Source organism: Duganella rhizosphaerae, assembly GCF_040364205.1.
GTDB classification, from domain to species: Bacteria; Pseudomonadota; Gammaproteobacteria; order Burkholderiales; family Burkholderiaceae_D; genus Rugamonas; species Rugamonas rhizosphaerae.
This window is the reverse complement of record NZ_BPWK01000010.1, coordinates 114,773-171,458: the sequence shown is the minus strand read 5'-3', so window position 1 is coordinate 171,458 and position 56,686 is coordinate 114,773. Positions and strand designations below refer to the sequence as shown.

The window sequence follows — 56,686 nt, the reverse complement described above, 5'->3', positions numbered from 1 at the left end:
ACGCCGAACAAGGGCGCGCCGCTGGCCTCGGTCAGCTGGAACTGCTGCACCGCCAGCCGCAGCGTGAAGGGATTGAAACTGACTTCGCCGATGCTAGCCTTGCGTTCCAGCTCGGTCTCGACAAACTTTGGAAGCTGGCTCTTGATCACTTGCGGCAACAGCCAGCCGCCCGCCAACGCATACACACCCACCGCGCCAGCCACGCCCACGCCCCACCGCTTCCAACGTTTGTTCAATGCCTGCAAACTATTCCCCTGAAAATTTCTCTCACAGGCAACAGTATAGCAAGCATGGCAATACAGGACTTACTTGAAGACCGAGCAGTATTGCGTATTGCTTTCGATATTTTGTCCCGGTTGGCCGTCGGCCGAGATCACCTTCAGCCAGCCGTCCGGCTTGGCGGGCGTCGGCTTCTTGCCGCAGTTGGTGTGCACCCAGTGAATGCCGACGCCGCCGTCGGTGTACAACTGGCCGCAGGCTTCCACCCGGTCGTTCACCTTGATGGCGTTCAGCGAAGTCGGCACGGTACGCTGGTTGGGCTCGAAGCCGCTGGCGAACACATTGTCGATCGCCACGTCGTAGACCTTGCCGTCCTGGTCGGACTTCATCTTCAGATGGGTGTGCGACAGCTCCACGCCCTTGCGGAACTGGCCGTGCGAAAACTTCGGCCCCTTCACCACGACACCGCTGCGGTAGCTGCCGGCGGACGCCGAGCACGTTGAGGCCTCATCCGCGTAGGCGGAAAACGCCACCAGCAATGCACAGCCAAGCAATAGTTGTTTCATGCGAGCTCCTTGTGAGATGTTCAGTCCGAGCATTATCCATCAAGGCTAAGGTTTTCCGTTAGCTTGCCGATAATTTATATATGAACACCTCAACCGTCTCCCCCGTCCAACCAGCCACCGCCGCCACCGAGACGACGACCGTGCGCTCGGCCATCATCAAGCAGATCCGCGTGCTGCAAAAGCAGGAGGCCAAGCTGGGCGAGGAACTGGCCAAGCTGGCGGGCGACACCAGCACGGACTCGATACAGCAAAGGATAGCGCTGATGCAGCAGATCCAGTCGCTCGAAGACCAGATCAAGGCGCTGGAAACCGCCCTGCTGCAAAAGGACGCGGACCGTCAGATCACCGTCGCCAAGACCGACGAGTCCCCGCCCCCCGCGCCTGCCGGCGACAAGGTCGGCACCATCATCGACACGGTGGCCTGAACTTACTTGCCGCGCCAGACCGTGCCGATCGCCAGCGACGACAGTTTCTTGCGCCGCCCGTACCACAAGTTGACCACGCCGCGCGACACGAACACCGCCGAGAACATCGACGTCAATATCCCCAGGCAGTGCACCACCGCGAAACCGCGTATCGCCCCGGAACCGAACACCCACAGCGCCACGCCGACGATCAGGGTGGTAACGTTGGAGTCGAGGATGGTGGCCCAGGCGCGGTCGAAGCCGGTGGCGATCGCCTGCTGCGGCGTTGCGCCGCCGCGCAACTCTTCGCGGATGCGCTCGTTGATCAGCACGTTGGCGTCGATCGCCATGCCCAGCGCCAGCGCGATCGCGGCAATGCCGGGCAGGGTCAGCGTCGCCTGCATCCGCGACAGCAAAGCCAGCAACAGCAACAGGTTGCAGGCCAGCGCCAGCACGCTGAACAAACCGAACAGCATGTAGTAGCCGATCATGAACACGGCAATCGCGGCAAAGCCGTACATGGTCGAATGCAAACCCTTGGCGACGTTCTCCGCGCCCAGTTGCGGACCGATGGTGCGCTCCTCGACGATCTCCATCGGCGCCGACAACGCGCCCGAACGCAGCATCAGCGCCAGGTCGGCCGCATCCTGCGCGGTGCCGACGCCGGTGGTGCGGAAGTGGGCGCTCAACTCGCTGGTCAGCGTGGCCACCGAAATCACTTCCGGCTTGCCGGCCTTCTCGATCAGCACGATGCCCATGTGCTTGCCGACGCGGTCGCTGGTGGCGGCCAACATCTTGCGCCCGCCCGCCGTGTTGAGGTCGATGAACACGGCCGGCTGCTGGTTCTCGTCCAGGCCGGCGGTGGCGCTGGTGATGTAGTCGCCGGTCAGCACCACGTCCTTGTACAGCACGGTAGGCGCGCCCCGCCCCACCGTGTACAGCTGCGAGTTCAGCGGGATCGCCGCGCCCATTTCGGTGCCGCGCGTGATGCTCTCGTCGACCATGCGTACTTCCAGCGTGGCCGTGCGGCCGATGACGGCGCGCGCCCGCGCCACATCCTGCTCGCCGGGCAGCTGCACCACGATGCGGTCCGGCCCCTGCTGCTGGATGATGGGCTCGGCCACGCCCAGCTCGTTCACGCGCTTGGACAAGGTGGCGATATTCTGCGTCACGCCATCGTTGATGGTCTGCTTCAATGCGTCAGGCTTCAGCGTGACGACGATCTTCAGCTGCGCGCCATCGCTCGCCTCGGCCAGCAGCAGCTCGGCGCCCTGGCCGGCGATCAGGTCTTTCGCCTTCTGCCGCGTGGCCTCGTCGCGGAAGCTGATTTCCAGGGTATTGCCGACGCGCGCCATGCCGCCATGGAACACGGCCTTGTCGCGCAGCACGCTGCGCACCGACGCCTGCACGCCTTGCAGCTTCTTGTCCAGCACGGCCTTGGTGTCGACCTGCATCAGGAAATGGACGCCGCCGCGCAGGTCCAGCCCCAGGTACATCGGCAGCGCATGCAGGCTCTGCAGCCACTTCGGCGTATCGGCTTGCAGGTTCAGCGCGACCAGGTATTGCGGATCGGCGGTGTCGGCGTTCAGGCTTTTCTCCAGCACCGACTTGGCGCGGAACTGGGTATCGGGATCGGCGAAGCGCGCGCGCACGGCGGCGTGGTCGCTGTCGTAGGCGATGCCGGTGCTCGGCACCTGCGCCAGCTTGAGCGCGCTCTCGACCTTGCCCACCAGCTCGGCGCCCACGCGCACGCTGGTCTTGCCGCTGCTGATATGCAGCGCCGGCGACTGGCCGAAATAATTGGGCGCGGTGTACAGCGCGCCCAACAACACCGTGATCACAATCACGATGTACTTCCACAACGGGTAGCGTTTCATCTTAAGCACTTTTTAAGAAATGACCGACCTAAGCTGCGGCTGCTTGAACCTATTACAAGCCCAACAATTAATTATTTCTCATCTCCGCCGGCCGGCTGTATTTGCGGAACTGTTCGCGCATATGGCGCAGCTTGGCGGCCACGCTGGCGTCCTGCATCGCATACAGGTCCAGCCGCGCGGCGTAATCTGGCGTCATCATCCAGCCAAAGGTTTCGGCCTTGTCCTCTTCCTGGCCGTAGCTCGAATACAGGCTGACCACGCCGGGCTTGGCGTGGCCGACGTCCTGCAGGTTCTTGCCGTAAAACGTGGCGCCGCCCTTGCCGTAGGTGAGCCCGGCCGGATTGAGCGCCAGCCACGCCGGATCGGCATGGTAGTAGTCGTCGTGCTCGCGGTAGTCGATGAAGTGGTAGAACTCGTGATGCACGCGCATCTCCATGCCGGCCGGGCACAGCTTGGCGCTGTTGTCGGCATAGGCCACGCTGTCGACCTCGGCCATCGGCATCGCCAGCCGGCGCTGGCCGGCCACCGCCAGCTCCTTCACCAGCACGATGTTGTGCAGGCGGACGTTGGCGAAGAACGAAGCCGGATAACGCTCCATCCCCGGCAACACCACGCTCAGCAGGCGATGCAGGCGCTGGCGGTCCGGCTCGCTGTCGGTGAAGGCTTCGGCGCTGGCGCCTTCGCTGTTCAATTCCCACTGGGCGTTCAGGTTCAGCGCGGCCAGGCGGCGCGTGGCCGTTTCGCGCAGCTGCGCCAGCGTGGCGTCGGCCGGCGCCACGCTTGGGTATTGCAGGTCCCAATGGCATTCGATGCGCAGCGCATCGTTGTTGTGATCGATGGGCGCGAGGGTGCTGCAGGCGGACAGCAGCAGCGCGCTCAGCGCAATAAGAATTCGGTGACAGGACATGAGGAGACTCTGGAAACGGCGCCGGCACAGGGCCGGCGCCTGGGTTGATTACTTGAACTTGTAGCTGGCGGTCAGCTGCACGAAGCGGCCCAGCTGGCTATGGTAGGACGGGCTGTAGCCTTGCAGGTAGGCGATCTGGCTGGCGTCCATCGGCGCTTCCTTGTTGGCCAGGTTCTGCACCGACATCGACAGCTCCAGGTTGCGGAAACCCTTGTAGCTGACATAGGCGCTGGCCGTCAGCCACGAGTGCACGTTGCACAACTGCGGCGTGGCCGCTTCAAACGAGCAGACCGTATCCGGCGAACTCTTCAGCAGATAGCCGCCCACGTAGTTCCAGTTGATGCTGGCGTCCCACGGGCCGCGGTCCCAGGCCACGCCGGCACGGCCGCGGTTTTTCGGCAGTCCGTAGTAGCCGACGTAGTCGACCGCATCGTTGCCCGGCACGTCGGTGCTCAGGTAGCTGTTCATGCGGTTGTAGCTGGCCGTCAGCGAGACGCGGCCCCACTGGCCGACGCTGAAGCTGCCGCGCGCATCGACGTCGACGCCGCGCGTCTGCGTGGACGACAGGTTGGCCGTGATCAGGCTCAGGTGATCGAGCTTGCCGCTGACCGCGTTGCGCACGATGCGGTCGGCAAACTGCGCCTCATGCTCCAGCAGGTAGGTGGAGCTGATGGTGGACAGCTCGTCGCGGCGCTTGATGTGGTACGCATCCACCGACAACGACCAGCCCGGCACAGGCTCGGCCACGAAGCCTATCGTCACGCTCTTGGATTTCTCCGCCTGGATGTCGGGATTGGCGCCGGTGGTGAAGGCCACGTAGCGTTCGCAGTCATCGTTGGTGGTGCTGAACACCGGGCAGCGCTTGGGATCGAGCACCTTGGTGTAGCCGTTGGTGTTCCCCGCATGCAGCTCCGGCAGCGACGGCGCGCGGAAGCCCTCGGCGTAGGTGGTGCGGAAGGCCAGCTGCGGCAAGGCGCTCCATTTGGCGCCGACCTTGGGCGTGAAGGCCGAGCCGAAGTCGCTGTAGCGGTCGGAACGCGCGGCCAGGCTCAGCTCCACCGTCTTGAGCACCGGCGCCGACAGCTCGCCGTAGGCGGCGGCCACGCTGCGCGAGCCGCTGGCGCCGGTCATGCCGATCAGCTGGATGGAACCGTCGGTGAACAGCGGGTCCGGCGCGGCGTCGAATTTTTCGCGGCGGTACTCGGCGCCGACGGCGATAGCCAGCTGGCCGCCCGGCAGCGCGAACAGCTCGCGGTTGCCGTGCACGTCGACGCTGCTGGTGCTGGTGTCGGCGTGGTTGTCCAGTTGCGGATACAGGCGCGCCATCAGCGCCGGATCGTTGCCGCCCGGGTTGCGCAGCAGGAAGCTGTTGCGCACCAGGCCGTCCGCGTCGAGCACGTCGTTGATCAGCACCTTGTCCTGGATATAGCCGCGGTAGCGGGTGTCGGTCAGCGAGCGCGAGAACATCGCCGCCGCTTCCAGGTCCCACTTGCCCAGCGTGCCGCGTGCGCCCAGGGTGGCGCGCATATTGCGGCTCTCGCTGCTGATGGTGGTCGGCACGTCGTTGAAGACGTAGCGCACGCCCACCGTCTGGCCCCACTTGTTCTGCGGATGGCCGGCCGGCAGCAGCAGGTAGCTGATGGTGGTGCCCGGCGCGTTGCCGTACAGGCCGTGCTTGTCGAGCAGGTCGTTGGTGTAGGCGCCGTAGGAATTGGTGGCGTAGCTGTACATGCTGGACGCCTGGCGGCTGCGGCTGAGCGCGGCGTCGCCGAACATTTCCCAGCCCTGGCCCAGGTCGTAGGTCAGCGCGCTGTAGACGTTGTCGCGCTGGCTCTTCGATTGCAGCGTGACGGCGGTGGTGTTGTCGTTGATGCAGCGCCCGTTCAGCGGCGAGCTGGCGTCCACCAGCGCCGGGCAGTCGCCCAGGATGCCGAGGAAGGCGCCGCCGTTGGTGCCGGACGCGGTGTAGACGTTGCTGGAGAACGAGGAGCGGCGGTCGGCCAGGCCGAAGCGGCGGAAGTCGGCGTCCTTGGTGCGCGGACGGGCGTTGACCAGCACCGGGCTGGTGTCGCGATGGGACAGGCTGAGCAGCCAGTTGTAGCCGTCCTGCGCCAGGTTGCCCTTGCCGTAGGTCAGGCCGATGTCGCCGGTGTTGCCATCGTGGTAGGCCGAGGTGCCGCCGGAAACCTTGAGCGCCAGGCCCTCGTAGTTCTTGCGCAGGATGATGTTGATGACGCCGCCGATGGCGTCGGCGCCATAGATCGCCGAGGCGCCGTCCAGCAGCACCTCGATGCGCTCGACGGCCTCGACCGGGATCGAATTGGTGTCGACAAACGAGGCCGAGCCGAAGCCGAACGGCGCCACGCGGCGGCCGTTGATCAGGGTCAGCGTGGCGCCCGCGCCCAGGCCGCGCAGCGAGATGCCGGCCGAGCCGAAGGCCTGGCCCGGCGTGCCCTCGGCGGTGTAGCCGCCGGTATTGCCGGCCGGCAGATCGCGCAGCACGTCGGTGACGGTGGCCGCGCCGGAGCGGGCGATCTGCTCGGCCGTGATAACCTGCACCGCGGACGCGGTTTCGGCGTCGACACGCTTGATGCGCGAACCGGTGATTTCCACGCGCGGCGGCGCGGCGGTGCTGGCGGTGCTCGCTTCGGCGCTGGTCTGCGCGGCGGCGGTCAGGGGAACCGCGCCGGCGCACAACAGCGCGACGGCACGAACGATAGGGCGAATAGGCGACATGTGACACTCCGTGGTATGACAGTTTGATGAAATACTGCAACTGTCACGGAGTGTGTTTTGTCGCCGCGCTCAGGTCACGGACAGGACTGCTGTTTTGGTACTTTTCTGCTGGCATTCCCATGCCGCAGCGCAAACTGTGGGGCGCTGACCACGGCAGCGCCCGCGCTGCTAACGCACCGCGCTGCTCAGCGCCGGCCACTTCGGCGCGCGCGCCGAACGCGCCGCCGCCGGGCCGCCGCGCGCCCCGTCCTTGAGCCGGAACACGCTCACCAGCTGCGACAGCGTGGCGGCCTGGTCCTGCAAGCCCTGCGAGGCCGACGCCGCCTGCTGCACCAGCTCGGCATTCTGCTGGGTCACCGTGTCCATCTGCGAAATGGCCTGGTTGACCTGTTCGATGCCGGCAGTCTGTTCGCGGCTGGCGTGGGTGATTTCCGCCATCACGCCGGCCATGCTCTGCACGCTTTCCAGCACCTCGTTCATGGTCGCGCCGGCCTGGGCCACCAGCTTGCTGCCGATGTCCACCTGGCCGACCGATTCGCCGATCAAGTCCTTGATCTCCTTGGCCGACGCGGCCGAGCGCTGGGCCAGGTTGCGCACTTCGGTCGCCACCACCGCGAAACCACGGCCCTGCTCGCCCGCGCGGGCCGCCTCGACCGCCGCGTTCAAGGCCAGGATATTGGTCTGGAACGCGATGCCGTCAATGACGGCGATGATGTCGGCGATCTTGCGCGACGACGTATTGATCGCGCCCATCGTATCGACCACCTGCGCCACCACCGCGCTGCCCTTCTGCGCCACGCTGGCGGCCACGGTGGCCAGCTGGTTGGCCTGGGCCGAGTTGTCGGCGTTGTGGCGCACGGTCGAGGTCAGCTCTTCCATCGAGGCGGCGGTTTCCTCCAGCGAACTGGCTTGCTGCTCGGTGCGCGAGGACAGGTCCAGGTTGCCGGCGGCGATCTGGCCGGAGGCGCTGGCGATCACGCCGGTGGCGCCGCGCACCTCGCCGACGATCTTCTCCAGGTTGTCGCGCATGGTGCGCATGCCGAACAGCAGGCTGCTGGTGTCGCCGGCGCGGGTCTCGACCGTCACGCCCAGGTCGCCGGCGGCGATCTGGCGCACGATGTCGGTCGCATAGTCGGGCTCGCCGCCCAGGCTGCGCGTCAGCCAGCGCGTGATCAGCAGCGCGCCGGTGGCGCCGAACACCACGCTGACGGCCATCAGCGCCAGGATCCACAGCCGCGACGAGGCGTAGCGCTGGTCGCCCTCGATCGCCTCCTGCTTGCCGCCCTCGGTGTAGAACTCGACCAGCTGGTCGACCTGGCCGCGCAGAGCCACGATCAGCTTGTTCGATTCGCCGCGGATCAGCGCCTTGGCCTGGTCGTCGTCCTTGGCGCGGGCGGCGGCGCGGATCTTGCCATCCTCCTGCATGTAGCGCGCCCACATGTCGACGAACTTGCCGTACATGGCCTGTTCCTCGGCGCTGCTGGCCAGCGCCACATAGTCGTCCTGCATTTTCTTCAGGTCGACCAGGTCCTTGGCGATCACCTGGTCGTACTTGTCCATGTCCGCCGGGCTGGTGGAAATGATGTATTGCAGCTCACGGGTGCGGATGCGGGCGATCTGCGACTTGATGTCTTCGATCACCCGGATGCTGGGCATCCAGCGTGCCGAAAACCGCTTGGACGTATTATTAACCTGGGATAGCTCCCAAATGGAAAATACCCCCACCAGCACGGTCAAAGCCAATACCAGGGAGAATGCCAGCCCCAGTTTTTGCGCCAAACGTAGCGAATTAAACCATTTCATTATGCTAGTCCTTAAACGTTTAATTTGATAGTAACTTCGGCAAATCGGCGTGGGTCAGATTCAAATCATAGCGCATCCGGCGCCCAGCAGGCGGCAGGGTTTATCGCATTGTTGATGATTCGCAACACCTTGTTTTCTAAGCATTTTCATAATGACAAAGGCGGAAATTATAGTTTCCAGCGCCCATTAAAACAACAGATGAAGCCGCCGCAGGGCATTAAAATACGCCACGCACTCCGCCGCCCACCAGGTATTATATAAAAGGAAGTATTATGCCCACGTCATTAAATAAAAGTGAGAATGTCACCATTTCTCCCGCTGATATATCGTGGGGAAGTGATTTAAATACCATATATGAAATACTACGCCAGCGGTTTAATGATTTTAATGAAAACGGATTTTATGCCCATCCGGAAGAAGTGGCCCTGCGCGCCGAGCTCGGCGAGGTCGGCGCGCTGCGCCGGCTGACGCGCCAGCTGCGCGGCCTGGGCACCAACGGCGTGGCGCTGACCGGTCTCGGCCTGCACGGCCTGAGCGAGGAGCGCCGCAACGCCGCGCTGTACGCGATCACGCTGATGCTGGGCTACCCCACCTCCACCGACCAGCGCACCGGCCGCGTGGCCTGGGACGTCAAATCGCGGCCCCAGACGCACAGCGACGCCCGCTTCACCACCTTTTCCGAGCGCGTCGGCAGCGCCGACATGCACACCGATTCCTCGTTCTATCCGATGCCGGAAGAGCAGTTCATCCTGTACGTGGTGCAGGCGGCCGACTGCGAGGGCGGCCACTCGCTGCTGATCGACGGCGAGGACATTTACCAGACCTTGCAGCAGACTGCGGCCGGCCGTACCGCCTACGAGCTGCTGTGCAACACGCCGGTGCCGTTCCGCGTGCCGGCCGTGTACGCCGCCGGCGAGACTTCCATCGAGCACCACGTGGCGCCGGTGTTCGGTCCGCCGGGCCGCGACGGCGACCGCTTCACGCTGCGTTGGCGCTATGACGCGATCCAGAAAGGCCTGGCCGTGCGGCCCGACCTGAGCACGCCGGCGCTGGTGGAGGCGCTGGCGCTGATGAACGAGGTGGCCGAGCACAGCGCGCCGCGCTTCAAGCAGCAGCTGTCCACCGACACCCTGCTGTGGGCCGACAACCACCGTATGCTGCACGGCCGCACCACCTACGTGGACGAACGCCGCCACCTGATCCGCATCCGCATGTCCGACGTGCCGAATGCCGAGCGCATCGGCCCGTCCGGCGTGGTGCGCGATTGAGCGCGGTGGGCGGCTACGCCGTGGCCGACGCCGGCCTGCCGCCGGCCGAACGGCTGTGGGCCATGCTGTCGCTGATGACCGGCGTGGCGCTGGCCTCGCTGGACACGGCGATCGCCAACACCGCCCTGCCGGCCATGGCGCAGCAGCTGCAGGCGACGCCGGCGGCGTCGGTGTGGATCGTCAACGCCTACCAGCTGGCGATGGTGGCGACCTTGCTGCCGTTCGCCGCGCTGGGCGAGATCGCCGGCTACCGCCGCGTCGCGCTTGGCGGGCTGGTGGTGTTCACGGCGGCCTCGCTGGCGTGCGCGCTGGCGTGGTCGCTGCCGTCGCTGGTGGCGGCGCGGCTGCTGCAAGGGCTGGGCGCCAGCGCCATGATGGCGGTCAGCACCGCGCTGATCCGCGCCATCTACCCGCCCCAGCGCCAGGGCCAGGGCTTCGGCACCAACGCGCTGGTGGTGGCGGTGGCGTTCGCGGTGGGGCCGACCGTGGCCTCGCTGATCCTGTCGCTGTCGTCGTGGCCATGGCTGTTCGCGATCAACGTGCCGCTGGGGCTGCTGGCGCTAAGCGCCGCTTACCAGGCACTGCCGCAAACGCCGCGCGCTACGCACCAGGTCGACCTGCCGGCGGCGCTGTACAACGTCGGCGCCTTCGGCCTGTTGATCCTGGCGCTGGGCGACGCCGCCCATGGCACGGCGCCGCAGCGGCTGCCGGCCGAGATCGCCGGTGCGGCGGTCTGCTGGGTGCTGCTGCTGCGCCGCCAGCGCGGCCATGCGGCGCCGCTGCTGCCGGTGGATTTGTTCCGTAATCCGATGTTCGCGCTGTCGGCGCTGACGGCCTTCTGTACTTTCGCGGTGCAGGGATTGGCCTTCGTGTCGCTGCCGTTTTTCTTCGAGCACACGCTGGGCCGCTCGCCGATCGACACCGGTTTCCTGATGACGCCGTGGCCGGCGCTGGTGGCCGTGATGGGGCCGGTGGCCGGCCGGCTGAGCGACCGCTACAACGCCGGCACGCTGGGCGGCATCGGCCTGCTGCTGCTGTGCGCCGGCGTGCTGCTGTTGAGCGGGATGGCGGCCGACGCCTCGGTGTTCGACATCGGCTGGCGCATGGCGCTGTGCGGCGTCGGCTTTGGTTTTTTCCAGGCGCCGAACATGAAGGCCATCATGGGCAGCGCGCCGCACGCGCGCTCCGGCAGCGCCAGCGGCATCGTCGCCACCGCCCGCCTCAGCGGCCAGGCCACCGGCGCGGCGCTGGTGGCGTATTGCTTCACGCTGTCGGACACGCGCGGCACCGTGTACGCGCTGGTGGTGGCGGGCGGCTTCGCCGCGCTGGGGGCGGCGGTGAGTTTCTCGCGCCGGCTGCTGAGAAATTAACTTCCGCGCTGTTGGCGGAAGCGAGCCGGCGGCGTGCCGAAATGGCGGCTGAAGGTCCGCGACAGATGGCTGGCGTCGTGGAAACCGCAGGCTTCGGCGATGTCGGCCATCGCCCGGCCGCCGGCCAGCAGCATGGTGCGCGCCTGCTCCAGCCGCATCTTCATCAGGTAGCGGTGCGGCGGCAGGCCCAGCGCCAGGTGGAACTCGCGCGAAAAATGCGCCTCGCTCATGCCGCACAACGCCGCCAGGTCGCGGTTGCTGACACCGGTGGCCAGGTTGCCGCCCATGTGGGTCAGCACGCGGCGCAGGCGGCCGCCGCCCAGGGTGCTCGACTGCGGCGCCGTCGCGGGCCGGCTGTAGTGCTCCAGCAGATAGCTCAGCAGCGCCACCATCAGGCCGTCGCAGTACTGCGATTGCAGCGGGCCGGCCATGGCGTCGCCGTTGAGCATGCGGCGCACCAGCTCCATCACGTGGCGGTCCGAGGTGAACTGCTGGGCGCCCAGGCTCAGCGGGGTTTCGCGCTGCGCGTTCAGGTTGTCGATCAACGCGGCCGGCACGAACAGGTTGACGATGTCGCAGCTGCTCAGGCGGCTCCACTGGCTGGAGCCGCTGGGCGGACAGATGCGGAAACGCTCGGCCGCGATCACCCCGCCCCACACCGGCTGGCCGTGCAGCCAGATGCGGGCGTCGACCGGCTCCAGCATGATGGCGATGCGGTAATCGTTGGGATGCGAGCTGATGGTCTGGATCATCGCGTCCGGCTGGTTGCTGCTCCAGCGCACGATCGAAGCCTTGGAACTGGGCAAGGGGCCGATGCAGGTGTGCAGCGGCGTGTGGACGCCGCTGCGCAGGAACCAGTCTTTCAACACTTCGGTATTGTCTATCGCGGTACCCATGGGCTCGTCTCGGCATATGGCGGAGCGTCGATTATCGGGTGCGCCAGTCTTGATGTCAAATCATCAATTGGCAGGATTGTGCATCCAGGCCGACATCCGGTCGACCACTTCTTGCTCCTGGCCAATGTAAGCGTGGTAGTGGTAGCTCTCGCACGGGTCGCCGCTGGGGTTGGCGCCGCCGGTGATCATCAGCAGTTTTTTGAGCGGGGCGTTTTTCAGGCCCTTCATGATCCAGTCCACTTCGTAAGGGCGGCAGATCGCGCAGGCATCGCTGGCGTGGTGCACCACCAGCACCGGCAGTTTCAGCGCGGCCAGGTTTTGCGTCGGCACCGCGCCCTCCTTCTTGAAAGCGGTCACGCTGGAGGTCAGCACCAGGCCGGCGATGCCGGGATCGTCCACGCTGGCGATGGCGACGTAGGCGGCCGACACCGTGCCGCGGCTGGTGCCGACCAGCCACACCGGCGCCGGGCTTTTGCCGCGCACGAAGTCCAGCGCGGCGCGCACGTCGGCCAGGTGCTTGGGGTTGACGCGGTCGCTGTAGTCGAGCGCGGGGGTGTCGCTGGGCAGCCCGAAGATGGCGACGTTGAAGCCGTCGGCCAGGAACAGCGCCACGCTGCGGGCCAGGAAGTTGTGGCTGGTGGGCTTGCCGTCGACCACCTTGCCGTAGCCGCCGTTGCCGCCGGTGAACAGGAACACCGTGGCCTTGGCGCCCTGCTGCGCTTCCCAGTAGACGCTGGTCTCGACGCCGGGCCGGGTGGGAATGCGGAAGGTCTGGCCGTCGGCCCAGGCGGCGGCGCCGTATATGGTGAAGATCAACGCCAGCCACCAACGATATCTGTTCATCGACCGCTCCTCGCATGGAAATCATGAAAATATCACAACTTCATCGGGCGCTTCAAGGTGGGCTTGCGGATACGGATAAATCTTAGACGAATAATGCCTGCATCACGTCTGCAGTCGCAGGCTCAATTTGCTTGGCGCCTTTGGCTAGATTAATTTGCTTCGCAGCTTCCGCAACTTCAAGGGCGCCAGGAGCGATGTTGTACGCAGCTTTTCTTCTCATCCAATGAAGCACATCGACCAAATGCCACAAGGACAAGCTGCCCGCGTGGACAGGCACGGGGAAAGTGTCGAAATTATTCATCGCTAGTTTTCGCATGTTTTGACGCGTGACACCAACCACGTCCGCAATGTCGGTAAGTCCGACCAGGTCGGGTCCTGCCTCGATGAGTTTGGCAGACGGGATAGCCTGCTTCACATCGGTTAGTTCCCAAACATGCCAAAAAATCTTTACTGATAGTTTCTATACGAAAAAACAGGATAGGATAGTAACTAACTATCCAACAAGGACAACTTTATGACAACCAAGCCGCCGGTCTCGTCCATCAAAAAGGCCTTACCTGGAAGCCGTTGCTACGGGTAAGTTTAGACTTCCCTCCACAAGACTTTGACTCCGTGATGGAGGCCTGCAAACAATGGATAGCCAGAACATATCGAAGATCGTTCGGCCAAGTAATTCCAGCGCAGGTTCTGGTGGCAAGCGAAAACGACTATCACCCACCCGGCCACTGCTTCGCTTGGGTCACGATCAATGCTCCCGTGGATGGCGTGCAGACACTTTTCTCCGCTAAGATTGAACATCCAGATCCCGATGCTTCTCGTACTTGGTCTATCGAATTGGAAGTTGCCAGGACGGCCGACAAGGTCGTATTTGGCCTGCGCACATCTGTCTTCGGCTTAGAAACTGCCGGTGCACCACAATCCATACCACGCTTGGCGAAGCACCTCACTGACCGAGGGGCCTGTCACGCCGCCCTCCCCCTTAGCTACAGTGGCAGTGTTATTACTACCACAGAGGAACTGGTAAAACTTGCAGCATTCGTCAACAATCCAGACCGCGTAATTCCGCTTATCGTTATATCCGAACTTCCAGACGGCGACGGATGGCCCGCAGATATCAGGGTTATCGCAGAAGAGACCAAGGGCATCGCTATTGCTGTGGCAATGCGCAATGAATTGACGTATCGGTGGCGCGAACTAATGCCACCAAAATTGAATGTGTACGGCGGGGCCAGCCGCATTTACCTACCGCTGAATCGCGGATACCTATACGCCCCACTGCTTATGCAACGAGAACAACGTACAGATTCCGATGAGGGAATTGAGGCTTGGGCAATTCGCGGTGCAGTTCAATCATCTATCAACTCGCCAGCTTGGATAGATCGTCACTCCAACTTCGAAACTGCACTGCGAATTAAGGCGGGGTTGCAACGCCGCGAAGCGATTACCGCCTCTCGTGCAAACAAAGATTCTGAAGCTCTTGCTGCGATGTATGAAGAAGAACTAGCGGCCTTGACGGTTCAGCTGCGTCAAGAGCGCGATGAGAGTCGCACATGGGCAGGTGAAGTACAACAACTCCAAGATAAATACCAAGAGCTGGAGAGTACTGTCCGCAGCTTGCGATACCAGCTTGAAAAGCAAGCCAGTAAATCTCAGGTTAACGACGAAGGGAGTGCTACCGAAAACTGCTTTCCCGAAACCTTAGCCGAAGTCAGGTCGTGGTATGAAAATAGCGATGTTCGAGAACGGTTGCACATTGCTGCACGCGCATTGCGGGAGTGTGAAAAAAGCACCTATGATACGCCTGAGCATATCTATACCGCGCTTACTATCCTAGCCAACGAATTCTACAATTCCAAGCAGTCGAGTGCAGGGCCAGAAGCGCGCCGAACATTGGACCTGGCGCTAAATCAAGCCAATCTGCATATGGAATTTGCTGGCGGGATGTCGACGCTCAAGAGCCCAGACTACCAGCTTGACTACGACGCACGGAAATTAACAACGGAATGGCATTTGACGCGAGGTGGTGGCAGAGACCCTAGGTACTGTATGCGCATTTATTTTTGCTGGGACGCGACCACAAACAAGTGCATTGTAGGATGGTTTCCATCTCACCTAAACAATACGTTGACCTAATTGGCGACTCGCGAAGAATAATCTGGAGATTCGGAAAGGGCTGGGTTTGCAACCCCGGCCTTTCAGATATCACAAACGACTTCACACCGTCGACAGTTCTGAAGTCCACGAACAAATACTGTAAGATGTGCGATTCACGGACATCATTTCAATTTTCGTAGCGCCAGTTCGGCACGGTAATTCTGTTCCTGGATACGCTCTTTTGAGGGGTCAAATTTGGCAATAACTTCCTCTCCGAGCGGCGTCTTGTCTGAGAGCTCGGTGAAGCGCTCGATAGGTGTCTTGCCATTAAGGGAGCTGTGCGGCCTATCCCAGTTGTAGTATTGCTGCCATTCAGCCAGCAAGTCGGGAAGCAAGGGATCTTTGATATCGACGGTGGAATAGAACTCGTCGAGGTCTGTGCGCTGAGACCGCTCCACTTTGCCATTAAGGTGGGGCGATGCTGGCTTGATGGGGCGAAATTTAATGCCCCATTCCAGTAGCCGTTCTTGGAATTTTGTAGCGAAAAATTCGCGCCCCCGATCTGTTTGAATTCGCTGAATCGGAAACGGCATTTCTTCGATCACTGCATCCAAAAAATCCATCGTGTTGGTCGCCGTTCTGCGGCGGTAGAGGCGCAGCACCTTATAGCGCGTGCAGTCGTCAATGGCCGTGTACTGATAGATGCCAGGAGCGATCTTGCAGACATCCATCTGCACACGGTCGCCTGGTATGGGCCGGCTGTACCTGATGACCTGTTTTCTGTAGGCTCGTTTGTGATTCAGTATTGGCTTGCCAATGCGGTCCAAGACCTTATGGATCGTCGCGGTGGATAGCGAAATTTCGTGTAAGCGCCGCAGTTCATTTTGGATCCGACGATGCCCTAGTTTTCGCTTGCGAAGGTCTGCAATCAGTTGCTCATGCTTTGGCAGAACCTTTTTGAATGGGGACGACTTAGGCCGGCGGCTTTCCTCTTGCAGACCCGCTTCTCCATGTTCTTGATACCGCGCCCACCACTTGCGCAGCGTCGGCCGCGAGATGCCGCAACGCAGGCACACAACGCCTGCGTTGCCGAGTTCCTCGTACAACTGAACCCATCGTAGCCGCTTTCGGATATCGTCGTTCATGACACCATTTTAATTGAAATGATGTCTATGAATCACACATGTAAGATCAATGACTTACTACAAGTTCGATTCCACACCAGCGCTTAATTTTGTTACTCAAAGCTTGAGAGCTAATGAGAGGCTAAGCTGATTGTGGAAATGGATTTCGAAAGGGCTTGCTACAAATCCAGCTCCTTTTGATCGCCGAAGCGTTCACGAATCTTCTTCTCGTACTCTTCTTTAGTCTTGGAAGATTCGACCATCTCCAAGATCCTCCCCATGTGAATCCGCAAAGCGCGGGTTCCAATTTCAGACAAAAACTGGTGAAGTTTCGCCGTCCGCTGGCCGCTCGCGGCCTTATTTACCTGCATCAGCTCAAGTAGTTTACCGTTACTCTTCGCAAGTGGGAAGTATATGTGATTGAGCGTCAGCCTCTTGAATTCCCAAGGGCGGCCGCGCTCAAATTTCGGCAGTTCATACAGCTTGTACCATTCTTCGTAAAGCTGCGGTGGAAATTCCTTTTCATATTCTTTGGCCTCCTGCTGGACATACTGCTTGAACGCCGTAATGATTTCGGCTCGCGTGGCATCATAGCCAGACAGTGCATAGACCAAGCCCTTGATTCCAGCCTTAGCTGATGCGCTCAAGATGATATGCGCTTGTTTAGCAATGCCCTCCTGACTTTTCAGCAGCTTTCCGTCAGACTCAGCGTTGATAATGGCTTTACAGAGATCGATCAGGATCGTAACGTCATAGCCGTGAGTTTGCGACTTCGTGGGCGAGTTAGCACCTACCTCCACCCCTTGAAAAATAAGGGGGTTGGCCAGCTTATCCCCTAGTTCACGTCCTACGTACTGCGAAATTATTTTGCCCTTCACAAACGCTGGTAACCGGCTACCACTCTCACCGACCAAGCCGATTGCTGAGCCCATACCACGCTGACTAATCACAGCAGTTTTGTGTTCATCGTTCAGAACGTAGCAGTCAACGTCAATACCGAAATCATCCTGAAAATTCCCTCGGTGAGTAGCTTGCAGCGGCTTAGGTCCCCACCGCGCTGTTGCGGCCTTCTTTGCTATTGCACTTTTCTCAGCAGGGGAAAGCGCACTTGCGCGAGCAATACCACCAGCGGCTTTTGTCTGATCTTTGGGTTTGGTTGCCATGCAAGCATCCTCAGTGGGTTATATGCTTGCATCATATGTCGTGCTCGCAACTTAATGCAAGCATTATTTATCCCAAGATGCTTGCATAAACAATTGAATCACCTTTAGCCGTCACTCAAAATACTGAGCGCACCGTCGCAGCCCGTCGGTTGCTCAGTCATAAATCGTTCGGCACCTGCCAGCCTATACTGGATTGCAGAATGACGAGCCACACTTGCTCCACCTCCGATGCCGCTGTACTTTCAGCACGCAATTCGAACCCGGTAAACGCAAACCTGAGGCTATCAGCCAGCTCAATGACTGGCCCGAAAGGCGGACCGCAGATGGTGCCCATATAGAGCGCACGTTAAACCTATGCAACTCCCCCACGAGCACGTGCTAGGGGCAGAGATACGACATTTCCATATGAGCTGAGCCCTTAATATGCGCCCTCGGCGCGTTGAACTAGACGCTACGCGCCCAGCAGTCAGACGATTCGGAGCGGACCGGCCTTGCAAGCCTAACCCTTCAAATATCACCGCTTCCGTCCAGCGCGACTCGGGGTCTGCGCAGTTCGCGGTTCGCGCGGTTCGCGCGCGATTCGGGATCTGTTCCGGCAACCGGACATTTATTGCGTCTTGGAATTGAAAATGGGAAATTTTTGACGAGCCGCCGGTCTGCTCACCGTGAGAGTTAGAGTATGCACGCACCGCGCGCCCTCGGCGCGCGAGGCTGCCGCGCAGCGGCAGCAGTCGGACGATTCGGAGCGGGATGGCCCTGCAGGGCCATGCCCTTCGAATCTCACACGCAAGGCCCGCAGGGGCCTTGCTCGCTTCCGCCAGGAAATAAAAAAACGCCAGCACCGACCGCGATCTTGAGCGCGGTCTGGCTGGCGTTTTTTTATTTCCTGGCGGAAGCGGTGAGATTCGAACTCACGAACAGTTTAACCCGTCGCTAGTTTTCAAGACTAGTGCCTTCAACCACTCGGCCACGCTTCCTAAGTGTGCAGCATTATACAGATTTCACCCCCGACTGGGTGCCAAAACCCTCCCGTTGTTATACCGCATAGACAACAACCCATCACAACCGCCCCCCTCCCCACCAAGAAAGTTGCAAATTTACAATACAGTTGTTTTTTTGAAAAACAAGTTGCAATATTTGCTTTGCTTGGATACTATGCAAGTTGGTAATTAATTGAAACTATTTTTCACACGAGAAATAGCTCCCTGCGGAAATTTATCGCATCCTAACCCAACAGAATTGACGGGAATCCATGAACTTTAAATCCACCATCCTGGCAGCGGCGCTGCTGGTTGCTTCCGCAGTTGCTTCGGCAAACACCGCTATCGTCCTGAACCCAGCGGCGGCGCCTAACTCCTACTCGGGCACCTTCGCCGGCTACGCTACCTCCAACACCTTTGATCTGGACCTGACCCATTTCGCCAGCACCAGCAATTTTGTCGGTCAAGTGTCGGCTAACTTCACCGGCGGCGCCGGCTATGACGTTACCGGCGTCAGCCTGGACGGCCACAGTTTCTTCCCGGTGCTCAACCTGACCTTCGGCAACAACGGTGTCGACTACTGGCAGCTGCTGATGCCAACACTGACCAACACCTTACACCACATCACCGTGACCGGTACGCCACTGGTCAACACCCAAGGTTTCGTCGGTTCGTTGTCGCTGGTCGCAACCCCAGTACCTGAACCAGAAACCTACGCGATGATGATCGCCGGCCTGGGCTTGGTAGGCTTCATGGCCCGTCGCCGCAAGGCATAATGCTCCGCCGGCGCCAACGGCGTCCGGCACCAGCAAAAAAAAACAGACCTCGGTCTGTTTTTTTTTCGTCCATGCAACTCAGGCGGCCCGGCTGGCCTGCCCCGGCGTCCAGTTCTCGCGCAGCGCCTGCTCGAACGCTTCCGCCTCCAGCGGCCGCGAGAACAGATAGCCCTGCACCTCGTCGCAGCCCGAATTCTTCAAGAACGCCAGCTGCTCCACCGTCTCCACGCCCTCGGCGATGACTTTGTGCTTGAGCTGCTGCGCAATGCTGATGATGGTGTTGGCGATCGCGCAGTCGTTGGCGTCGCCTGGGATGCCGATGGTGAACGAGCGGTCGATCTTCAAGGTGTCGATCGGGAAGCGCTTCAGGTACGACAGGCTCGAATAGCCGGTGCCGAAATCGTCCAGCGACAAGGTCACGCCCAGCGCCGTGATGCGGTCCATGATGCCGATCACGCGGTCGATGTTGTTCATCAGCGTGCTTTCGGTGATCTCCAGCTCCAGCCACGTCGGCTCCAGCCCGTAGCGCGTCAGCGTCTCCTGCACCCGTCCCGGCAAGGTCGAGGTGAACTCGCGCGCCGACACGTTGACCGCCAGCCGTATCGGCGGCAAGCCTGCATCCTTCCACAGCTTGGCCTGCGCGCAGGCCGCTTCCAGCACCCATTCGCCGACCTGCACCACCAGCCCGGTGGCCTCGGCCAGCGGGATGAACTCGATCGGCGGCACCAGCCCGCGCACCGGATGGCGCCAGCGCACCAGCGCCTCGGCGCCGATGATCTTGCCGCTGTCGATGCTGAACTTGGGCTGGTAGTGCAGCAGCAGCTCGCCGTGGCCCAGCGCATGGCGCAGCCCCGATTCGATCCGCATGCGCTCCTGCATGCCCTGGTTCATGTCCTGGCTGTAGAACGCGACGTGGTCGCCTTCCGCCCCGCCCTCCTGCTTGGCGCGGTACATGGCGATGTCGGCCAGCCGCAGCAGGGTCTCGGCGTCGCCGCCGTCCTGCGGGTAGACGCTGATGCCGATGCTGCCGCCCACGCGCAGGTCGTGGCCGTCGATCAGGATCGGCGTGTTGAGCGTGCCCAGCAGCTTTTGCGCCACCATGCTGGCCTCGAAATGCTGGCCGATGTCGAACAGGCCGACGGCGAATTCGTCGCCGCCCAGCCGCGCCACCAGGTCCTGGTCGCGCAGCACGGCGCGGAAGCGGCGCGCCACTTCGCACAGCAGCTCGTCGCCGATCTTGCGGCCCAGGGTGTCGTTGATCAGCTTGAAGCGGTTGAGGTCGATGAACAGCACGCAGCCGTGCAGCTTGCTGCGCTGGGCCACGGTCAGCGCCTGGTCGACCAGCTTGGTCAGCAGCGAACGGTTGGGCAGGTTGGTCAGCGCGTCGTAGTAGGCCAGGTGGTGGATGCGCTCTTCCGCCATCTTGCGTTCGGTGATGTCGGTCAGGTAGGCGATCAGGCCGATGGCGCGGTCGTTGATGTCGCGCAGCGGCGACAGCGACAGGCTGGCCCAGAACACTTCGCCCGATTTTTTCTTGCGCCGCACTTCCATCAGGCGTCCGCCCTGCTCGAGGAAGGTGTCGTCGAAACTTTCGTCTTCGTCGTCGTACAGGAACAGGATGTTGCGCCCCACCGCTTCCACCGAGCTGTAGCCGAACAGGCGCTCCGCGCCCTTGTTCCAGCTGATGATGAAGCCGCTCATGTCCATGGTCAGCACCGACTCGTGGATGTGGTCGAGGATCTGCGCCTGGTGCTGCAGCTGCGATTCCACCTGCACGTAGGCGTGGGTGGAGCGCTGCGCCAGCGCGTGCACCTGCAACACGCTGCCGGCCAGGTTGGCCAGGCTGGCCAGGTGCTCGCGGTCGAGCGCGCTGTAGCGCTCACGCCCGGACACCACGAAGCGGCCGAAATATTCGTCGTCGAACAGGATGTCCTGGGTCAGGCTGGGCACCGCGTCGTCATTGGCGGCCAGCACTTCGATCACCGGCGGCTTGAGCAGCATGGCGTGGCTGTCGGCCGGCAGGAACTCGCCCAGCGGACTGCCCATCACGCTGCGCACGATGCGTCCCAGCTCCTCGGCCAGCGCCGCTCCGCGCAAGCGCAACACCGCGTCGCACAAGGCCGCGCTGTTGCTCAGGAAATCGGAGACGGGATGCGCGACCATGGCCTAGATATTCCTGCTCACCTGGATCGCCCAGTGATAAGCCTGCAATTGCGCTTGCCAGTAGGTTTCATGGTCGATGCCGGCCTGGTCCAGACCGGCGCGGTCGTGGCGCTCCACCAGGGCCAATAGTTCGCCCAGCGGGCCGGCGCGGTCCAGCAGCGCCATCACCACGTCGAGGTCGAGGCTGAGCGCGGCGACGATTTCCGTCATCGGCATGCCCAGCAACACGTCCAGCAGCGAGAACACGCCGGCCACGAAGGCCATGTCCTGCTGCTCGCGCTCCCAGCCGAGCGCCTTGCTCAGCCCTTCCATCTGCGCGGCGCGCACCGCCGCCAGCGGCAGCAGCGGGTTGGAGAGGCCGTCGTCCTGCTGGCGCGCGTACAGCAGCAGCTGCAGCCAGCGCTGCAACTGGCGCCGGCCCAGCACGTTGATGGCCTGGCCGAAGCTGTGGATCGGCGAACTGAGCGCGAAAGCAGCCGAGTTCACCAGCTTGAGCAAATGGTAGGACAGCGCCGGATCCTGCTTGAGCAGCACTTCCAGCTCGCGCGAGTCGGCGTCGCGCGCCAGCAGGCCCAGCAGCGTCAGCAGGCGCTTGCGCGAGGTGCCGTCGCCGGCGTTCATGTCTTGCGGCGGATGCAGGGCGAAGTCGCCGGCGAACCAGCTGAAGCCGGCCTTGGCGCACGCGGCGATGCGCTCTTCGCTGCCCATGCCGGTGGCCAGGTGCGGTCCCGGCTGGGCCACCAGCGCCAGCACCGGCGGCATCGACAGCGCGGCGTCGACCATCAGCGACTTGGCGCCGCACAGGGTGGCGGCCATGCCGGCCACGCCGTCGACCATGATGCGGTAGCCGGCCTCGGCATACGAGGACAGTTTCTTTTGCACCGCAATCTCGCCGCAGGCGGCGGCCGGCACGCGCAGGATCACGCGGTTGGGCGGCAGGTCGGATAATTGGGACAGTTCCAGCAAGGCCGGCTGGGCCACCGGCAGGATGCAATCGAGCGGCGCCAGCGCGGCGAACGCGTCCGGCGTCTTGAGCAAGGTCAGCGCCGCCTGGAAGGCGTCGCCCGAGTCTGCGGACAATTCAAAAGTCAGTGCCACCCACTCGTTGTGAGCGTTGGACACGGCTTGTAATTCCACCAGTGGAAACATGCTAGTTTCAGGCGCAGACATCAATATCTCATTGAAGGTTGTGCGCGCAATCTTAGATCAAGCATTGACATTAGGCAATCAATTACCATCGGACAGTATTGTTATTTTCAATACGACCAGTATGAGACCAATCATCGCGCGCGAAACGTTTACTTTTATACAATTGCAAATACACAAGCGGTGCAGGAATATAGCAGATATTGCCGCACAAACACGCACTGTTAAAAATTGCTTAATAGAATTAGAAGCGATACTCTGTATTTACAACAGGATTGCATCCGGCGCAACAGTTACTGCAGGTGCTGGACCGCGAAACGGATCAGCTCGGCCTGCCCCTCGATGCCCAGCTTGCGCTTGATGTTCAGCCGGTGGGTTTCGACGGTGCGCACGCTGAGGTCGAGCGCGCGGGCGATCTGCTTGTTCGATTCGCCGTTGGCGATGTGGCGCAGCACCTCGTGCTCGCGCGAGGTCAGCTGGTTGTCCTGGGTGTGCGGCTGCGCCAGCTGGCGCGCCAGCGCGGCGCTGTAGTAGATGCCGCCGGACATGACGGTCTCGATCGCCACCACGATGTCCTTGCCGGGCGCGTCCTTGAGCACATAGCCGCGCGCGCCGGCCTGGATCGCCTGCGACACGTATTCCAGCTTGTCGTGCATCGACAGGATCAGCACCGCGATGCGCGGAAACGCCTGCTTGAACTGGGCCGTGGCCTCGATGCCGTTGGTGCCGCGCATATTGATGTCCATCAGCACCAGGTCGACCTCGCACTGGGCGGCCTGCTCCAGCGCCTCGGCCGCGCCGCCGGCCTCGGCCACCACCTGGAATTGTGGCATCGCCTCCAGCCGCGCGCGCAGGCCGTCGCGCACCAGGGGATGGTCGTCGACCAGCAGGATTTTGATTGTGGCTGTCATATCGTGATCTTTGTAAACTTTATAAACTGTATTAACCGTTGCCGGCGAAGGCGGTCACCACCGTGCCGTCGCTGGAGGAAGCGATTTCAAAGCGGCCGCCGATGGCGTCCATCCGCTCCATCATATTGCGCAGGCCGATGCCGTGCTTGGGATGCAGGGCGATGCCCTCGGCGTCGAAGCCGGCGCCGTCGTCGCGGATGCGCAGGGTGACGCCGCCATGCTCGCCGGTCAGGCCGATCTCGATGCGGCTGGCGCCGGCGTGCCGCTCGATATTGGTCAAGGCTTCCTGCGCCACGCGGAACAGCACGGTGTTGGCGACATCGGGCAAATCGTCGGTGCAACCCTGCGCCTCGAAGTGTACCGGGGTTCCGCTGCTGAGCGTGTACTCCTGGCCCAGGTGGTGCAGCGCCGCCGCTAGGCCGAGGTCGTCCAGGATGGCCGGGCGCAGATTGTGCGAGATGCGGCGCACCTCGCCCATCACGTTGTTGAGCTGGTCCACCGCATGCTCGAACGCCGCCTGCGCCGCCTGCTGCTGCTCGGCCTTGCCGGACGCCAGCCCGGACGTCAGCCGGATGATGCCGGCCTCGATTTGCAGCTTGATCGACACCAGCCACTGGCTGATGCCGTCGTGCAGGTCGCGCGACAGCCGCGCCCGCTCCTCCTCCTGCGATTCGACCACGCGCTGGGCCAGCACCTTGAGCTTGGCGTCGGCCACCCGCAGCTCGCTGATGTTGAGCGCCAGCCCGGAACTGGCCACCACCACCGAGGCCGCGATGGCGATGGCGGCGATCCACAGCATGGTGTTGTGGATGTTGCCGGACTGCTGGACATCGACCTTGGCCAGCGCCTGGTCGACGTCGTCCAGATAGATACCAGTGCCCAGCATCCAGCCCCATTTCGGCATCGGGATCACGTAGCCCAGCTTGGCGCCGGATTTGTGGGTGGACGGCTTGACCCACCTGTAGCGCTCCAGCCCGCCGCCGGCGCGCGCGCGCGCCAGCAAGTTCTGGATGGTCGGCTGGCCCTGCTCGTCGCGCAGCTCGTACAGGTTGCGGCCCACCAGCTCGGGCTGGCGCGGATGCATCAAGGTGTTGCCCTGCATGTCGTAGACGAAGAAATAGCCGTCGTCGCCGTAGCTGAGCGAGGACAGGATGCGCTTGGCCTCGTTGCGGGTGGCCTCGTCGTCGCGGCCCGATTCGTACAGGCGGGCGATGGAGTGCGAGGCCAGCGCCACGTAGTGCTTCAGTTCGGCCTCTTTGCTGCTCAGGTAGGCTTGCTGGATGGTCTCGCGCTGCTGCTGCGCCAGCAACACCGACTGGTGGCGCACCGCCAGCGCGATGGCGATCAGCGCCAGGATCAGCGGCGTGATGGCCAGGAAGATGACTTTTTGCCGCAACTTCATGACGGTGTCCCGAATTATTCTATTGCCGAGATTCTACGCCCCCCGCCGCCTGCGGCGACTACGTAGTTGTACCGAGCCATAGTGCGTAGTGGTGCGCTTGCGGCGGTTATCAGCTTGCTGAATACTGGACATAAGCTGCAGTGGGGTCTTAGAGCAGCGCCCAAAACCTTGGAGGAAGCATGAAAACACACCACCACACCGCACCACCCACGCTGGCCAGCCGGCTGGGCTGGGCAGCGCTCGCCCTGTGCGGCGCCGCCGCGCTGGGCGTCATCGCGCTCAAGCGCGGCGAAGCCATCAGCGCGATCTGGATCGTCATCGCCGCCGTCTGCGTCTACCTGATCGCCTACCGCTTCTACAGCCTGTTCATCGCCGACAAGGTGCTGGGCCTGGACGCCCGCCGCATGACCCCGGCCAACAAGCTGAACGACGGCCTCGACCACGTGCCGACCAATAAGTACGTGCTGTTCGGCCACCACTTCGCCGCCATCGCCGGCGCCGGTCCGCTGGTCGGCCCGGTGCTGGCCGCGCAGATGGGCTATCTGCCGGGCATGCTGTGGATCCTGGCCGGCGTGGTGTTTGCCGGCGCCGTGCAGGACTTCATCGTGCTGTTCATTTCGATGCGCCGCGACGGCCGCTCGCTGGGCGACCTGATCAAATCGGAGCTGGGCCAGATCCCCGGCATGATCGCGCTGCTGGGCACCTTCATGATCATGGTCATCATCCTGGCGGTGCTGGCGCTGATCGTGGTGAAGGCGCTGACCGGCTCGCCGTGGGGCAGCTTCACCGTGATGGCGACGATCCCGATCGCGCTGTTCATGGGCGTCTACACCCGCTACATCCGCGTCGGCCGCATCGGCGAAGTGTCGGTGATCGGCTTCTTCCTGCTGATGGCGGCCATCTTCGGCGGCCAGCTGGTGCAGGAGAACCCGGCGCTGGCGCCGATGTTCACCTTCACCGGCACCGAGCTGACCTGGATGCTGATCGGCTACGGCTTCGTCGCCTCGGTGCTGCCGGTGTGGCTGCTGCTGGCGCCGCGCGACTACCTGTCGACCTTCCTCAAGATCGGCACCATCGTCGGCCTGGCGCTGGGCATCGTGGTGGTCGCGCCCTACCTGAAAATGCCGGCGATGACCAAGTTCATCGACGGCACCGGTCCGGTCTGGGCCGGCTCGCTGTTCCCGTTCCTGTTCATCACCATCGCCTGCGGCGCCGTGTCCGGCTTCCACGCGCTGATCGCCTCCGGCACCACGCCCAAGATGATCGAGAATGAAACCCACGCCCGCTTCATCGGCTACGGCGCGATGCTGATGGAATCGTTCGTCGCCATCATGGCGCTGGTGGCCGCCTCGACCATCGAGCCGGGCGTCTACTTCGCCATGAACAGTCCGGCCGCGCTGCTGGGCACCACGGCCGAGTCCGCCGCACACGCGGTCTCGCAGATGGGCTTCTACATCACGCCGGAAATGCTGACCCAGACCGCCAAGGATGTCGGCGAGCACTCCATCATCTCGCGCGCCGGCGGCGCGCCGACGCTGGCGGTGGGCATGGCGCAGATCCTGTCGGGCGTGATCGGCGGCAAAATGATGATGGCCTTCTGGTACCACTTCGCCATCCTGTTCGAGGCGCTGTTCATCCTGACGGCGGTCGACGCCGGCACCCGCGCCGGCCGCTTCATGCTGCAGGATTTGCTGGGCGCCTTCGTGCCGGCCATGAAGCAGACCGAGAACGTGTTCGCCAACCTGACCGCGACCGGCCTGTGCGTGGCGGCCTGGGGCTACTTCCTGTACCAGGGCGTGGTCGATCCGCTGGGCGGCATCAACACCTTGTGGCCGCTGTTCGGCATCGCCAACCAGATGCTGGCGGCGATCGCGCTGATCCTCGGCACCTGCGTGCTGTTCAAGATGAAGCGCGCCAAATTCGCCTGGGTCACCGTGCTGCCGACCGTGTGGCTGCTGCTGTGCACGCTGACGGCGGGCTTCCAGAAGATCTTCGACGCCAATCCGAAGATCGGCTTCCTGGCGCACGCCGCCAAGTACCAGGCCGCGTTCGACGAAGGCAAGCTGCTGGCGCCGGCCAAGTCGGTGATGCAGATGCAGCAGGTGATCTTCAACGATTACCTCGATGCGTCGCTGGCCGGCTTCTTCATGATCGTCGTGCTCAGCGTGCTGGCGTTCGGCATCCGCACGGTGCTGGCGGCGCGCGCCTCGGCCCAGCCGACCGCCAAGGAAAGCCCGCTGGTGCTGACGCCGCAGGTGCAGTGATGCTGGGCGAAATCGCCAAGGCCGGCCGCTATCTCGGACAAAGCATGCGTCTGATGATGGGCCTGCCGGAATACGACACCTACGTCTCGCACCGGGAAGCCACCCATCCCAACGAGCCGATGATGACGTACGAGGAATTCTTCCGCGAACGCCAGGAAGCCCGCTACGGCGGCGCGGGCAAGCGCGGCGGTTGCTGCTAGCAAGAAGCCTCCCTGTCAGGCAGAACGCGCTCAAGATCGCGCTCTGTCCAGACAGGGAGGCTTTTTCTTTTTTACGGGAACTTTCTGCCCGATCCGTGTGTCTAACTCCGCTGAGCCGCCTTGTCGGCCATTTCAGGGAGACACATGTCGCATACTTTTTCATACCAACAGGCGTTTGCCCGCAACATCGGCTGGGTCACGCAGGCGGAGCAGTCGGTGCTGCGCGGCAAGCGCATCGCCATCGCCGGCATGGGCGGCGTCGGCGGCGTGCACCTGCTGACCTTGGCGCGGCTGGGCGTGGGCGCCTTCCACATCGCCGACTTCGACACCTTCGACATCGCCAACTTCAACCGGCAGGTGGGCGCCACCATGTCCACGCTGGGCCTGCCCAAGGTCGAGGTGCTGGCCGGGATGGCGCGCGACATCAATCCCGAAGTGCAGATCGCGCGTTTTCCGGGCGGCGTCAACAGCGGCAACCTGGCGCAGTTCTTCGAGGGCGTGGACCTGTACGTCGACGGCCTGGATTTCTTCGCCTTCAACGCGCGCCAGGCCACCTTTGCCGCCTGCGCGCGGCTGGGCATTCCGGCCATCACGGCGGCGCCGCTGGGCATGGGCACGGCGCTGCTGAACTTCCTGCCGGGACAGATGACGTTCGAGCAATACTTCGGCTGGGGTTCGCTGCCGGACGAGGAAAAGGCGCTGCGCTTCCTGGTCGGCCTGGCGCCGGCCGGGCTGCACGCGCGCTACCTGGTCGATCCATCCAGCATCAACCTGAAGGAACAGCGCGGGCCGTCGACCATCATGGGCTGCGAGCTGTGCGCGGGCGCCGCCGCCACCGAGGCGCTGAAGATCCTGCTGAACCGGGGCCCGGTCGACGCCGCGCCGCGCGGCTATCATTTCGATGCCTATCGTAACAAGCTGGTCCGTACCTGGCGTCCCGGCGGCCACCGCCACCCGCTCCAGCGGCTGACCATGATGCTGGTGAAACGCCGGCGCGGAGACCAATCATGAGCAAGATGGAACAACACCTCGACGCCACGCTGGAGCAGATCCTCGAACTGGCGCGCTGGGCGCCCAGCGGCGACAACACCCAGCCGTGGCGCTTTGAAATCCTCGACGCCCGCCGCCTGGTGGTGCACGGCCACGACACGCGCGACCATTGCGTCTACGACCTCGACGGCCATCCCAGCCAGATCTCGATCGGCGCGCTGCTCGAGACCATGGCCATCGCCGCCAGCACCTACCAGCTCGAGATGCGTGTCGCGCGCCGGCTCGAGGCGCCGGAGAGCCGCCCCACCCTCGACGTCGAGTTCGTGCCGGCGCCGCAGCTGGAGCCCGATCCGCTGGCCGACGCCATCCTGCCGCGCAGCGTGCAGCGGCGCGCGCTGAGCCGGCGCCCGCTGACGCCGGCCGAGCGCGCCGCGCTGGCGGCGGCGCTGCCGGCCGGCTACGGCGTCCACTGGCTGGAAGGCAGCCGGCGCGGCGCGGCCGCGCGGCTGATGTTCCGCAACGCCAAGCTGCGCCTGACGATGCCGGAAGCCTGGCAGGTGCACAAGTCGGTGATCGAGTGGAACGCCCGCTACAGCGAGGACCGCATCCCCGACCAGGCGCTGGGGGTGGACGCCGCCACCGCCAGGTTGATGCGCTGGATCATGCAGCGCTGGCAGCGGGTGGAGTTCTTCAACACCTGGCTGGCCGGCACGCTGGCGCCGCGCCTGCAGATGGACCTGATCCCCGGCCTGGCCTGCGCCGCCCATTTCGTGCTGACCGCGCCGCGCCGGGCCCAGCGCGTCGACGACTACCTGGACGCCGGCCGCGCCATGCAGCGCTTCTGGCTGACCGCCACCGCGCAGGGCCTGCAACTGCAACCGGAGCTGACGCCGCTGATCTTCTCGCGTTATGTGCGCGAAGGCCGGGTGTTCTCCGGCACGCGCGGCATGCAGGAGCGGGCCGAGGCGCTGGCGCGCGAGGGCGCGGCGCTGGTCGGCCAGACCACGTGGGAGACGGCGGTGTTCATGGGCCGCATCGGCGCCGGCCCGGCGGCGTCGGCGCGCTCGCTGCGCAAGCCGCTGCGCGCGTTGCTGGTCGGCCCGTCCGGCAAGCCGTGACGGCGTTCTTTACAAGCGCAGGCCGGCGCCGCCGACACCCGAACTCAAGCCTTTGATTTCATGCGCTTCGCCGCCGCTGGCAAGGCTTTTGCTCAAGCTGCATGGACGACGCCGATTCCGGGGTCGCGATCCAGCCAGGGAGCTAAAATGAACTACTTCAAACCGGCCATTGCCGCCGCCGCGATCACCACGGCACTGGCGTCCGCGCCCTTCGCCCACGCCGGACCGGCGGTGGGACTGGACCCGACCGGCAACCGGGCCTACGGCAACTATGCCGACCTGTGGACCAACCACACCGACACCGCGCTGGCCACCGGCTTCAAATCCATCACCCCCGACGCCACCTCCGCCCGCCAGCCCTTCGTGCCCTACCTGACCGAAATGCGTACGCAAATGGTGATCGGCACCATGTCGAATGGCGCCGTCCTCAACACACCCAGCGGCCTCAACAGCGGCTTCGAACTGAGCGCCGTGGTGCGTTTCCAGGAGTTGGTCGACCGCCAGACATCCAGCGCGCCCGGTTCCAGCTCGGCCCATTTCTCGCTGCCGACCAGCCAGGCGGCCGCGATGGACGTCGATGCGCAGCATGGCGGCGTGCAAAACATCGCCTTCTACCTCGACCACTTCGTCTCCGGCGCCGCCACCAGCCAGGCCGCGGGCGGCAACGGCGCCGGCTACGTACGCTGCTACGGCTCCGGCTCGACCTCGGCCGGCTGCGGCGGCGCAGGCGACACCGACAACGACGGCGTCCTGATCATGTCCGGCCACTTGATTGCCCTTGAAGCCAATGCCACCGCTGCCGGCAACCTGTCCACCGGCGCGTTCGAGCTGAGCTACCAGATCGACTATGTGGATCCGCTCTACCTCGACATCGCGGCCGGCGCTGTGTTCCGGAGCAATGTGACCGGCGCCGCCACCATCCCCTCGCAACAGACGCCGGCAACCATGTGGGACGGCACGCTGCCCGGCAGCGTGCCGCTGATGAAATTCGACGGCTCGAGCTCGTTCGCGCTGGCGGCCGTGCCGGAACCGGCCACGCTGGCCCTGCTCGGCCTGGGCTTTGTCGGCATGGCGCTGGGACGCCGTCGCCAGCTGCCGTCGTGAACATGCAAGGACCAGCACGGCCGGCGGGCCGGCGGGTCCCGCGTCGTCAAGCCCGGCCGCCGGCCGCGCGCCGCAACGCCGCCTCGAAGCGGGTCGCCATGTCGTAGCGCTGGAACAGCTGCGCCACCTGGGCCGCCGCCGCCCGCGCCGCCGGGCGCTCCAGCAAGTCCACCACGGTGCGGCGTAGCGTCTCCTCGTCCAGCCGGTCCGAGCGCAGCAAGGCGCCGGCGCCCATCGCCGCCACCGCGCGCATGTTCAGGTACTGGTCCAGGTTGCCCGCGATGCCCAGCACCGGCACCCCGGCCGCCAGCGCCTGCTGGCTGGTCGGACTGCCGCCGTTGCAGATCACCAACTGCGAGCGCCGCGCCGCCTCCTCGCCCGGCAGGTAGTCCGCCACATAGGCGTTGTCCGGCGGCTGGCCAGGATCGGCCTGGCCGGCGGTGGCGGCGATCACCCGCACCGGCAACGCCGCCAGCGCCTGCAGGATCTGCGGCAGCAGCGCGCCCTGCCCCGAGCTGCCCAGCGTGACGTAGATCAGCGGCCTGTCCGTCGGCAAAGCATCCCACCAGCCGGGCAAGGCCGTCGGCGGCGACCAGGTCACCGGACCGAGATAGGAATGCGTGGGCGGCAAATCCACCGCAGGGAACATCTCGGGGATGTCGGGATACAGCACGTAGTCGGCGTCGGCATACACGCTGCGCAGGTCATACCCCAGCGACGGCAGCCGGTAACTGCGCCGCACCCGGTTCAGCGGCCTGCTGTGCAAGGCGAACGCCAGCGGCCGCACCAGGCGGAACAGCCGGTCCGCCAGCGCGATCGGCAACACCCGCGCCAGCGCGATCGCCGGCACCGTGTAGCGCTGCGGCACGTAGGGACTCCAGTAGGCGTTGATCAGGCCGACATACGGCACTTGCGCCACGCGCGCGCTGACCGACAGCGACAGCCGGAAATCGCCCACCACCACATCCGGCCGCACCGCCTGCAGCAGGCGCAGGTCGTCCTCCACATAGCGCTGCAGGGTGGCGCTGTCGTACACCGGCTTGCCCGCGGCCAGGGCCGCCAGGAAACGCGCGCTGGAGATGCTGCTCACCGTCCAAGTGCTCAGTCTGCTGCCCTGGAGAAAGGCTTCGTAGCCGGGCGCGCAGGCAAAGTGCACGTCGTACTGCTGCGGCGCCAGCGTTTGCGCAAGCGCCAGCGGCCGGCCGACGTGGGCCAGCGTGACGGCCTCGGCCACGAAAAGGATTTTTTTGCGTTCCATCCTTGCAGCTTGCGACGCACTTTCCCGCAGCCCTTGAGAATGCTCAAACGTGCGGGGATTAGATGCAGATCAAGGCCGCCATGGTCTGAACACTATATTTTTCCTACTGGCACTTACAGATCAGCTTGTCGCGCCGACGATTTCGGCGCTCACCGTTTGCCACCGCTTACAGCAATGTTCAATTTCGAACGTTCGGGTCTGAGCCAGAAACTGACCATCATTTCAGTGCTGTCCACCGGCAGCGCGCTGATGCTGGTGTTCTTCGCCTTTGCCGCCACCTCGGTCCTGAGCCGGACCGACGACGAGCGCAGGCAGCTGTCCTCGCTGGCCGGCGTGATCGGCAACAACAGCATGGCGGCGCTGCTGTCGGCCGACACCAAGCGCGCCCAGCAGACGCTGACCACGCTGGCGGTCGAAGACCAGATCCAGCAGGCCATCCTGTACGACAGCACCGGTCAATTGCTGGCCCGCTACAAGTCCGCCAGCCTGCCCACCGAACAGGACGCGCCGGAACAACTGGCGATCGAAGACGGCGGCGACGCGGTGCGCACCTTCCACAGCGGCCCGCTGTGGGCGCCGGCCTTGCGCCTGTACCGGCCGCTGCACGTCAAGAACGAGTTCATCGGCACCGTGATGATCGAATGCGCGCAAACCCGCATGTGGCTGGACCTGTTCAAGAACCTGGCCGCGGCCGCCGTGGCCGCCATGCTGTCGTTCATGATGGCGCTGCTGACGGCGGCCCGCTTCAAGGGCAGCATCGCCGAGCCGGTCGGCAAGCTGATCGCCGCCGCCCAGCAGGTCAGCCGCGGCCAGCCGACGCCGCGCATCGTCCACCAGCGCAGCGACGAACTGGGCGCGCTGACCGACAGCTTCAACGACATGCTGGCCCAGGTCGAGGCGCGCGACGCCGCGCTGGCGCAATACCGCGACCAGCTGGAACGCCAGGTCGGCGTGCGCACCGAACAGCTGGAAAAGGCCAAGAACGCCGCCGAGGCCGCCAGCCAGGCGAAGAGCGCCTTCCTCGCCACCATGAGCCACGAAATCCGCACGCCGATGAACGGCGTGCTGGGCATGACCGAGCTGCTGCTGGCGACCCGCCTGTCCGAGCAGCAACGCCACTACACCAGCATGGTCAAGCGCTCCGGCGAACACTTGCTGGTCATCATCAACGACATCCTGGATTTCTCCAAGATCGAGGCCGGCAAGCTGACCGTCGAATACATCCATTTCAATTTCCGCGAATTGCTCGACGACATAGACAACGTCTTCTCGCCGCAGGCCCAAGCCAAGGGCATCCGGCTCGAGCTGGCGGTCGCCAACGATATCCCGATCGCCATCTGCGGCGATCCCAACCGGCTGCGCCAGGTCATCTTCAATCTGCTGGGCAACGCCATCAAGTTCACCGAGAGCGGCAAGATCACCGTCAAGGTCGCCGTGGCGCACGAGGATGCGCTGACCGTCGGCCTGCGCTTCGAAGTGCACGACACCGGCATCGGCGTCTCCAGCGAGGCGCGGGCGCGCATCTTCGACTCCTTTTCGCAGGCGGACGGCTCGACCACCCGCAAGCACGGCGGCACAGGCCTGGGTTTGGCGATCTCAAAACAACTGGTGGAGCTGATGGGAGGCACGATAGGGGTCGACCATGCGCTAACTCAAGGATCAATCTTTTGGTTTGCCGTAAATTTTGACAAACGTCGTATCGATGTCGACGATCCCTCCTTCCACGCCACCCAGGAATGCCGCGCTTTGATTGTCGATGAGAATCCCACCAGCCGGGACGAGCTGGAAACGCTGCTGCGCAGCTGGCGCATCGCCAGCGCCAGCGCCACCGCCACCGACGCCCTGCCGCAACTGCGCGAGGCGGCCGCCGCCGGCCGCCCCTACGACGTGGTGCTGCTGGACATGGAATTGCCGCGCACCAGCGGCCTGGCGCTGGCCGCCGCGATCCGCGCCGAAGCGGCGCTGGCCGCCACCCGGCTGCTGCTGCTGAGCACCGAGCGCAACGCCGCCGACGGCGTCCAGCGGCGCGAGGCCGGCGTCGCCTTCCAGCTGATCAAGCCGCCGCGCGCCTGCGACCTGTACGATTGCCTGCTGGCGCCCAGCCGCAACGCGCCGGCGCCGGCACGCCCGGCCGAAGTGACGCCAGCCGAGCCGCCGCCGGCCGCCGCGCCGGTGGCGCCGCCGCTGGCCGCCCTCAGCCCCGGCCCGACGCCGGCTCCGCGTGCGCGCAGGCGGCGCAAGGTGTTGCTGGCCGAAGACAATCCGGTCAACGTCGAAGTGGCCAGCGCCATGCTCGAAGGGCTGGGACTGGAAGTGAGCCGCGCCTGCAACGGCGAGGAAGCGCTGCGGGCGGTGCAGGCGACCGAGTTCGACCTGATCCTGATGGACTGCCAGATGCCGGTCATGGACGGCTTCGCCGCGACCACGGAGATCCGCCGCCGCGAACAGCAGCGCGGGCGCGGGCGCAGCATGCCGATCGTCGCCATCACCGCCAACGCCCTGCAGGGCGACCGCGAATCCTGCCTGGCCGCCGGCATGGACGATTACCTGAGCAAGCCCTTCACGCAGCAGGCGTTGGGCCAGACCATTTCCCGCTGGATCAGCCTGCCGCGCAAGCCGGCCGCGCCGGAAGCGCCCGAGGTGCGCCCCGCCGCCCCCGAGTCCAACGACCAGATCAACCGCCAGGCGCTGCAAAACATCCGCGCCCTGAGCCCCACCAAGGGCGACGCGCTGCTCGACCGCGTGCTGCACGCCTATCTCGACGACACGCCCAACCACTTGCACACGCTGCGCCAGGCCATCAGCACCGGCAATATCAGCCAGATGCGCAAGGCCGCCCACAGCCTCAAGTCCAGCAGCGCCAACGTCGGCGCCGACGCGCTGGCGCAGCGCTGCAAGGAGCTCGAGCAACTGGGGCGCAACGACACCACCGCCGGCGCCGCTGTCCTGCTGGCTGACATGGAACGCTCTTTCCAGGCCGTGCGGCAGGCATTGGGAGCCATCCTGGAAAAGGAAACATGACATGCCAAGCTCCTCCTCCCCCAAGCGCGGCCTGGTGCTGGTCGCCGACGACGATCCCGTGATGCGCCTGCTGATGCTGGAAATGCTGGGCCAGGTCGGCCTGGACGCGGTCGAGGCCGAAGACGGCCTGCAGGCCGTGGCCTTGTTCCAGAGCATGGCGCCGGACCTGCTGCTGCTCGACGTCGACATGCCGGGCATGGACGGCTTCGCCGTGTGCCGCGAAATCCGCCGGCTGGAAACCCAGACCACCGTGCCCATCATCATGGTCACCGGCGGCGACGAGCTCGAATCGGTGACCCAGGCCTACGAGGCCGGCGCCACCGATTTCGTCTCCAAGCCGATCAACTGGCCCATCCTCGGCCACCGCGTGCTGTACGTGCTGCGCGCCAGCGACGCCATCACCCGCCTGCGCATCGCCGACGCCCACCACCGCGCGGTGCTGGCGGCGATCCCCGACACCTTCTTCCGCATGAACAAGGAAGGCTACTACCTCGACTACGAGCAGGGTCACGAAGCGAGCGGCGTATTCGACAGCGACCAGTGCGTGGGCCGCCACCTGAACCAGGTGCTGCCGGAGGACATCGCCAGGCACATGCTGGAGCAGGTGCAGACCGTGCTCGACACCCAGCACATCCGCTCGCTCGACTACGAGCTGGCCATCCCCGGCGCGGCCCCGCGCGCGCGCCAGGGCGAACACGCGGTGGCGGCGCCGGTGCGGCATTTCGAGGCGCGGCTGGTGGCCACCGGCCCCGACGAGGTGCTGGGCCTGGTGCGCGACATCAGCGAACGCAAGCGCACCGAGGAACAGATCCGCCGCCTGGCCTACTGCGACAGCCTGACCGGCATCCCCAACCGCCAGGCCTTCCTGGAGACGCTGGAGGCCGAGCTGGTGCGCTCGCGCAAGGGCAACAAGAAATTCGCCGTGCTGTTCATGGACCTGGACGCCTTCAAGCGCATCAACGACACGCTGGGCCACGACGTCGGCGACCACCTGCTCAAGGCGGTCTCCGAGCGGCTGCGCGAAACCACGCGCCCGAGCGACCTGGTCTCGCGCACCGAACTCAATGGCAACAACCTGGCGCGGCTGGGCGGCGACGAGTTCACCATCCTGATCCCCGACCTGGAGCGGGTGGAGAACGCCCTCAACGTCGCCCACCGCGTCAAGGAAGCCATGCGCCGCCCCTTCCTGCTGGACACCAATGAAATCTTCGTCACCGCCAGCATCGGCATTTCGCTGTACCCGGAGGACGGCGAGGACTGCAACTCGCTGCTCAAATACGCCGACACCGCGATGTACCACGCCAAGAACTGCGGCAAGAACAACGCCAAGCTGTACAGCTCGTCGCTGACGATGCAGATCATGAGCCACGTCAAGCTGGAAGTGGGCCTGCGCAAGGCGCTGCAAAACAACGAGCTGTATCTGCTGTACCAGCCGCAGATCGACGTCTCCAGCGCCCAGATCGTCGGCGTCGAGGCGCTGGTGCGCTGGCGCCACCCGGAACGCGGCATCATCTCGCCGACCGAGTTCATTCCGCTGGCCGAGGAGACCGGCCTGATCGTGCCGATCGGCGAATGGGTGTTGCGCACCGCCTGCCGGCAGGCGATGGCGTGGCAGGCGGCCGGCAAGCAGCCGGTGCGGGTGGCGGTCAACCTGTCGGCCAAGCAGTTCAAGGATGAAAACCTGACCCAGATCGTGCTGTCGACGCTGCATGACACCGGCCTGCCGGCCGAGCTGCTGGAGCTGGAGCTGACCGAAGGCACGCTGATGGACGACGCCCGCGCCACCATGGTCACGCTGGAGCAGCTGCGCGGCATCGGCGTCTACCTGTCGATCGACGACTTCGGCACCGGCTACTCGTCGATGAACTACCTCAAGCGCTTCGACGTGCGCGCGCTGAAGATCGACAAGAGCTTTATCAGCGGCCTGCCGCAGGATTCGGAGAACGCCGCCATCACGCGCGCCATCATCGCCATGGCGCACGGCCTGAAGATGGCGGTGGTGGCCGAAGGCGTGGAGACCGGCGCCCAGCTGCTGCTGCTGGAGCAATTCGGCTGCGACCTGGCGCAGGGCTACTACCTCGGCCATCCGTCACCGCCCGAATCGATCGACCTCATGCTCGGCAACCAGTTCACGCTGAACGGTCTGGCGCCCGGCGACGACGGACACGCGATAAAGTTCCGCGCCCACCTTTGACGTCCCTCGCCTCCCGATCGGTTCAGCTGCCTAAGATGGTCAGGCAGTTGTCCGAGCTAAGGAGGCCACATGGACGAGCAAGAACATTCCTTCCGCCTGGTGTTCACACCCGAGCGGCATCACCACCGCCATCCCCTGGTGCTGCGCGCGGCGGCCGCATCCAGGCGGGTCGACGCGCTGTTCAAGGCCATGTCGCGCGACTACCTGTTGCGCGAGCAATTCATCACCGATCCGGCCCAGGTGCTGGCCGATTTCGCCGTCGGCGAAAAGCTGCCGGAGCAGCGCGCCTCGGTCAGCAACCAGCTGGTGTACTCGATCCTGGCCAACCGCCACATGCGGCGCTGGCTGCGCAACTACGCGGCAGATCACCAGGACACCACGCCCAGCCGCACCGAGTTCATGACCGCGTTCGGCAACGCCGTCATCCAGCATGGCGACTACCACATCGTGCTGGCGCTGGTCCGCGCCAGCATCGAAGAGAAATCGCCGTTTGCCCTTGGCGGCATGGAGCAGGCGATGCTGTTCACGAGCAGCCCGATCTTCGCCAGCGGCTTCCTGGTGCCGACCGACCACCGCACCATCAACGACTCCAACAGCACCCAGAACTTCGAGCACAGTTCGGCCACCATCGGCACCGGCCCCGGCACCGACGAAGGCACCGAAGTGGGCACGGACACCGGCACCCACACGGGCACCGATACAGGAACGGACACCGGAACGAATACCGGCACCGACACGGGAACCGATACGGGGACCGATACCGGCACCAACACCGGCACGGATACGGGCACCAACACCGGTACCGACAGCGGCACCAATACCGGCACGGACAGCGGCACCAACACCGGCACGGACACCGGCACCGACGAAGGCACCCACACCGGCACCGACAACAACGAATACGATCCCTATCGCGGCCAGGAGTACGTGCGCGTCACGATCGAGGCACTGGTGCAGTACGCCCAGATCCTGGAGTCGCGCGGCATCCTCGCCATCTCAGAGGCGGAATTCAATGTCGCCCGCTGACTCGGAAGCGCCGCTGCTGCGCCGACGCGCGCACACGCTGTCCATCATGCCGACCTTCACCTGCCCGGCCGAATGCGCCGATTGCGGCACCCTCTCCAGCCCGCGCGAGCGCAACCGGCTGGAGCTGGCGCCCATCCTGGCCGCCATCGACGAAGCCAAGCAGCTCAAATTCAGCAACGTCGTTTTCACCGGCGGCGAGGCCACGCTGGAGTGGAAAACCCTGCTGCAGGGCATACGCCGCGCCGCCGATCACAAGCTGCCGGTGCGCCTGGTCACCAACGCCCACTGGGCCACCAGCCTGGAGACCGCGCGCGAAAAGATCGCCGCGCTGATCGACGCCGGCCTCTCGGAAATCAACTACAGCACCGGCGACGAGCACGTGCGCTTCGTGCCGCTGGAACGCGTGGTGCTGGCCACCGTGGCCGCCTGCGAGCGCCGCTTCCGCACCCATGTGATGATGGAGCTGAAGCAGGACCGCCACGTCACGCCGGAAATGCTCACCGAGCATCCGCTGGTCGCCGCCCTGCCGCCCGATCAATTCGCCGCGCTGACCGTGCTCAGCAGCCCTTGGATGCCGCTGCACCACGAAACCATCTACCGCTACCCCGAAGGCGTGGCCTGCGATGTGCAGGCGGCGGCGATACGCGGCGGTTGCTCCAGCGTGCTCAAGACCTACACCTTGCAGGCGGACGGCCGCGTCGGCTCCTGTTGCGGCCTGGGCTTGCGCGTCATCCCCGAACTCAACGTCGCCGACACCGGCCAGCCAGGCTTCCTGCGGCGCGCCATCGTCGAATCCGAGGAAGACTTCCTCAAGCTGTGGATACACCACCAGGGCCCGGCCAAGGTGGTCGCCTGGGCCGCCACGCACAACCCGGAAATCAAATGGGAAGGCCTGTACGCCCATCAATGCCAGATGTGCCAGCGCCTGTACCACGACGACGCCGTGCGCAAGGTGATCGAGGAACACTGGCAGGAAATGATCGCCGAAGTACTGCAAGCGGCGTGGCTGGACGATGTGCACATCCCCGCCACGCTGGGCAGACTGAACGCCGAAGCCGCCTGAGAGCCGCCGCCATGAGCTTGATGAACCCAGCCGCGCCGCCGCAGCCGACTCAGCCTCCACTAACGGTCGCCAAGCTGCGCCACGATGCCGAGCAGTTCAGCTACCTGCAGCGGCTGGGCGTGCTAGGCGCCGAGTACGGCGCCATCGCGCAGCGCTACCGCCAGCTGGCCGACCAGATGACGGCCAAGCACATCAGCAAGCGCGAGCGCCCCACAGCGGATGAGCTTGCCGGCATAGGCGACATCTACAACCGCATCGTCCACCGGCGCGCCACGCCGGCTATGGCACAGACCTACTCGGACAGCTGGCAAGGCGCCGATGTCGAACTCGCCTATCGCAGCAACCCGCCCGGCATCGTCGTCATCGACGACTTCCTGGCGCCCGCCGCGCTGGACAGCCTGCGCCGCTTCTGCCTCGAATCGACCGTCTGGAACTCGCTGCGTTACTCGCACGGCCGCCTGGGGGCCTTGCAACGCGACGGCTTCAACTGCCCGCTGCTGGTCCAGCTGGCGCACGACTTGCGCCGCGCCCTGCCCCGGCTGATCGGCGACCGCCATCCGCTGACGCAGCTGTGGGCCTACAAATATCCGCCCCACATGCCGGGCGATGACGTGCACGCCGACTTCGCCGCCATCAACGTCAACTTCTGGATCACGCCGGACGACGCCAATCTCGATCCGGCCACCGGCGGCATGCACATCTACGACGTCGAAGCGCCGCCGGACTGGGATTTCATCAGCTACAACCGGCGGCCGGACTTGATACGGCGCTATCTGGCCGAGGTCGGTGCGCAAGCGCGCTACGTGCCCTACCGGCAGAACCGCGCCATCATCTTCAACTCGGACCTGTTCCACGGCACCGCCGCCTGCACCTTCCGCGACGATTACGAAAGCCGCCGCATCAACGTCACCATGCTGTACGGCCATCGCCACGAGGACGACTTCCGGCGGCCGCCGCCGACACAAGAAAAAGAAAGCACGCCTTATGTAGACTGGCGTTCCGCCGCACTACACCGTTCCAACAGGAGACCATGATGAGCTCGCAACTGGGGCAAGATCACTTTGTGCTGGCGGTGTTGAACGGCATGCGCAACGGCTACTTCCTCGACTCCGGCGCCGCCGACGGCGTCCGCTCCAGCAACACGCTGCTGCTGGAATCAGCCTATGGCTGGCGCGGCATCTGCATCGAACCCAACGACCGCTATTTCCGGGCGCTGCAAAAGAACCGCCAATGCCTGTGCATCCACGGCTGCCTCTACGACCGCGAAGGCGAAGTCGAATTCCTGGAAGGCGCGAACATGCTGGGCGGGATACTGCAGGAATACACGCCGGCCATGCTGCGCTACACGCACCATGTGTTCGGCCCCGACCTGGCCTCCGTGCGTAAGCGTACGCGCACCATCGCCTCGGTGCTGTACGAATGCAGCGCGCCGCCGGTGATCGATTACTGGAGCCTGGACACCGAAGGATCGGAGCTGGCGATACTGAAGAGTTTTCCGTTTGACGACTACCGGCTGCGCGTGCTCACCGTGGAGCACAACCGTCAGCCGGTACGGAAAGACATCCGGCAATTCCTGGAAGCGCGCGGTTTCCGCCACATCCACGACTTCGGCATCGACGACTGCTACCTCGGCCCCGATGCGCACCCGCCGCCAAGCGAGCCATATGCCGCCTGGCGCAGTTCGGCGCTGCACCGGCGTTAGAGCACGCCGTCCCGCTTCATGGCGGCGATGTCCTCGGCGCTGTAGCCCAGCGACTGCAGCACCTCGTCGTTGTGCTGTCCCAGCGCCGGGCCTATCCACTTGGTGTGGCCCGGCGTTGCCGACAATTTCGGCGAGATCGCCGGCAGCTTGACCGGTGTGCCGTCGGCGAAGTGGTGCTGCTCGAACATCTCGCGGGCGACGAACTGCGGATCGTCCATCATGTCGCGCACCGAATAGATTTTCCCGGCCGGCACATCGGCCGCCTTCAGCACGGCCAGCGCGCTGTCGATGTCCTGGGTGTCGCACCAGGCCTGGATCGCATCGTCGATTTCCTGCGTGCGCGGCACGCGGCCGTCGTTGCGTTCCAGCTGCGGATCGCCGGCCAGGTCGATGCGGCCCATGGCCAACATCAGGCGTTTGAAGATCGCGTCGCCATTGCCGGCGATGACGATGTTCTCGCCATCGCTGGTGGTGTAGGTGTTCGACGGCACGATGCCCGGCAGCGCGCCGCCGGTACGCTCGCGCACCACGCCGGCGTGGTCGAACTCCGGCACCAGCGATTCCATCAGGTTGAATACGGATTCGTACAAGGCCACGTCGACCATCTGGCCTTCGCCCTTGAGCTTGCCGCCGGTGGCGTCGCGGTGGCGCAGCGCCATCATCGCGCCGATCACGCCGTGCAGGGCCGCCACCGAGTCGCCGATCGACACGCCGACCCGCACCGGCGGACGGTCCGCATGGCCGGACACATAGCGCAGCCCGCCCATCGATTCGCCGATGGCGCCGAAGCCCGGCAAGTCCTTCATCGGCCCGGTCTGGCCGAAGCCGGACAGCCGCACCATGATGGTGGCGGGATTGACGGCCTTCAGCTGCTCGTAGCCGATGTCCCACTTCTCCAGCACGCCGGGGCGGTAGTTCTCGATGATGATATCGGCCTCCAGCGCCAGCTGGCGCGCGATGGCGCGGCCGCGTGCATCCTTCAGGTTCAAGGTCAGCGATTTCTTGTTGCGAGACTGCACCGACCACCACAGCGAAGTGCCGTCCTTCAGCACCCGCCATTTGCGGATCGGATCGCCGCCGTCGGGCGACTCGATCTTGATGACCTCGGCGCCGAACTCGCCCAGCATGCGCGCACAAAAAGGGCCCGCGATCAGCGTGCCCAGTTCCAGTACTTTTATACCGGCCAATGGGCCAGCAGGGGTTTCAGGCGGCATGCCGCCTGCCTGCTTGCGGTCTTCCCATGCAGGGGAAGACTCCTTCCCGGAAGTCTTGTCAGTCATGTCGCCCTTCGGTCCAGCATGGCGCGGGCGATGGTGCCCGCGTCCACGTACTCCAGCTCGCCACCAACGGGCACGCCGCGCGCCAGCCGGCTCACGCGCAGGCCGCGCGCCTTCAGCATCTCGCTGATGTAGTGCGCGGTGGCCTCGCCCTCGTTGGTGAAATTAGTGGCCAGCACCACTTCCGTGACCAGGCCGTCGACCGCGCGCGCCACCAGTTTCTCCAGGTGGATGTCCTTGGGGCCGATGCCGTCCAGCGGCGACAGGCGGCCCATCAGCACGAAGTACAGGCCCTTGTAGGTCAGGGTCTGCTCGATCATCAGCTGGTCGGCCGGCGTTTCCACCACGCACAGCAGGCGGCGGTCGCGCTGCTCGTCGTTGCAGGTATCGCAGACGTCTTCCTCGGTGAAGGTATTGCACAGCGCGCAGTGATGCACGGCGCTCACCGCCTGGTGCAGCGCGCGCGACAGCATGTCCGCACCTTCGCGGTCATGCTGGAGCAAATGAAACGCCATCCTTTGCGCCGACTTGGGGCCGACGCCGGGCAGACGGCGCAACGCTTCCGTCAGAAATTCCAGCGACTTGGACATGGAGAGCTAAGCTGCGGCAGCCCTTAGAAAGGCATCTTGAAGCCGGCCGGCAGGTTCATGCCGGAGGTCAGGCCGCCCAGCTTTTCAGCGGAGGTGGCTTCGGCTTTGCGCACGGCGTCGTTGAAGGCGGCGGCGACCAAGTCTTCCAGCATGTCCTTGTCGTCGGCCAGCAGCGACGGGTCGATCGATACGCGCTTGACGTCGTTCTTGCAGGTCATGACGATCTTGACCAGGCCGGCGCCGGATTGGCCTTCGACTTCGATCAGGGCCAGCGCGTCCTGCGCCTTCTTCATATTGTCCTGCATTGCTTGTGCTTGCTTCATCAAGCCGGCCAGTTGGTTCTTCATCATGATGGTGTTCTCCGTAAATTGAAAGTTAAAGATGTGATCAGTTGGCCGCCGCGGACGCCAATGCGGCAGGCGGCGGCGTGATGGAGCCCGGCACCACCCAGGCGTCGAACTCGCGGATCATGCTGTTCACAAAGGGATCGTTGGCAACGGTGTCCTCGGCGGCGCGCTGGCAGGCTTCACGGTGCGCCTGCGCTTCGGCGCTGGCGGTGTACCAGACGGCGCCCAGTTCGGTCTCCACCCGCACCGGACGGCCGAAGCGTTCGGTCAGCGCGACCGTGAGCTTCTCGACGTTGCCGGGCGTGCGCCAGGTTTCGATCGGCACGCGGACGTTGAAGAGCACGGCGTTGCCGTCGATGCTGCATTCGATCAGTTCGGCCTGCATGGCCAGCTGCTGGGCCACGCCGCGCAACGGCAAGGCGGCGGCCACGGCCGGCCAGTTGCCGTCCCAGTTCAGTTCCGGCACCGGCGTGATGACGTAGACGTGCGGCGCCTTGGCCGGCGCCGGCGCGGCGCGGGCCGGCATGACGACGGCTTGCGCTTCGTCGGCGTAGGCCAGCGGCGGCGGGGCCTGGTGGTGCGATGGTGCCTGCGACGACGTGTGCGATGCCGCCTGCGACGGGCTGTGCGACGGGCTATACGATGGCGGCTGCGAAGGCGCGTAGGCCTGGGCCGGCGCGGACTGTGCTACCGCGCTATCGTCGGAAAATTCAGTGACCCAGGGCGGTAGGTCATCCTCTTCGTCAGCCTGCTGCTGGGCAGGCTTGGCGGCGGGAGCGGCTTGCGGCGCGACCTGCTGCGGCGCCACCTGGCGTACCGGCGCTTCCAGGACAGCCGCTTGCGCATCGCCGCCCATGGTCGTTGCCGGAGGCATGTCGTCCCACGGCGCGGGGCGCGACGGCGCAAGCGCAGCCGGTGCCGCAGGCGGCGTGTAGGCCGCGCTCGGCGCCTGCGAGGGCGATGGTGCGGATGGCGCCACATTCGGCGCGGCGCCAAACGACGCCGCCGGCGATGGCTCGGCAGCAGGTGCTGGGGCGGCCGCAGCCGGCGCGGCGCTTGCCGGCAACGAACGTCCACCAGGCTTGGAGGCCGCGCGGGCCGCTTCGAGGGCGGCGTTGATGGCGGCGCGCGCTGCGCTGATCGGCGCCGCCGGTGTCGCTGGCGCGGCGGCAACCGGCGCAGGTGCGGCAGGCTCCGGAGCCACATACGCGGCCGGCGCAGCAACAGGCGCCGGCGCTGGTGGTGCAATCGGTGCAGCAGGCATCGCACTGGCAGCCGGGGCCTGCACGGCCGAAGCCGGAGCCGCAAACGGCGCCGGAGCTGGCGCCTCGGCGCGCGCCATCGCGGCCGCGGCACCGGCGACCACCGCAGCCGGCGTCACACTGGCATGGCTGGCCTGCATGTGCGCAGCCGCGCGCGCAGGCGGCGCCGCCGCGGCACGCGCCGCAGCCACCGCCGCCGGACGCGACATCGCAGGCGCGGCAGCCGGTTGTCCCTCGGCCCCGCCTACGCCGGGCCGAAAGGCCAGCATGCGCAGCAAGGTCATCGAGAAGCCCGCATATTCATCCGGCGCCAGGCCCAGTTCATTCCGCCCATGCACCGCGATCTGGTAATACAGCTGCACTTCTTCCGCGTCGAAGGCGGTGGCCAGGCGCACGATATCGGCGTACTCCGGCAAATCTTCCGGCAAGGCGGCCGGCACGGTCTGCGCCAGCGCGATCCGGTGCAGCAAGGTGCCCAGGTCCTGCAAGGCGCCGTTGTATGACAGGCTGCGCGTGGCCATCTCGTCGGCCACGGCCAGCAGATCCGCGCCATCCTGCGCGGCCAGCGCATCGAGCAGGCGGATCAGGTAAGACTGGTCCAGCGCGCCCAGCATGCCCTGCACCGCATCGAGCGTCACCGCGCCGGCGGCGTAGGCGATCGCCTGGTCGGTCAGCGACAGCGCATCGCGCATCGAACCGTGCGCACCGGCGGCCAGCAGACGCAAGGCCGGCGCCTCGAAGGTGATGCCCTCCTGCCCCAGGATGTTGTCCAGATGGCCGATGATATGGCCCGGCGGCATCTGCTTCAGGTTGAACTGCAGGCAGCGCGACAGCACCGTCACCGGGATCTTCTGCGGATCGGTGGTGGCCAGGATGAACTTGACGTGCTCCGGCGGCTCCTCCAGCGTCTTCAGCATCGAGTTGAAGGCGTGGTTGGTCAGCATGTGCACCTCATCGATCATATAGACCTTGAAGCGCGCATTGCTCGGCGCGTACACCGCCTGCTCCAGCAGCTGCGCCATCTCGTCGACGCCGCGGTTGGACGCCGCATCCATCTCGATATAGTCGACAAAACGGCCGGCATCGATCGCGGTGCACGCCTCGCACACGCCGCACGGGGTCGGCGTGATGCCGCCGGTGCCGTCCGGGCCGATGCAATTGAGCGATTTGGCCAGGATGCGCGACAAGGTGGTCTTGCCGACCCCGCGCGTTCCGGTGAACAGATAGGCGTGGTGCAGGCGACCGCTGTGCAAGGCGTGCGTGAGCGCGCGCACGACGTGCTCCTGGCCGACGAGCGTTTCGAAGTTCTTGGGGCGGTATTTACGGGCGAGGACTTGATAGGACATGCTGGGATTTTACCGTAGATAGCGGGTGCAAAGGGCCTATCCTGCTCAGCTAATAAGATGCGGCGCAGGGTCGCCAAAACGGCAATTGTAACAAGGCGTGGCCGGATTTGGTAATCGGGGCGGGCTCCCCTACAATGTGTTTTTCTTTTAACATGAAAATATATGAAAAAACTTGCCCTGCTGCCGTTGCTGTTGCTGTCCATTGCCGCCCACGCCGACGAACGCGAATGGGTGCCATATAAGAAGCTGGTGGAGGACACCCGCATCGACCGTTTCTACGCCCTGCCCGCAGCGGAGCGCGACAAGCTCAGCGTCTTTCTGTCCATCAAGCCCAAGAACAAGAACTACAAGCCATCCGATGTCGTGCTGACGGTGGTCCATGGCGGTGAACGTCAACAGCTGCCGCCACTGTCGACCGACTTCCGCATGGCCCTGGTGCCGAATCCCAAGTGGATGACGGACGACACCAAAATCTTGACCAGCCTGCCGAAGGAAGAAAAGTCCGCGGTCGCGCTGGAAGTGCTGGCGCTGCTGCCTGAGGGTACGCAATGGAACTACGCGCAAGTGATGGGCAGCATCGGCCAGATGAATGCCGGCATCAAGAAGGTCGCAGGGGCCATGAGCATGTTCGTGCCGAACGTGAAGACGGTGGTATTCAAGTTCAGCAAGCCGGCGCAGCTGAAGGTGGGGGCCACGGCCTACAACACGGATGCGAAGAACCTGATCAAGCTCAAGCCTGACGCGGCACTGCTGAAGGAAAACCCGCTGATGGTGGCGTCGGAACGGCCGCTGGAAGCGGCGCTGGACGACGAATAACTGAAGAGCAAATAAAAAAGCTGCCAATGGCAGCTTTTTTAATATCCCGAAGGAGGCGAGCCTGATCTGCGGCACTTATGGTTAATAGCCGTGGCTGCTTCGTTCCCGACCTGACCAGGTTAGCCATGCCACAATGCGCAGGGGCCCGCCGGGATCAATTATAACCTACAGCCCCAACTCCTGCCAAATCTGATCCACCCGTGCTTTCACTGCGGGCGTCATGCTGATCGTGGTGCCCCACTCGCGCGTGGTTTCCCCCGGCCACTTGTTGGTGGCGTCGATGCCCATCTTGCTGCCCAGGCCACTCACCGGGGAGGCGAAGTCCAGGTAATCGATCGGCGTGTTGTCGACCAGCGTGGTGTCGCGGGTCGGATCGACGCGGGTCGTGATGGCCCAGATCACCTCGTTCCAGTCGCGGATGTTGACGTCCTCGTCCACCACCACGATGAACTTGGTGTACATGAACTGGCGCAGGAAGCTCCACACGCCGAACATCACGCGCTTGGCGTGGCCGGCGTACTGCTTCTTGATCTGCACCACCGCCATGCGGTAGCTGCAGCCCTCGGCCGGCAAGTGGAAATCGGTAATCTCCGGGAACTGCTTTTGCAGCAGCGGCACGAACACCTCGTTCAGCGCCAGGCCCAGGATGGCCGGCTCGTCGGGCGGCTTGCCGGTGTAGGTGGAGTGATAGATGGGATCGCGGCGCATCGTGATGCGGTCGATGGTGAACACCGGGAACGAGTCCTGCTCGTTGTAATAGCCGGTGTGGTCGCCGTACGGGCCTTCCAGCGCATGCTCGTAGCCGCTCGGGTGGTTTTCGTCAGGATAGATATGGCCTTCCAGCACAATCTCCGCCGACGCCGGCACGCGCAGCTCGCTGCCGATGGCCTTGACCAGCTCGGTGCGGCTGCCGCGCAGCAGGCCGGCGAACTGGTATTCGGACAGACTGTCCGGCACCGGCGTTACCGCCCCTAATATAGTGGCGGGATCGGCGCCCAGCGCCACGCAGATCGGATACGGCTGGCCCTTGCTCTGGATGGCGTGCTCGCGGAAGTCCAGCGCGCCGCCGCGGTGCGCCAGCCAGCGCATGATGACCTTGTTCGGCCCCAGCACCTGCTGGCGATAAATGCCGAGATTCTGGCGCTTCTTATTAGGCCCCTTGGTAATCACCAGGCCCCAGGTAATCAAAGGCGCGACATCGCCCGGCCAGCAATGCTGGATCGGCAATTTCGCCAGGTCGACATCGGCGCCCTCCCACACGATCTCCTGGCACGGCGCGCCGCGCAACTCCTTGGGCGCCATGTCCCACACGGCTTTCACCAGCGAGCCCATGCCCATCAGATCCTTGAAGCCCTTGGGCGGCTCCGGCTCCTTCAGGCGCGCCAGCACGTGGCCGATCTTGCGCAGTTCGCTGACGCTGTCGGCGCCCATGCCCAGCGCCACGCGGCGCTCGGTGCCGAACAGATTGCCCAGCACCGGCATGCTGTGTCCGGTCGGATTCTGGAACAGCAAAGCCGGGCCGGCGGCCCGCAAAGTGCGGTCGCAGACCTCGGTCATCTCCAAATATGGTGAAACGGGCACCAAAATGGGCTTAAGTTCGCCCATCCGTTGCAGTTGAGAAATAAAATCTCGCAAATCAGAATATTTCATCGTTTTTTAATTTTTTCTTACAACGCAGCATACTGTTTAAAAAGACAGGTCAAGTAGTTGATTTTATTGGTTTTAGCCGCAATACAAGCAAAAAAGTAAGATTTAAAAGTTATAGCTTCGCTTGTCGTTAGTATTGACTTGATATAAAACGGCTTCTACAATTTGCCCTACTTGAAGAGAACACGGTTCAGCACGGGATATTCCGGCAACGCGGACCACATAAATGTGTTGCTTATTCATTCACGGAGTCGGGGCTCCACATGACATTTTAAGGAGTGTTTTCAAAAGGCGTCTGCCTTACCCCCGAAAGAAGTTGTATTGCGACTGATCGAATACCACAGGGAAACATCAGCTCTAGCAAGCAATGACGGCGTCCAACGCGCGCTCCCAGCGGCGACGGACGATGATATTTCTGATGCACGGCATTAGCACCCGGTTAGCTGCGTTCGACGCTGGCGGGGACCCGCTTTTACGGACATTCCAGGGGAATTCTATGAACAATCGTTTTATCGGTGCAACGCAGTTTGCCCGCACCATGGCTCGCCAGCCAGCAGCGTGGATTTCCACGACTCGCGTTTCGGCAAAAGGCGTGTTGACCACCGCCCAACACACTCTGACCATTCTGGGTGTGACCGCTTTAGTAGTGATGGCAGTACTGTTTGTCCGTCCCGACCTGGCCAAGGCACTGAGCAACAGCCTGAACCACGTACCGGAAGCCGAAGCCGTTGCCGTCGTGGCGCCGCCGCTGTCGGCCCTGATGGAAACCCCGGCTTCCACCCCGGCCGCCAGCACCGCACCGCTGACCGCCGAAGAAAAAGCCCTGCTGGGCACGCAGAAGCAGCAACAATGGGTCACCTCCTGGCTGTCCAAGCGCTACCGCGTAGCCGGCGACGCCGCCAACATGCTGGTGTCCACCGCCTACCTGACGGCGCGCGAGATCAAGCTTGATCCGCTGCTGATCCTGGCGGTGATGGCGATTGAATCGGGCCTGAATCCGTTCGCGGAAAGCCCGGTCGGCGCGCAAGGCCTGATGCAGGTGATGTCGAAGATTCACCACGACAAATTCCAGGAAATGGGCGGCCTGCAAGCCGCACTCAATCCGGTGGCCAACATCCGTGTCGGCTCGCTGATCCTGAAGGACTACGTCACCCGTGGCGGTTCGGTCGAAGCCGGTTTGAAGATCTATGTCGGCGCCGCAGCGTTCGAACACGATGACGGCTACGGCTCCAAAGTGCTGGCCGAGTACCAGCGCCTGAAGCAGGTTTCGGCAGGCAAGAAAGTGCCGACCATCACTCCGATGATGGCAGCGGCGCCAGCCAAGCCTACCCCGCCGGTCGCGGTGGTGGACAAGTCGGTCAGCGGCACCCAGATCGCCGGTCTCTGATTTCAGAGCAACACAAAGAAAAGCCCGCCAGCCTGAACGCGCTCAAGATCGCGCTCAGTGCAGGCGGGCTTTTTTACGTCTGTCCCATCAGCGCGGGCAGGTGCTGACCTTGGTTTTAACGCCGTCCCGGAAGGGATCGCGCCCGCCGGTCAGCGCATTGGACTCCATCACCGCGCAATAACTGCCGCCGGCCGAACGCACGCGCGTCATCAGGCGGCCATCGGGCGTGGTGAAGTTCTCGAGCGTGGTGCCGTTGTCGCCGGCGTAGGCGCCGCCCAGCTTGGCTGCCAGCGCTGTCGTGTCGTTGGCGATCTTTTTGTCGCGCGGATTCCAGGCTTCCTTGCGCAGCTGCCGGTCGGCTGCGGCGGCGCTTTTGAGCGAACGCTGCAGCAGATCTTCAGCCGGCTTGACAGGCGGCTGCGCGAACGGATCCGGCGGTGGCGTGGCCTGCGTGATGGCTTGCGGGGCTTGCGGTTGCTGAATCGGCGGCTGAATCGGCTCCGGTGCGGGCCGCAGCAGCGTCATGCGTGGCGCGGCCGGCTCGCGGATGGGTTTAGGCTGGGCCACCGTCTTGGGCGCCGGCGGCTTCGGCTTCAGCGGCGCCAGGATGTACGTGATCGCCTCATGACGGCCCACAGAAGCCGCCAGAGGCCGCTCAGGCGTGCGCCAGCCGATAAACGCCAGCAAATGCGCGCCGGCGATCAGCGCCAGCCAGCCACGGCGACGCCAGTCCGGCGGCCGGCTCAGGGTATGCAGTTCGATGATGCGCCCTCGACATTGATTTTAAGTCAACGGATTCTGCGGCGCAGTGCCCTCCCCGTCAAACCCAAATAAAAAAAAGCCACCACAAGATACCTTGGGTGGCTTCTGACAGTACCAGACGCTGCTTAGCGCTTCTTGTCGGCGGCGACTTCGTCCGGGCGGACCTTGGCGGCCAGCTTGTCCAGCACGCCGTTGACGTATTTGTGGCCGTCGATACCGCCGAAGGACTTGGTCAGCTCGACCGCTTCGTTGATGACGACGCGGTAAGGGATTTCCAGGTTGTTCTTCAGCTCGAACGCACCGATCAGCAGCACCGCGTGCTCGATCGGCGACAGCTCGCCCACGCCACGGTCGACCAGCGGCGCGAAGCTTTCGCGCAGCGCTACCGAATCCTTGATCGCGCCGTACAGCAGCACCGTGAAGTGGTCGCCGTCGGCCTTGTCGAAGCCGTGCGCGGCGCGGATGTTGTTGACCACGGTGGATGCGTCTTCATTGTTCAGCAGCCACTGATACAAACCCTGCAACGCAAACTCACGCGCGCGGTGGCGCGGCGTACGGTTCTTGCTAGGGTTGGCGTGCAAAATTTTATCTGTCATGGTTATACCTGTTCTTAAATACTTACAAAATCCGGCTCAGTGCGCCGGCGCATACCGGCACACTGCGCCGTTTCCTACCTGTTCTTACTCGTCGTCGCCCTGGTCCTGGCTCAGCTCTTCCAGCGCGATAGTCAGATTGGCCATCTCCACCGCCACGCGCGCCGCATCGGCGCCCTTGACGGCCATGCGCGCTTCGGCCTGCTCGTCGTTCTCGGTGGTCAAGATCGCGTTAGCGATAGGAATACCATAATCGAGGCCGATGCGGGTGATGCCGGCGCCCGATTCGTTCGAGACCAGCTCGAAGTGGTAGGTTTCGCCACGGATCACCGCGCCCAGCGCGATCAGCGCGTCGAACTGCTGCGACTCGGCCATCTTCTGCAGCACCAGCGGCACTTCCAGCGCGCCCGGCACGGCCACGTGCAGCACGTCTTCATCGGCCACGCCCAGGTGCTTCAGTTCGGCCAGGCAGGACGCCAGCAGGCCGTGGCAGACATCTTCGTTAAAACGGGCTTGAACGATGCCGATGCGCAGACCGTCGCCGGACAAATTGGTTTCGTAGCTTCCTACAGTCATGGAGTGCCTCTTGTGTGTTGGTTGAATTAGTTGGGTTTGGCCATGTAGCCGGTCACTTCCAGATCGAAGCCCGTCATCGACGGCATCTTGCGCGGGCTGGCCAGCAGTTGCATCTTGCAGACGCCGACTTCGCGCAGGATTTGCGCGCCGATGCCGTAGCTGCGCAGGTCCATGCTGGCCGCGCGGCCTTTCGGTTTGGTTTCCGGCTTGCCCAGCGCGTCGAACTGGGCGAAGAACTGCTCCGCCGTTTCCTCGCAGTTGAGCAGCACGATCACGCCGCGCTCGGACGCCTTGACCGCCGCCAGCGACGACGACAGGTTCCACGAGTGGGTGGTCGCTTCCGATTCCAGGATGTCCAGGATGGATACCGGCTGGTGCACGCGCACCAGGGTTTCCTTGCTCTTCTCGATCTCGCCGTGCACCAGCGCCAGGTGGGCCGAGCCGCTCGGCTTGTCGCGGAAGGCGATCATGCGGAAGTCGCCCTGGGCGGTCTTGAGCGGACGCTCGCCGATCTTCTCGACCAGCGACTCGTTGCGGCTGCGGTAGTGGATCAGGTCGGCGATGGTGCCGATCTTCAGGCCGTGTTCCTTGGCGAACTCCAGCAGGTCCGGCAGGCGCGCCATGGTGCCGTCGTCCTTCATGATCTCGCAGATCACCGACGCCGGCGTCAGGCCGGCCATGGCGGTCAGGTCGCAGCCGGCTTCGGTATGGCCAGCGCGCATCAGCACGCCGCCCGGTTGTGCCTTCAGCGGGAAGATGTGGCCGGGCTGGACGATGTCCGACGGCTGCGTGTCCTTGGCGACGGCGACCTGGATGGTCTTGGCGCGGTCGGCCGCCGAGATGCCGGTGGTCACGCCCTCGGCCGCTTCGATCGAGACGGTGAAATTGGTGCCGAAGGCGGTGCCGTTACGGGACGACATCATCGACAGGTTCAGCTGGTCGCAGCGCTCTTCGGTCAGGGTCAGGCAGACCAGGCCGCGCGCATGCTTGACCATGAAATTAATGGCTTCAGGCGTCACAAAGTCCGCCGCGAGCACCAGGTCGCCTTCGTTTTCCCGGTCTTCTTCATCGACCAGGATCACCATGCGGCCAGCGCGCAATTCGGCGACGATTTCTTCGGTGCTGGAAATTGACATTTTTAATCCTTTGTAGCGGAGCTAGAACAGGGCGCTATTTTAAAGGATTTACGCCCTCCCCACCGTAAAAGCCCGCTTTTATCCGCCAAATGGCCGGCTTTAGAAGGCGTCTTCTGGATTAATTGTCAACATTCCAGCGCAAACCCGGCTATCCCCGGCCAGCCATGACGCCGCCGTCCACATCCCACACCGCGCCGGTGACCCACGACGCCCTGTCCGACAGCAGGAACATGATCGCCTCCGCGACGTCGCGCGGCGTGCCGACGCGACCGATCGGGTGGAAGCTGTTGAAGCCTTGCAGCGCGTCATGCACCTCGGCCTTGGGGATGAAGCCCTCGTAGATCGGCGTCTCCACCACCGCCGGCGACACGGCGTTCACCCGAATCTGCCTCGATGCCAGCTCCATCGCCAGGTGCTGGGTCAACGCATGCAGGCCAGCCTTGGCCATCGAATAGGCGGAAGACGGCGTCGCGGCGATCGCCTGCTTGCCCCACATCGAACCGATGTTGACGATGGCGCCCGGGCGGCCAGCGGCCACCAGATTGGCCGCCACCTTCTGCGTGACGAAGAAAAAGGCTTTGTTCAGCGCCTGATACTGGTCGTAGTCCGCCTCGCCATGTTCCAGGAAAGGCTTGGGGAAGAACACGCCGGCGGCATTCACCAGCAGGTCGATATCCTTGTGCCCGTCGTCGATGGCGTCCAGCAGTTGCTGCAAGCCTTGCGCGCTGCCCAGATCGGCCGTGAGCGCGGCAACTTTGCCCAACTGCGACAGCGCGACGCGAGCCGCTTCCGTTTTCTCCGGTCGCTGACCGACGATCACCACGCTGGCCCCCTGCTCCAAGGCCATGCGCGCCGTTTCCAGCCCCATGCCGCTGGTGCCGCCGACGACCAACAACTTCCTGCCATTCAATGTATGCATAGATCACTCCAAAATATACCAACTAGTTGGTAGGTTGTTACAGCTAAAAAAATGCCGACGGCTGCCGGCACGGAACGCCGCCGCCGCGTCAGGCCAGCAACGTCGATAAATAGGTTTGCGCCACGCCAGCCGGACCGCGCGCGCCGCGCACCGAACGGGCCACGATCATCGCGCCCTCCAGCGTGGCGAGGAAAGCCTCTGCCAGCGCGCGCGCCTCCGGCTGCGCACGCAGCTGCTGCGCCCGCTGACCTTCGGCGATCACCAGCGCCAGCCAATCGGTGTTGGCCTCGAAGAAGCGCCCCACCTCATGCGCCACGCCTTCCGGCAGCGAGTTGGCCTCCGCTCCCAGCATGCCGCAGACGCACAGGCGCTGCTCGGCGGCGAAGGTGTTTTCAAACAGCGTTGCGTAGGCAGTCAAGCGATCCTCCGCCTTGGCGTGCTGGACCTCGATACGCAGCAACTGCTCACGGAAGCGATGCGTGTAGCGCTGCGCCACCGTCGTCGCCAGATCGCCCTTGGTCGCGAAGTGATGGTGGATGCTGGGCTTCTTGATGCCGACCAGCTTGGCCACGTCGTCGTAGGAAAAGCCGTTGTAGCCGCGCTCCTGGATCAGGCCCTCGGCCGCATCCACCACGCGCAGCGCGGACTCGGACATCTCGGAAAAATGCTTCATTTACTGGCTTTCTTTGTGATCGGCAATCGGCAAGTGCCCGACTTTGACGAGGATGATACAGCCTTCGCGGCTGAACGGCTGATGCGCGCTCAGGTGGGGGCTGCGCAGCCAGGTGCCGGCCGGATAGCGGCCGAACTCGTCTTCGAACACGCCGTCCAGCACGTAAATCTCCTCGCCGCCGTAGTGCCGGTGCGGGTTGAAGCGCGTGCCGGGCGCCCAGCGCACCAGCGCCGTGTGGGTGGCGCCGAATTCGGACAAGGGCATCACCGACAAGCCCGGCACCAGGCCCGGCAGCCACGCCGTCGCGCCGGTATCGATGCGCACGGCTTGCGTATCCCGCGGGTCCATGTGGCGCAGCTTGACCAGCAGCGTGCAGCCGCCAACCGAGCCCGGCGCATGCGACGAACCCGGCGGATTCTTGAGATAAGCGCCCGCGCCGTAGCTGCCGGACTCATCGAAGAAATCTCCCTCCAGCACCAGGATCTCCTCGCCCAGCTCGTGCAGATGGCTGGGAAAGCTGCTGCCCGGCGCATAGCGCACGATGGACGTCGCGCGCGCCACCTCGCCGCCGTCGCGCTCCAGCATCTTGCGCTGTATGCCCTGCGCGGGCGAATCGACCCAAGGCAAGTCTTGCGACTGCACCACTGCACGCTGGCTGTAATCCGAGTTGATGTTCATGATTTCCAATTTACCGACTAGTTGGTAGGTATACTAGTCGAGGCCTGAGGCGCTGTCAACGCCCGAATCACCGGGCGTTGCGGGACCTTATTTGCCGGCCGCGCCGACCGAGACCATGCGCTCGACGTAGCGGGCGATCAGGTCGATCTCCAGGTTGACCTGCTTGCCCACGACCAGGTGCTTGAGCGTGGTCATGGCGATGGTGTGCGGGATCAAATTGATCGAGAACTGGCAGACCAAGTCCTTACCGCTGCCGATGTCGGTCACGCGGTTGACGGTCAGCGACACGCCGTTGACCACGATCGAGCCCTTGAAGGCCAGGAACTTGGCCAGCTCGTGCGGCGCTTCGATCACCAGCTCCCACGATTCGCCCACACTCTCGAACTTGCGCACCACACCCAGGCCGTCCACGTGGCCGGACACCAGATGGCCGCCCAGGCGTTCGTTGAGCGTCAGCGCCTTTTCCAGGTTCACTTCGGTCAGCGTGTCGAGGCCGACGGTGCAGTTCAGGCTTTCGCGCGAGACGTCGACGCGGAAGCTGCTGTCGTCCTTCTCCACCACGGTCATGCAGGCGCCGTTGATGGCGATCGAGTCGCCCAGCGCGACGTCGGCCAGCGGCAGGCCGCCGGCGTTGATGTTCAGGCGCACGCCCGCGAACGAGCCGCCTTCCAGCGGCGTGACGGATTCGATTTTGCCGATAGCAGCGACAATTCCAGTAAACATGTGAAGGCTCTTAATGATGAGTGAATCGTGCAAGGATACGCAAATCTTCGCCGATCTGCTTAACCTCGTGAAATTTCAGATGCTGCTTGAGCGACAGGTCGGTCAACGCCGGCAAGGCGAACATGCCCTGCGCATCGCCCAGCAGCGTCGGCGCCAGGTAGACCAGCAGCTCGTCGACGCAGCCTTCGCGGATCATGGACCCGTTGAGCTTGCCGCCCGCTTCGACGTGCAGCTCGTTGATCTGGCGCCGGCCCAGCTCGCGCATCAGCTCGGGCAGGTCGACCTTGCCGGAGGCGTTGGGCAGCAGGATGATCTCCGCGCCCGCCGCGCGCAGCGCCGCCTCCTTTTCGGGATCGGCCACCGCCGCCGCGATCCAGGTGCCGCCTCCCTGCAAGACCTTGGCCGACGGATCGATGTCGAGCTTGCTGTCCACCACGATGCGGCGCGGCTGGCGCGGCGTTTCCACCGCGCGCACATTGAGCTGCGGATCGTCGGCCTTGACGGTGCCGATGCCGGTCAGGATGGCGCACGCGCGGGCGCGCCAGGCATGGCCGTCGGCGCGCGCCTCCGGTCCGGTGATCCATTGGCTGACGCCGTTGTGCAGCGCCGTCATACCGTCCAGGCTGGCGGCGGTCTTCATGCGCACCCACGGCAGGCCGCGCGTCATGCGCGAGAAGAAGCCGATATTCAATTCATAGGCCTGTTCGGCCAGCAAACCAACGCTGACCTCGATGCCGGCGGCGGCCAGCTTGGCCATGCCCTGCCCGGCCACCAGCGGATTCGGATCCTCCATCGCCGCCACTACGCGGCCCAGGCCAGCTCGCACCAGCGCGTCCGAGCAGGGCGGCGTGCGGCCGTGGTGGTTGCACGGTTCCAGCGTCACGTAGGCGGTGGCGCCGCGCACGTCGTGGCCGCGCGCCTGCGCATCCTTCAGCGCCTGGATTTCCGCATGGTCGCTACCGGCCTGCTGGGTCACGCCGGCGCCGATCACTTGCCCGTCGCGCACGATCACGCAGCCGATATGCGGATTCGGCGAGGTGGTGTACAACCCTTTGGCGGCCCACTCCAGCGCCAGCGTCATGCCTTCGAGATCGTTGTTGATGTTCACGTTGTCCTTAATCTATGGCGCTGGCGCAGCTTGCCCCGTCCACCGCCGGATCGCACACGCGCACCCGGCCCAGCATATTGATTTTGATGTTGCGCGTGCTGTCGCCATGCGTCAGCGACAGCGTGCCCCAGCGCGCGGCCAGGCTGTTGCTAGCGCTGCAGGCACGCCCGGCACTATTATAAGCAAGATACTGGGTCGCCGCGCTCGACGAAAAGACCGTGGCGATGGTAACGCCCTCGGCGATCGGGCCATGCCGGA

48 protein-coding genes, 1 tRNA gene, 1 other RNA gene and 1 pseudogene (2 of these 51 cut by a window edge) are annotated in these 56,686 nt (G+C 64.2%); 18 read left to right on the top strand and 33 right to left on the bottom strand.

Features of this window, described 5'->3' with window-relative positions; all coding sequences use genetic code 11:
- Together RUGAMON1_RS21395 and RUGAMON1_RS21390 are read right to left on the bottom strand one after the other, a co-directional pair.
- Positions 1 to 236 carry the start of a DUF748 domain-containing protein gene (locus tag RUGAMON1_RS21395; RefSeq protein WP_445232429.1) on the bottom strand. 3,235 nt of this gene lie to the left of the window's left edge, so 236 of the gene's 3,471 nt are visible here — the first part of the coding sequence; the start codon lies at positions 234 to 236; the stop codon falls past the left edge of the window.
- 69 nt (positions 237 to 305) lie between these two features.
- Positions 306 to 785, bottom strand: coding sequence for a hypothetical protein (locus RUGAMON1_RS21390; protein ID WP_445232428.1), 480 nt, complete (start codon positions 783 to 785; stop codon positions 306 to 308).
- 80 nt (positions 786 to 865) lie between these two features.
- On the opposite strand from RUGAMON1_RS21390, the gene RUGAMON1_RS21385 reads away from it, so the two are divergent.
- Positions 866 to 1,210 (top strand): FlxA-like family protein, encoded by a 345-nt coding sequence (locus RUGAMON1_RS21385; protein WP_445232427.1) that lies wholly within the window; start codon positions 866 to 868, stop codon positions 1,208 to 1,210.
- A gap of 2 nt (positions 1,211 to 1,212) precedes the next feature.
- Here the strand turns inward: RUGAMON1_RS21385 and secD are convergent, their stop codons facing one another.
- From secD to RUGAMON1_RS21365, 4 genes are all read right to left on the bottom strand, one after another.
- Positions 1,213 to 3,066, bottom strand: a complete 1,854-nt coding sequence (secD, locus tag RUGAMON1_RS21380) for a protein translocase subunit SecD (protein ID WP_445232426.1) — start codon at positions 3,064 to 3,066, stop codon at positions 1,213 to 1,215.
- Positions 3,067 to 3,133: 67 nt separating this feature from the next.
- Positions 3,134 to 3,973 carry a hypothetical protein gene (locus RUGAMON1_RS21375; protein ID WP_445232425.1) on the bottom strand — a complete coding sequence of 280 codons (840 nt, stop codon included), beginning with the start codon at positions 3,971 to 3,973 and terminating at the stop codon, positions 3,134 to 3,136.
- 48 nt (positions 3,974 to 4,021) lie between these two features.
- A complete protein-coding gene (locus tag RUGAMON1_RS21370) occupies positions 4,022 to 6,709 on the bottom strand; it encodes a TonB-dependent receptor plug domain-containing protein (RefSeq protein WP_445232424.1) in 2,688 nt (895 codons plus the stop codon).
- Positions 6,710 to 6,877: 168 nt separating this feature from the next.
- Positions 6,878 to 8,512, bottom strand: a complete 1,635-nt coding sequence (locus RUGAMON1_RS21365; protein WP_445232423.1) for a methyl-accepting chemotaxis protein — start codon at positions 8,510 to 8,512, stop codon at positions 6,878 to 6,880.
- 419 nt (positions 8,513 to 8,931) lie between these two features.
- On the opposite strand from RUGAMON1_RS21365, the gene RUGAMON1_RS21360 reads away from it, so the two are divergent.
- On the top strand, positions 8,932 to 9,780 hold the full coding sequence (locus RUGAMON1_RS21360) for a TauD/TfdA family dioxygenase (protein WP_445232422.1): 849 nt from the start codon (positions 8,932 to 8,934) through the stop codon (positions 9,778 to 9,780).
- 62 nt (positions 9,781 to 9,842) lie between these two features.
- A complete protein-coding gene (locus RUGAMON1_RS21355) occupies positions 9,843 to 11,150 on the top strand; it encodes an MFS transporter (protein WP_445232479.1) in 1,308 nt (435 codons plus the stop codon).
- Here the strand turns inward: RUGAMON1_RS21355 and RUGAMON1_RS21350 are convergent.
- The 3 genes from RUGAMON1_RS21350 to RUGAMON1_RS21340 all read right to left on the bottom strand — a co-directional run bounded on the left by RUGAMON1_RS21350 (position 11,147) and on the right by RUGAMON1_RS21340 (position 13,304).
- A complete protein-coding gene (locus tag RUGAMON1_RS21350; protein WP_445232421.1) occupies positions 11,147 to 12,046 on the bottom strand; it encodes a helix-turn-helix domain-containing protein in 900 nt (299 codons plus the stop codon). The two genes, RUGAMON1_RS21355 and RUGAMON1_RS21350, sit on opposite strands and share 4 nt — an antisense overlap.
- A gap of 63 nt (positions 12,047 to 12,109) precedes the next feature.
- Complete coding sequence (locus RUGAMON1_RS21345) at positions 12,110 to 12,889, bottom strand: alpha/beta hydrolase (protein WP_445232420.1); 780 nt, start codon at positions 12,887 to 12,889, stop codon at positions 12,110 to 12,112.
- 82 nt (positions 12,890 to 12,971) lie between these two features.
- Complete coding sequence (locus RUGAMON1_RS21340; RefSeq protein WP_445232419.1) at positions 12,972 to 13,304, bottom strand: helix-turn-helix transcriptional regulator; 333 nt, start codon at positions 13,302 to 13,304, stop codon at positions 12,972 to 12,974.
- 275 nt (positions 13,305 to 13,579) lie between these two features.
- On the opposite strand from RUGAMON1_RS21340, the gene RUGAMON1_RS21335 reads away from it, so the two are divergent.
- The gene (locus RUGAMON1_RS21335; RefSeq protein ID WP_445232418.1) at positions 13,580 to 15,022 is read left to right on the top strand and encodes a hypothetical protein; all 1,443 of its coding nucleotides are present in this window, start codon (positions 13,580 to 13,582) and stop codon (positions 15,020 to 15,022) included.
- A 143-nt stretch (positions 15,023 to 15,165) separates the two neighbouring features.
- Here the strand turns inward: RUGAMON1_RS21335 and RUGAMON1_RS21330 are convergent, their stop codons facing one another.
- The 3 genes from RUGAMON1_RS21330 to RUGAMON1_RS21320 form a co-directional block, all read right to left on the bottom strand.
- Entirely contained in the window at positions 15,166 to 16,128 is a 963-nt protein-coding gene (locus RUGAMON1_RS21330; RefSeq protein WP_445232417.1) for an IS481 family transposase, read from the bottom strand.
- A 158-nt stretch (positions 16,129 to 16,286) separates the two neighbouring features.
- Entirely contained in the window at positions 16,287 to 17,270 is a 984-nt protein-coding gene (locus tag RUGAMON1_RS21325) for a P63C domain-containing protein (protein WP_445232416.1), read from the bottom strand.
- An 887-nt stretch (positions 17,271 to 18,157) separates the two neighbouring features.
- Positions 18,158 to 18,247: transfer RNA gene (locus tag RUGAMON1_RS21320), tRNA-Ser, on the bottom strand.
- A 305-nt stretch (positions 18,248 to 18,552) separates the two neighbouring features.
- On the opposite strand from RUGAMON1_RS21320, the pseudogene RUGAMON1_RS21315 reads away from it, so the two are divergent.
- A pseudogene (locus RUGAMON1_RS21315) lies at positions 18,553 to 19,026 on the top strand (FxDxF family PEP-CTERM protein); the annotation flags it as partial.
- Between the two features lie 78 nt (positions 19,027 to 19,104).
- Here RUGAMON1_RS21315 and RUGAMON1_RS21310 read toward each other — a convergent pair.
- The 4 genes from RUGAMON1_RS21310 to RUGAMON1_RS21295 all read right to left on the bottom strand — a co-directional run bounded on the left by RUGAMON1_RS21310 (position 19,105) and on the right by RUGAMON1_RS21295 (position 24,648).
- Positions 19,105 to 21,189 carry a putative bifunctional diguanylate cyclase/phosphodiesterase gene (locus RUGAMON1_RS21310; protein WP_445232415.1) on the bottom strand — a complete coding sequence of 695 codons (2,085 nt, stop codon included), beginning with the start codon at positions 21,187 to 21,189 and terminating at the stop codon, positions 19,105 to 19,107.
- Between the two features lie 3 nt (positions 21,190 to 21,192).
- Positions 21,193 to 22,359, bottom strand: coding sequence for an EAL and HDOD domain-containing protein (locus RUGAMON1_RS21305; RefSeq protein ID WP_445232414.1), 1,167 nt, complete (start codon positions 22,357 to 22,359; stop codon positions 21,193 to 21,195).
- Between the two features lie 269 nt (positions 22,360 to 22,628).
- Positions 22,629 to 23,246 carry a response regulator gene (locus RUGAMON1_RS21300; RefSeq protein ID WP_116989480.1) on the bottom strand — a complete coding sequence of 206 codons (618 nt, stop codon included), beginning with the start codon at positions 23,244 to 23,246 and terminating at the stop codon, positions 22,629 to 22,631.
- 31 nt (positions 23,247 to 23,277) lie between these two features.
- Positions 23,278 to 24,648, bottom strand: coding sequence for a cache domain-containing protein (locus tag RUGAMON1_RS21295; RefSeq protein WP_445232413.1), 1,371 nt, complete (start codon positions 24,646 to 24,648; stop codon positions 23,278 to 23,280).
- Between the two features lie 179 nt (positions 24,649 to 24,827).
- Here RUGAMON1_RS21295 and RUGAMON1_RS21290 point away from each other — a divergent pair, with 179 nt between their 5' ends.
- The 5 genes from RUGAMON1_RS21290 to RUGAMON1_RS21270 all read left to right on the top strand — a co-directional run bounded on the left by RUGAMON1_RS21290 (position 24,828) and on the right by RUGAMON1_RS21270 (position 30,324).
- Positions 24,828 to 26,912 carry a carbon starvation CstA family protein gene (locus tag RUGAMON1_RS21290; RefSeq protein ID WP_445232412.1) on the top strand — a complete coding sequence of 695 codons (2,085 nt, stop codon included), beginning with the start codon at positions 24,828 to 24,830 and terminating at the stop codon, positions 26,910 to 26,912.
- Complete coding sequence (locus tag RUGAMON1_RS21285) at positions 26,912 to 27,112, top strand: YbdD/YjiX family protein (RefSeq protein WP_116989477.1); 201 nt, start codon at positions 26,912 to 26,914, stop codon at positions 27,110 to 27,112. The genes RUGAMON1_RS21290 and RUGAMON1_RS21285 overlap by 1 nt, the downstream gene beginning before the upstream one ends.
- A gap of 144 nt (positions 27,113 to 27,256) precedes the next feature.
- Positions 27,257 to 28,123, top strand: a complete 867-nt coding sequence (locus RUGAMON1_RS21280) for a ThiF family adenylyltransferase (RefSeq protein ID WP_445232411.1) — start codon at positions 27,257 to 27,259, stop codon at positions 28,121 to 28,123.
- On the top strand, positions 28,120 to 29,220 hold the full coding sequence (locus RUGAMON1_RS21275; protein WP_445232410.1) for a nitroreductase family protein: 1,101 nt from the start codon (positions 28,120 to 28,122) through the stop codon (positions 29,218 to 29,220). Before RUGAMON1_RS21280 ends, RUGAMON1_RS21275 begins: the two co-directional genes overlap by 4 nt.
- A gap of 147 nt (positions 29,221 to 29,367) precedes the next feature.
- Positions 29,368 to 30,324 (top strand): PEP-CTERM sorting domain-containing protein, encoded by a 957-nt coding sequence (locus tag RUGAMON1_RS21270; protein ID WP_445232409.1) that lies wholly within the window; start codon positions 29,368 to 29,370, stop codon positions 30,322 to 30,324.
- 46 nt (positions 30,325 to 30,370) lie between these two features.
- On the opposite strand, the gene RUGAMON1_RS21265 is transcribed toward RUGAMON1_RS21270, so the two are convergent.
- Entirely contained in the window at positions 30,371 to 31,582 is a 1,212-nt protein-coding gene (locus RUGAMON1_RS21265) for a glycosyltransferase (RefSeq protein ID WP_445232408.1), read from the bottom strand.
- 174 nt (positions 31,583 to 31,756) lie between these two features.
- Here RUGAMON1_RS21265 and RUGAMON1_RS21260 point away from each other — a divergent pair, with 174 nt between their 5' ends.
- The 6 genes from RUGAMON1_RS21260 (at position 31,757) to RUGAMON1_RS21235 (ending at position 40,588) form a co-directional block, all read left to right on the top strand.
- A complete protein-coding gene (locus tag RUGAMON1_RS21260) occupies positions 31,757 to 34,603 on the top strand; it encodes a hybrid sensor histidine kinase/response regulator (protein ID WP_445232407.1) in 2,847 nt (948 codons plus the stop codon).
- A gap of 1 nt (position 34,604) precedes the next feature.
- The gene (locus RUGAMON1_RS21255; protein WP_445232406.1) at positions 34,605 to 36,797 is read left to right on the top strand and encodes a putative bifunctional diguanylate cyclase/phosphodiesterase; all 2,193 of its coding nucleotides are present in this window, start codon (positions 34,605 to 34,607) and stop codon (positions 36,795 to 36,797) included.
- A gap of 69 nt (positions 36,798 to 36,866) precedes the next feature.
- Complete coding sequence (locus RUGAMON1_RS21250; RefSeq protein WP_445232405.1) at positions 36,867 to 37,823, top strand: hypothetical protein; 957 nt, start codon at positions 36,867 to 36,869, stop codon at positions 37,821 to 37,823.
- Positions 37,810 to 38,886 (top strand): radical SAM protein, encoded by a 1,077-nt coding sequence (locus RUGAMON1_RS21245; RefSeq protein ID WP_445232404.1) that lies wholly within the window; start codon positions 37,810 to 37,812, stop codon positions 38,884 to 38,886. The genes RUGAMON1_RS21250 and RUGAMON1_RS21245 overlap by 14 nt, the downstream gene beginning before the upstream one ends.
- Positions 38,887 to 38,897: 11 nt before the next feature.
- Entirely contained in the window at positions 38,898 to 39,920 is a 1,023-nt protein-coding gene (locus RUGAMON1_RS21240) for a phytanoyl-CoA dioxygenase family protein (RefSeq protein ID WP_445232403.1), read from the top strand.
- Positions 39,917 to 40,588 carry an FkbM family methyltransferase gene (locus RUGAMON1_RS21235; protein WP_445232402.1) on the top strand — a complete coding sequence of 224 codons (672 nt, stop codon included), beginning with the start codon at positions 39,917 to 39,919 and terminating at the stop codon, positions 40,586 to 40,588. Before RUGAMON1_RS21240 ends, RUGAMON1_RS21235 begins: the two co-directional genes overlap by 4 nt.
- On the opposite strand, the gene RUGAMON1_RS21230 is transcribed toward RUGAMON1_RS21235, so the two are convergent.
- From RUGAMON1_RS21230 to dnaX, 4 genes are all read right to left on the bottom strand, one after another.
- Positions 40,585 to 41,802: a CaiB/BaiF CoA transferase family protein gene (locus tag RUGAMON1_RS21230; protein ID WP_445232478.1), complete on the bottom strand. Its 1,218-nt coding sequence runs from the start codon at positions 41,800 to 41,802 to the stop codon at positions 40,585 to 40,587. The genes RUGAMON1_RS21235 and RUGAMON1_RS21230 overlap by 4 nt on opposite strands.
- 62 nt (positions 41,803 to 41,864) lie before the next feature.
- On the bottom strand, positions 41,865 to 42,455 hold the full coding sequence (gene recR, locus RUGAMON1_RS21225; RefSeq protein ID WP_116989468.1) for a recombination mediator RecR: 591 nt from the start codon (positions 42,453 to 42,455) through the stop codon (positions 41,865 to 41,867).
- Positions 42,456 to 42,478: 23 nt separating this feature from the next.
- The gene (locus tag RUGAMON1_RS21220; protein WP_020705779.1) at positions 42,479 to 42,805 is read right to left on the bottom strand and encodes a YbaB/EbfC family nucleoid-associated protein; all 327 of its coding nucleotides are present in this window, start codon (positions 42,803 to 42,805) and stop codon (positions 42,479 to 42,481) included.
- Positions 42,806 to 42,842: 37 nt separating this feature from the next.
- Positions 42,843 to 45,410, bottom strand: a complete 2,568-nt coding sequence (gene dnaX, locus RUGAMON1_RS21215; RefSeq protein WP_445232401.1) for a DNA polymerase III subunit gamma/tau — start codon at positions 45,408 to 45,410, stop codon at positions 42,843 to 42,845.
- Between the two features lie 162 nt (positions 45,411 to 45,572).
- On the opposite strand from dnaX, the gene RUGAMON1_RS21210 reads away from it, so the two are divergent.
- Positions 45,573 to 46,226: a hypothetical protein gene (locus tag RUGAMON1_RS21210; protein ID WP_445232400.1), complete on the top strand. Its 654-nt coding sequence runs from the start codon at positions 45,573 to 45,575 to the stop codon at positions 46,224 to 46,226.
- Between the two features lie 51 nt (positions 46,227 to 46,277).
- On the opposite strand, the gene ffs is transcribed toward RUGAMON1_RS21210, so the two are convergent.
- An RNA gene (gene ffs, locus RUGAMON1_RS21205) (signal recognition particle sRNA small type) lies at positions 46,278 to 46,376 on the bottom strand.
- 15 nt (positions 46,377 to 46,391) lie between these two features.
- A complete protein-coding gene (ubiD, locus tag RUGAMON1_RS21200; protein ID WP_445232399.1) occupies positions 46,392 to 47,876 on the bottom strand; it encodes a 4-hydroxy-3-polyprenylbenzoate decarboxylase in 1,485 nt (494 codons plus the stop codon).
- Positions 47,877 to 48,411: 535 nt separating this feature from the next.
- On the opposite strand from ubiD, the gene RUGAMON1_RS21195 reads away from it, so the two are divergent.
- A complete protein-coding gene (locus tag RUGAMON1_RS21195; RefSeq protein ID WP_445232477.1) occupies positions 48,412 to 49,260 on the top strand; it encodes a transglycosylase SLT domain-containing protein in 849 nt (282 codons plus the stop codon).
- Positions 49,261 to 49,347: 87 nt separating this feature from the next.
- Here the strand turns inward: RUGAMON1_RS21195 and RUGAMON1_RS21190 are convergent, their stop codons facing one another.
- From RUGAMON1_RS21190 to RUGAMON1_RS21145, 10 genes are all read right to left on the bottom strand, one after another.
- A complete protein-coding gene (locus tag RUGAMON1_RS21190) occupies positions 49,348 to 49,896 on the bottom strand; it encodes a hypothetical protein (RefSeq protein WP_445232398.1) in 549 nt (182 codons plus the stop codon).
- A 251-nt stretch (positions 49,897 to 50,147) separates the two neighbouring features.
- The gene (gene nusB / locus RUGAMON1_RS21185) at positions 50,148 to 50,618 is read right to left on the bottom strand and encodes a transcription antitermination factor NusB (RefSeq protein ID WP_116989463.1); all 471 of its coding nucleotides are present in this window, start codon (positions 50,616 to 50,618) and stop codon (positions 50,148 to 50,150) included.
- 84 nt (positions 50,619 to 50,702) lie between these two features.
- Complete coding sequence (gene ribH, locus RUGAMON1_RS21180; protein ID WP_116989462.1) at positions 50,703 to 51,191, bottom strand: 6,7-dimethyl-8-ribityllumazine synthase; 489 nt, start codon at positions 51,189 to 51,191, stop codon at positions 50,703 to 50,705.
- Between the two features lie 26 nt (positions 51,192 to 51,217).
- Complete coding sequence (gene ribBA, locus RUGAMON1_RS21175; protein ID WP_445232397.1) at positions 51,218 to 52,327, bottom strand: bifunctional 3,4-dihydroxy-2-butanone-4-phosphate synthase/GTP cyclohydrolase II; 1,110 nt, start codon at positions 52,325 to 52,327, stop codon at positions 51,218 to 51,220.
- 148 nt (positions 52,328 to 52,475) lie between these two features.
- A complete protein-coding gene (locus RUGAMON1_RS21170; RefSeq protein WP_445232396.1) occupies positions 52,476 to 53,246 on the bottom strand; it encodes an SDR family NAD(P)-dependent oxidoreductase in 771 nt (256 codons plus the stop codon).
- Positions 53,247 to 53,334: 88 nt separating this feature from the next.
- Complete coding sequence (locus RUGAMON1_RS21165; protein WP_445232395.1) at positions 53,335 to 53,919, bottom strand: TetR/AcrR family transcriptional regulator; 585 nt, start codon at positions 53,917 to 53,919, stop codon at positions 53,335 to 53,337.
- Positions 53,920 to 54,597: a cupin domain-containing protein gene (locus RUGAMON1_RS21160; RefSeq protein WP_445232394.1), complete on the bottom strand. Its 678-nt coding sequence runs from the start codon at positions 54,595 to 54,597 to the stop codon at positions 53,920 to 53,922.
- Positions 54,598 to 54,684: 87 nt separating this feature from the next.
- Entirely contained in the window at positions 54,685 to 55,320 is a 636-nt protein-coding gene (locus RUGAMON1_RS21155; RefSeq protein WP_445232393.1) for a riboflavin synthase, read from the bottom strand.
- Between the two features lie 10 nt (positions 55,321 to 55,330).
- Positions 55,331 to 56,428, bottom strand: coding sequence for a bifunctional diaminohydroxyphosphoribosylaminopyrimidine deaminase/5-amino-6-(5-phosphoribosylamino)uracil reductase RibD (gene ribD / locus RUGAMON1_RS21150; RefSeq protein WP_445232392.1), 1,098 nt, complete (start codon positions 56,426 to 56,428; stop codon positions 55,331 to 55,333).
- A gap of 7 nt (positions 56,429 to 56,435) precedes the next feature.
- Positions 56,436 to 56,686, bottom strand: the end of a protein-coding gene (locus RUGAMON1_RS21145; RefSeq protein ID WP_445232391.1) for a GspH/FimT family pseudopilin. It continues 307 nt past the right edge of the window; the window shows 251 of its 558 coding nt (coding positions 308-558); the start codon falls outside the window, past its right edge; the stop codon is at positions 56,436 to 56,438.

What these genes read in the sequence shown, in the direction of transcription:
- RUGAMON1_RS21390 (WP_445232428.1), bottom strand. Translation starts at nt 785, where the DNA reads ATGAAACAACTATTGCTTGGCTGTGCATTGCTGGTGGCGTTTTCCGCC.
- RUGAMON1_RS21385 (WP_445232427.1), top strand. Translation starts at nt 866, where the DNA reads ATGAACACCTCAACCGTCTCCCCCGTCCAACCAGCCACCGCCGCCACC.
- secD (WP_445232426.1), bottom strand. Translation starts at nt 3,066, where the DNA reads ATGAAACGCTACCCGTTGTGGAAGTACATCGTGATTGTGATCACGGTG.
- RUGAMON1_RS21375 (WP_445232425.1), bottom strand. Translation starts at nt 3,973, where the DNA reads ATGTCCTGTCACCGAATTCTTATTGCGCTGAGCGCGCTGCTGCTGTCC.
- RUGAMON1_RS21370 (WP_445232424.1), bottom strand. Translation starts at nt 6,709, where the DNA reads ATGTCGCCTATTCGCCCTATCGTTCGTGCCGTCGCGCTGTTGTGCGCC.
- RUGAMON1_RS21365 (WP_445232423.1), bottom strand. Translation starts at nt 8,512, where the DNA reads ATGAAATGGTTTAATTCGCTACGTTTGGCGCAAAAACTGGGGCTGGCA.
- RUGAMON1_RS21355 (WP_445232479.1), top strand. Translation starts at nt 9,843, where the DNA reads ATGCTGTCGCTGATGACCGGCGTGGCGCTGGCCTCGCTGGACACGGCG.
- RUGAMON1_RS21350 (WP_445232421.1), bottom strand. Translation starts at nt 12,046, where the DNA reads ATGGGTACCGCGATAGACAATACCGAAGTGTTGAAAGACTGGTTCCTG.
- RUGAMON1_RS21345 (WP_445232420.1), bottom strand. Translation starts at nt 12,889, where the DNA reads ATGAACAGATATCGTTGGTGGCTGGCGTTGATCTTCACCATATACGGC.
- RUGAMON1_RS21330 (WP_445232417.1), bottom strand. Translation starts at nt 16,128, where the DNA reads ATGAACGACGATATCCGAAAGCGGCTACGATGGGTTCAGTTGTACGAG.
- RUGAMON1_RS21325 (WP_445232416.1), bottom strand. Translation starts at nt 17,270, where the DNA reads ATGGCAACCAAACCCAAAGATCAGACAAAAGCCGCTGGTGGTATTGCT.
- RUGAMON1_RS21310 (WP_445232415.1), bottom strand. Translation starts at nt 21,189, where the DNA reads ATGGTCGCGCATCCCGTCTCCGATTTCCTGAGCAACAGCGCGGCCTTG.
- RUGAMON1_RS21305 (WP_445232414.1), bottom strand. Translation starts at nt 22,359, where the DNA reads ATGTCTGCGCCTGAAACTAGCATGTTTCCACTGGTGGAATTACAAGCC.
- RUGAMON1_RS21300 (WP_116989480.1), bottom strand. Translation starts at nt 23,246, where the DNA reads ATGACAGCCACAATCAAAATCCTGCTGGTCGACGACCATCCCCTGGTG.
- RUGAMON1_RS21295 (WP_445232413.1), bottom strand. Translation starts at nt 24,648, where the DNA reads ATGAAGTTGCGGCAAAAAGTCATCTTCCTGGCCATCACGCCGCTGATC.
- RUGAMON1_RS21290 (WP_445232412.1), top strand. Translation starts at nt 24,828, where the DNA reads ATGAAAACACACCACCACACCGCACCACCCACGCTGGCCAGCCGGCTG.
- RUGAMON1_RS21285 (WP_116989477.1), top strand. Translation starts at nt 26,912, where the DNA reads ATGCTGGGCGAAATCGCCAAGGCCGGCCGCTATCTCGGACAAAGCATG.
- RUGAMON1_RS21280 (WP_445232411.1), top strand. Translation starts at nt 27,257, where the DNA reads ATGTCGCATACTTTTTCATACCAACAGGCGTTTGCCCGCAACATCGGC.
- RUGAMON1_RS21275 (WP_445232410.1), top strand. Translation starts at nt 28,120, where the DNA reads ATGAGCAAGATGGAACAACACCTCGACGCCACGCTGGAGCAGATCCTC.
- RUGAMON1_RS21270 (WP_445232409.1), top strand. Translation starts at nt 29,368, where the DNA reads ATGAACTACTTCAAACCGGCCATTGCCGCCGCCGCGATCACCACGGCA.
- RUGAMON1_RS21265 (WP_445232408.1), bottom strand. Translation starts at nt 31,582, where the DNA reads ATGGAACGCAAAAAAATCCTTTTCGTGGCCGAGGCCGTCACGCTGGCC.
- RUGAMON1_RS21260 (WP_445232407.1), top strand. Translation starts at nt 31,757, where the DNA reads ATGTTCAATTTCGAACGTTCGGGTCTGAGCCAGAAACTGACCATCATT.
- RUGAMON1_RS21255 (WP_445232406.1), top strand. Translation starts at nt 34,605, where the DNA reads ATGCCAAGCTCCTCCTCCCCCAAGCGCGGCCTGGTGCTGGTCGCCGAC.
- RUGAMON1_RS21250 (WP_445232405.1), top strand. Translation starts at nt 36,867, where the DNA reads ATGGACGAGCAAGAACATTCCTTCCGCCTGGTGTTCACACCCGAGCGG.
- RUGAMON1_RS21245 (WP_445232404.1), top strand. Translation starts at nt 37,810, where the DNA reads ATGTCGCCCGCTGACTCGGAAGCGCCGCTGCTGCGCCGACGCGCGCAC.
- RUGAMON1_RS21240 (WP_445232403.1), top strand. Translation starts at nt 38,898, where the DNA reads ATGAGCTTGATGAACCCAGCCGCGCCGCCGCAGCCGACTCAGCCTCCA.
- RUGAMON1_RS21235 (WP_445232402.1), top strand. Translation starts at nt 39,917, where the DNA reads ATGATGAGCTCGCAACTGGGGCAAGATCACTTTGTGCTGGCGGTGTTG.
- RUGAMON1_RS21230 (WP_445232478.1), bottom strand. Translation starts at nt 41,802, where the DNA reads ATGCCGCCTGAAACCCCTGCTGGCCCATTGGCCGGTATAAAAGTACTG.
- recR (WP_116989468.1), bottom strand. Translation starts at nt 42,455, where the DNA reads ATGTCCAAGTCGCTGGAATTTCTGACGGAAGCGTTGCGCCGTCTGCCC.
- RUGAMON1_RS21220 (WP_020705779.1), bottom strand. Translation starts at nt 42,805, where the DNA reads ATGATGAAGAACCAACTGGCCGGCTTGATGAAGCAAGCACAAGCAATG.
- dnaX (WP_445232401.1), bottom strand. Translation starts at nt 45,410, where the DNA reads ATGTCCTATCAAGTCCTCGCCCGTAAATACCGCCCCAAGAACTTCGAA.
- RUGAMON1_RS21210 (WP_445232400.1), top strand. Translation starts at nt 45,573, where the DNA reads ATGAAAAAACTTGCCCTGCTGCCGTTGCTGTTGCTGTCCATTGCCGCC.
- ubiD (WP_445232399.1), bottom strand. Translation starts at nt 47,876, where the DNA reads ATGAAATATTCTGATTTGCGAGATTTTATTTCTCAACTGCAACGGATG.
- RUGAMON1_RS21195 (WP_445232477.1), top strand. Translation starts at nt 48,412, where the DNA reads ATGGCTCGCCAGCCAGCAGCGTGGATTTCCACGACTCGCGTTTCGGCA.
- nusB (WP_116989463.1), bottom strand. Translation starts at nt 50,618, where the DNA reads ATGACAGATAAAATTTTGCACGCCAACCCTAGCAAGAACCGTACGCCG.
- ribH (WP_116989462.1), bottom strand. Translation starts at nt 51,191, where the DNA reads ATGACTGTAGGAAGCTACGAAACCAATTTGTCCGGCGACGGTCTGCGC.
- ribBA (WP_445232397.1), bottom strand. Translation starts at nt 52,327, where the DNA reads ATGTCAATTTCCAGCACCGAAGAAATCGTCGCCGAATTGCGCGCTGGC.
- RUGAMON1_RS21170 (WP_445232396.1), bottom strand. Translation starts at nt 53,246, where the DNA reads ATGCATACATTGAATGGCAGGAAGTTGTTGGTCGTCGGCGGCACCAGC.
- RUGAMON1_RS21165 (WP_445232395.1), bottom strand. Translation starts at nt 53,919, where the DNA reads ATGAAGCATTTTTCCGAGATGTCCGAGTCCGCGCTGCGCGTGGTGGAT.
- RUGAMON1_RS21160 (WP_445232394.1), bottom strand. Translation starts at nt 54,597, where the DNA reads ATGAACATCAACTCGGATTACAGCCAGCGTGCAGTGGTGCAGTCGCAA.
- RUGAMON1_RS21155 (WP_445232393.1), bottom strand. Translation starts at nt 55,320, where the DNA reads ATGTTTACTGGAATTGTCGCTGCTATCGGCAAAATCGAATCCGTCACG.